At 69.9% G+C, this 50,468-nt stretch carries 33 protein-coding genes; 21 read left to right on the top strand and 12 right to left on the bottom strand.

The genetic code is table 11. The annotated features are described in order from the left end of the window. Positions 1–133 precede the first annotated feature (133 nt). Positions 134–1,042, top strand: coding sequence for a recombination-associated protein RdgC (locus ABB34_RS09550; RefSeq protein WP_057641091.1), 909 nt, complete (start codon positions 134–136; stop codon positions 1,040–1,042). A gap of 114 nt (positions 1,043–1,156) precedes the next feature. Next, positions 1,157–1,939: a M48 family metallopeptidase gene (locus ABB34_RS09545; RefSeq protein WP_057641090.1), complete on the top strand. Its 783-nt coding sequence runs from the start codon at positions 1,157–1,159 to the stop codon at positions 1,937–1,939. Positions 1,940–2,081: 142 nt separating this feature from the next. Here the strand turns inward: ABB34_RS09545 and ABB34_RS09540 are convergent, their stop codons facing one another. Together ABB34_RS09540 and hemH are read right to left on the bottom strand one after the other, a co-directional pair. Next, entirely contained in the window at positions 2,082–2,939 is an 858-nt protein-coding gene (locus ABB34_RS09540; RefSeq protein WP_057641089.1) for an alpha/beta fold hydrolase, read from the bottom strand. Beyond that, positions 2,936–3,892, bottom strand: a complete 957-nt coding sequence (hemH, locus tag ABB34_RS09535) for a ferrochelatase (protein ID WP_057641088.1) — start codon at positions 3,890–3,892, stop codon at positions 2,936–2,938. Before hemH ends, ABB34_RS09540 begins: the two co-directional genes overlap by 4 nt. Positions 3,893–4,058: 166 nt before the next feature. Here hemH and ABB34_RS09530 point away from each other — a divergent pair, with 166 nt between their 5' ends. The 4 genes from ABB34_RS09530 to tatC all read left to right on the top strand — a co-directional run bounded on the left by ABB34_RS09530 (position 4,059) and on the right by tatC (position 6,443). Further along, on the top strand, positions 4,059–4,955 hold the full coding sequence (locus tag ABB34_RS09530; protein WP_057641087.1) for a lipid-binding SYLF domain-containing protein: 897 nt from the start codon (positions 4,059–4,061) through the stop codon (positions 4,953–4,955). A 73-nt stretch (positions 4,956–5,028) separates the two neighbouring features. Beyond that, positions 5,029–5,256: a Sec-independent protein translocase subunit TatA gene (gene tatA, locus ABB34_RS09525; protein ID WP_057641086.1), complete on the top strand. Its 228-nt coding sequence runs from the start codon at positions 5,029–5,031 to the stop codon at positions 5,254–5,256. Between the two features lie 15 nt (positions 5,257–5,271). Next, positions 5,272–5,700 (top strand): Sec-independent protein translocase protein TatB, encoded by a 429-nt coding sequence (gene tatB, locus ABB34_RS09520; protein WP_083490147.1) that lies wholly within the window; start codon positions 5,272–5,274, stop codon positions 5,698–5,700. After that, positions 5,697–6,443, top strand: a complete 747-nt coding sequence (gene tatC, locus ABB34_RS09515; protein ID WP_057641085.1) for a twin-arginine translocase subunit TatC — start codon at positions 5,697–5,699, stop codon at positions 6,441–6,443. The genes tatB and tatC overlap by 4 nt, the downstream gene beginning before the upstream one ends. A 139-nt stretch (positions 6,444–6,582) precedes the next feature. On the opposite strand, the gene ABB34_RS09510 is transcribed toward tatC, so the two are convergent. From ABB34_RS09510 to ABB34_RS09500, 3 genes are all read right to left on the bottom strand, one after another. Further along, complete coding sequence (locus tag ABB34_RS09510) at positions 6,583–7,479, bottom strand: BPSS1780 family membrane protein (protein ID WP_057641084.1); 897 nt, start codon at positions 7,477–7,479, stop codon at positions 6,583–6,585. Between the two features lie 176 nt (positions 7,480–7,655). Then, positions 7,656–8,381 (bottom strand): glutamine amidotransferase, encoded by a 726-nt coding sequence (locus ABB34_RS09505; protein WP_057641083.1) that lies wholly within the window; start codon positions 8,379–8,381, stop codon positions 7,656–7,658. Next, entirely contained in the window at positions 8,378–10,195 is a 1,818-nt protein-coding gene (locus ABB34_RS09500) for a GspE/PulE family protein (protein WP_057641082.1), read from the bottom strand. The genes ABB34_RS09505 and ABB34_RS09500 overlap by 4 nt, the downstream gene beginning before the upstream one ends. Before the next feature lie 76 nt (positions 10,196–10,271). Here ABB34_RS09500 and glyQ point away from each other — a divergent pair, with 76 nt between their 5' ends. After that, positions 10,272–11,183: a glycine--tRNA ligase subunit alpha gene (gene glyQ, locus ABB34_RS09495; protein WP_057641081.1), complete on the top strand. Its 912-nt coding sequence runs from the start codon at positions 10,272–10,274 to the stop codon at positions 11,181–11,183. Then, a complete protein-coding gene (gene glyS / locus ABB34_RS09490) occupies positions 11,180–13,348 on the top strand; it encodes a glycine--tRNA ligase subunit beta (RefSeq protein ID WP_057641080.1) in 2,169 nt (722 codons plus the stop codon). The genes glyQ and glyS overlap by 4 nt, the downstream gene beginning before the upstream one ends. Before the next feature lie 76 nt (positions 13,349–13,424). Here the strand turns inward: glyS and ABB34_RS09485 are convergent, their stop codons facing one another. From ABB34_RS09485 to ABB34_RS09465, 5 genes are all read right to left on the bottom strand, one after another. Then, positions 13,425–14,138 (bottom strand): RNA polymerase sigma factor, encoded by a 714-nt coding sequence (locus ABB34_RS09485; RefSeq protein ID WP_057641079.1) that lies wholly within the window; start codon positions 14,136–14,138, stop codon positions 13,425–13,427. A gap of 11 nt (positions 14,139–14,149) precedes the next feature. After that, a complete protein-coding gene (locus tag ABB34_RS09480) occupies positions 14,150–14,713 on the bottom strand; it encodes a redoxin domain-containing protein (RefSeq protein WP_057641078.1) in 564 nt (187 codons plus the stop codon). Next, entirely contained in the window at positions 14,710–15,387 is a 678-nt protein-coding gene (gene folE / locus ABB34_RS09475) for a GTP cyclohydrolase I (protein WP_057641077.1), read from the bottom strand. Before folE ends, ABB34_RS09480 begins: the two co-directional genes overlap by 4 nt. Positions 15,388–15,535: 148 nt before the next feature. Continuing rightward, entirely contained in the window at positions 15,536–15,952 is a 417-nt protein-coding gene (locus ABB34_RS09470; protein WP_057641076.1) for a DUF2231 domain-containing protein, read from the bottom strand. 2 nt (positions 15,953–15,954) lie between these two features. After that, positions 15,955–16,368, bottom strand: a complete 414-nt coding sequence (locus ABB34_RS09465; RefSeq protein ID WP_211258191.1) for a hypothetical protein — start codon at positions 16,366–16,368, stop codon at positions 15,955–15,957. A 229-nt stretch (positions 16,369–16,597) separates the two neighbouring features. Here ABB34_RS09465 and ABB34_RS09460 point away from each other — a divergent pair, with 229 nt between their 5' ends. From ABB34_RS09460 to ABB34_RS09415, 10 genes are all read left to right on the top strand, one after another. Then, on the top strand, positions 16,598–17,185 hold the full coding sequence (locus ABB34_RS09460; protein WP_057641075.1) for a nucleotidyltransferase domain-containing protein: 588 nt from the start codon (positions 16,598–16,600) through the stop codon (positions 17,183–17,185). Then, positions 17,172–17,600 carry a HEPN domain-containing protein gene (locus tag ABB34_RS09455; protein ID WP_057641074.1) on the top strand — a complete coding sequence of 143 codons (429 nt, stop codon included), beginning with the start codon at positions 17,172–17,174 and terminating at the stop codon, positions 17,598–17,600. The genes ABB34_RS09460 and ABB34_RS09455 overlap by 14 nt, the downstream gene beginning before the upstream one ends. A 188-nt stretch (positions 17,601–17,788) precedes the next feature. Further along, positions 17,789–19,573: an autotransporter assembly complex protein TamA gene (locus tag ABB34_RS09450; RefSeq protein ID WP_057641073.1), complete on the top strand. Its 1,785-nt coding sequence runs from the start codon at positions 17,789–17,791 to the stop codon at positions 19,571–19,573. A gap of 92 nt (positions 19,574–19,665) precedes the next feature. Continuing rightward, a complete protein-coding gene (locus tag ABB34_RS09445; RefSeq protein WP_057641093.1) occupies positions 19,666–23,445 on the top strand; it encodes a translocation/assembly module TamB domain-containing protein in 3,780 nt (1,259 codons plus the stop codon). A gap of 196 nt (positions 23,446–23,641) precedes the next feature. Then, positions 23,642–25,786 (top strand): S46 family peptidase, encoded by a 2,145-nt coding sequence (locus tag ABB34_RS09440; RefSeq protein ID WP_057641072.1) that lies wholly within the window; start codon positions 23,642–23,644, stop codon positions 25,784–25,786. Between the two features lie 177 nt (positions 25,787–25,963). Beyond that, a complete protein-coding gene (locus ABB34_RS09435; RefSeq protein WP_057641071.1) occupies positions 25,964–26,692 on the top strand; it encodes a response regulator transcription factor in 729 nt (242 codons plus the stop codon). Between the two features lie 207 nt (positions 26,693–26,899). Beyond that, positions 26,900–27,652, top strand: a complete 753-nt coding sequence (locus ABB34_RS09430; protein ID WP_057641070.1) for a response regulator transcription factor — start codon at positions 26,900–26,902, stop codon at positions 27,650–27,652. 358 nt (positions 27,653–28,010) lie between these two features. Continuing rightward, complete coding sequence (locus tag ABB34_RS09425; protein ID WP_057641069.1) at positions 28,011–36,743, top strand: SdrD B-like domain-containing protein; 8,733 nt, start codon at positions 28,011–28,013, stop codon at positions 36,741–36,743. Then, complete coding sequence (locus tag ABB34_RS09420) at positions 36,740–40,117, top strand: hypothetical protein (RefSeq protein ID WP_057641068.1); 3,378 nt, start codon at positions 36,740–36,742, stop codon at positions 40,115–40,117. The genes ABB34_RS09425 and ABB34_RS09420 overlap by 4 nt, the downstream gene beginning before the upstream one ends. Before the next feature lie 10 nt (positions 40,118–40,127). After that, complete coding sequence (locus tag ABB34_RS09415) at positions 40,128–41,138, top strand: OmpA family protein (protein WP_152979572.1); 1,011 nt, start codon at positions 40,128–40,130, stop codon at positions 41,136–41,138. Positions 41,139–41,180: 42 nt separating this feature from the next. Here ABB34_RS09415 and ABB34_RS09410 read toward each other — a convergent pair whose 3' ends face one another. Continuing rightward, positions 41,181–43,130, bottom strand: a complete 1,950-nt coding sequence (locus tag ABB34_RS09410; RefSeq protein WP_152979571.1) for a GGDEF domain-containing protein — start codon at positions 43,128–43,130, stop codon at positions 41,181–41,183. Between the two features lie 122 nt (positions 43,131–43,252). Continuing rightward, positions 43,253–44,536, bottom strand: a complete 1,284-nt coding sequence (locus tag ABB34_RS09405; RefSeq protein ID WP_152979570.1) for a tetratricopeptide repeat protein — start codon at positions 44,534–44,536, stop codon at positions 43,253–43,255. Between the two features lie 242 nt (positions 44,537–44,778). Here ABB34_RS09405 and ABB34_RS09400 point away from each other — a divergent pair, with 242 nt between their 5' ends. The 3 genes from ABB34_RS09400 to rsmG all read left to right on the top strand — a co-directional run bounded on the left by ABB34_RS09400 (position 44,779) and on the right by rsmG (position 50,338). Continuing rightward, the gene (locus tag ABB34_RS09400) at positions 44,779–46,053 is read left to right on the top strand and encodes a sensor histidine kinase (RefSeq protein ID WP_057641064.1); all 1,275 of its coding nucleotides are present in this window, start codon (positions 44,779–44,781) and stop codon (positions 46,051–46,053) included. Between the two features lie 50 nt (positions 46,054–46,103). Beyond that, positions 46,104–49,544 (top strand): hybrid sensor histidine kinase/response regulator, encoded by a 3,441-nt coding sequence (locus tag ABB34_RS09395; protein ID WP_057641092.1) that lies wholly within the window; start codon positions 46,104–46,106, stop codon positions 49,542–49,544. A gap of 149 nt (positions 49,545–49,693) precedes the next feature. Further along, positions 49,694–50,338: a 16S rRNA (guanine(527)-N(7))-methyltransferase RsmG gene (gene rsmG / locus ABB34_RS09390; RefSeq protein ID WP_057641063.1), complete on the top strand. Its 645-nt coding sequence runs from the start codon at positions 49,694–49,696 to the stop codon at positions 50,336–50,338. Positions 50,339–50,468: the final 130 nt, after the last annotated feature.

Genomic DNA, 50,468 nt, shown 5'->3' with positions numbered 1-50,468 from the left:
TGGCAGATGTTGATAAGAAACAGCACGATGGTTCAGACCTCACTGACTCCGCTCGCCCCTCATCCGCCCTTCGGGCACCTTCTCCCGGAGGGAGAAGGGAAAGCCCACATCCTTTCTCCTTTCCGGTCATCGCATGTTCTTCAAAAACCTCACGCTTTTCCGCTTCCCCACCTCCGTTGATTTTTCCGAAGTCGATACCCTGCTGCCGCACGTGGTGCTCAAGCCGGTCGGCCCGCTGGAAATGACCTCGCGCGGCTTCATCTCGCCGTTCGGCCGCGAGGAGAAGGCGCAGTTCTCGCACCGCATCGGCGATGCGTTGTGGCTCACCGTCGGCGGCGAGGACAAGATCCTGCCCGGCGCGGTGGTCAACGACCTGCTGGCGCGCAAGCTCGAAGAGATCGAGGAGAAGGAAGGGCGCAAGCCCGGCGGCCGCGAGCGCAAGCGGATGAAGGACGACCTGCTGCACGAATTGCTGCCGCGCGCCTTCGTCAAGAGCTCGCGCACCGATGCCTTCCTCGACCTGCAGCACGGCTACGTCGCCGTGGACAGTTCCAGCCGCAAGACCGGCGAGAACGTGATGAGCGACATCCGCGGGCTGCTCGGCAGCTTCCCGGCGATGCCGCTGAACGCCGAGGTCGCGCCGCGCTCGATCCTGACCGCATGGATCGCCGGCGAGCCGCTGCCCGAGGGCCTGAGCCTGGGCGAAGAGTGCGAGATGAAGGACCCGGCCGAGGGCGGCGCGGTGGTCAAGTGCCAGCACCAGGAGCTGCGCTGTGACGAGATCGACAAGCACCTCGATGCCGGCAAGCAGGTCACCAAGCTGGCGCTGGTGTTCGAGGACAACCTCTCGTTCGTGCTCGGCGACGACCTGATCGTGCGCAAGCTCAAGTTCCTCGACGGCGCGCTGGACCAGCTCGAACACATCGACGAGGAAGGCCGCCGCGCCGAGCTGGACGCGCGCTTCGCGCTGCAGAGCGGAGAGATCCGCCGGCTGTTCCTGCTGCTGGAGCAGGCGTTCAAGCTGAGCAAGGCCGACAACTGAGCCAGCTGCTCGTAGGAGCGCACCTTGGCGCGCGATGAAGCTTTCCCGGCAACGCCCCATCGCGCACCAAGGTGCGCTCCTACAAGGTCTCCTGCGCCGTCGTATGCTGGTTGCATGACCTCCCTGTTCCGCCGCCTGCTACCCGCCCCCGCCGCGCCGTCGATCCAGCGCGACACGGTGCGATTACGGCTGGACGACGCCGAGATCGAGGTGCTGCGCGTGCGCGACCCGCGCGCGCGCCGGCTCAAGCTCAGCGTGGACGAGCGCGGCGCGCGGCTGACGATGCCGCCGCGGGCGAGCCTGGTAGCGGGCGAACGCTTCCTGCTGGAACACCGGCAATGGCTGCAGCAGCAACTGACACGGTTGCAGGGCGACCACCTGGCGCCGTCGCTGACGCTGCGTGAACCGGGCCTGCTGCCGCTGCGTGGCGAACTGCTGCCGCTGCGCTGGCAGGAAGGGCGCTTCGCCCGGGTCGAGGCCGATGCCGACGGCATCGTCGTCCAGTTGCCGGCAAGGGCCGGCGAGGCGGCGTTCCGGCGCGCCCTGCGCGAATTCCTCGAAGCGCGGATGCGCGCCGACGTCGGCCGCTGGCTGCCCGGCTACCTGCCGGGGCTGCCGCGCGCGCCGGCGCGGTTGCGGCTGAAGGTGATGTCCTCGCAATGGGGCTCGCTGGCGCCGGACGGCTCGCTGGCGCTGGACCTGGCACTGGCGCTGGCCCGTCCTTCGGCGTTCGAGTACGTGCTGGTCCACGAGCTGTGCCACCTGCTGCAGGCCAACCACTCGCCGGCGTTCTGGGCCGAGGTGGAAGCGCGTTTCCCGCAGTGGCGCGCCGAGCGCGACTACCTGCGCGCGGAAGGGCGCCGGCTCAAGGCGACCCTGCGGCAACTGCTGCCGTAGCTGCGGGGCTTGCCCCGCAGGGGGCCTTCCCGATGAAGCCGTGCCGGGCAAGCCCGGCACCTACGTGGAGGTGCCGGCCGTAGCTGCGGGGCTTGCCCCGCAGGGGCCTTCCCGATGAAGCCGTGCCGGGCGAGCCCGGCACCTACGCGACGTCTCCCGATGACAGGAACTTGCGGACAAGCGCCGCCACCGCCTCGGGCTGGTCCATGTGCAGGTGGTGGTGGCCTGGCAGGGTGTGCAGGCGGCCGCGGCGCAGCAGGGCGGCGCGCTGGCTGCGCTCCGGTTCGGGGAAATACGCCTGTGCCGGCGTGGCATAGATCACCTGCGCCGGGCACTCGATGGCGGCGACCACGTCGCGCACCTGCGGCTCGGTCATGCGCACCGCGGTCGGCAGCATCAGCCGCGGATCGCTGCACCAGCTCCAGCCGCCCGCGACCGGGCGCACGCCGCGTTCCACCAACAACCGCGCCGAGCTTTCGGACAGCTGGTTGGCCTGCATCCGCGCGCGCACCGGCGCGGCGAGGTCGGCGAACACGCGCAGCTGCTTGTCGCCCAGCGCCGCCAGCGCGGCCAGATGCGCGCGCAGCCGGGTGACGGTTTCGTCGGCCGGGGCGGCCAGCCCGCCGAGCGCCTCGATGCAGACCAGCGCCCGCACCCGCTGCGGCGCCACCGCGGCGGTCAGGCTGGCGATGGCCGCGCCCATCGAATGGCCGAGCAGCACGCAACGCGCCCAGCCCAGTGCGTCCATGATCGCCAGCGTCTGCGCGATCGCCTGCGGCATGGTGTAGGCGGCATCGGCGGGCAGGTGCCCGCTCAGGCCGTGGCCCGGCAGGTCGAGCAGCGCCCAGTCCAGCTCCGGCAACTGGCCGGCCAGCGGCAGGAAGCTGGCCGCGTTGTCCAGCCAGCCATGCAGGGCCAGTACCGGCAGCCCGCCGGGCGTGCCGGCGCGCAGCCCGGCCACGTGCAGTCCGCCGAGGTCCAGCGCGAACGCGGTGGTCATGCGTCCCGTGCCAGCGCGGCCAGTGCGAGGGCGTGCTCGGGGGCGTCGTTCAGGCAGGGGATGTAGCGCATCGTCGCGCCGTGCCGGGCCACGCTGGCGGTGAAGCCCAACGCCACTTCCTCCAGCGTTTCCAGGCAGTCGGTGGCGAAGCCGGGGCAGGCCACGTCGAGGGTCTTCGCGCCGCCCTCGGCCAGCGCCCACAGCGTCGGCTCGGCGTAGGGCTGCAGCCAGCGCTCGCGGCCGAAGCGCGACTGATAAGCCAACTGCCAGTCGCCCTCGCCCAGTTCCAGCGCGGCGGCGATCGCGCGCGCGCTGGCCTCGCAGCGCTGCGGGTAGGGGTCGCCGGCATCGGCCAGCCGCTGCGGGATGCCGTGGAAGGAGAACAGCAGCCGGTCGCCGCGGCCGTTGCGCTGCCAGTAACCGCGGATCGAATCGGCCACCGCCGCCACCCAGCGCGGGTCGTCGGCATAGTCATGGACCGTGCGCACTTCCACCTGCGGGTGGCGGGCCTGCCAGTCCCGCACCACGTCCTCGACCGAGGCGGTGGTGGTGGTCGAATACTGCGGGTACAGCGGCAGCACCACGATGCGCTCGACGCCTTCGCCGGCCAGCGCGTCCAAGGCCGGCCGCAGCGCCGGCTGGCCGTAGCGCATCGCATCGCGCACCCGCCAATGCGGCAGCTCGCGCTGCATCGCCTCGGCCAGGCGCCGGGTGTATACCGCCAGCGGCGAGCCTTCCGGCAGCCACACCTGCGCGTACTTGTGCGCCGAGCGGCCGCCGCGCAGCGGCAGGATCAGCCCGTGCAGCAGCGGCTTCCACAGCAGCGGCGGGATCGAAACCACGCGCGGGTCGCCGAGGAATTCGGCGAGGTAACGACGCACCGCCGGCGCGGTGGGTGTCTCGGGCGTGCCTAGGTTGACCGCGAGCAGCGCGGTGGTGGGTGCGTCGGACATGCGCGCATTCTCGCAGGTGCGGGCGACGGCGGCGACGCCGCGGTGGCGATCGCGACGATTCGTCGCGGCAATCGCCGGCCGGACCCGCTCACTGGCGATTCATCGCCGCGCTACTAATTTCGGGCACTTGCTTTATCTTTCCGTGCACCGACTTCTGGAGCCTGCCATGCGCCGCCTGCCGTGCCTCGTGTTGCTGTTGTCCGCCAGCCTGTTGTCCGCCAGCGCCGTGGCCGGGCCGCAGGAAGACCAGCGCGCCCGCAACGCCGTGCGCGTGCTCGGCGAGATCCAGGAGATCCCCGAGCAGGCCATCCCCGACAAGCTGCTCGACGAGGGCCGCGCGATCCTGGTCATCCCCGACACCATCAAGGCCGGGCTGGTGGTGGGCGGCCGCCGCGGCCACGGCCTGATGTCGGTCAAGGGCAGCGACGGCAGCTGGTCCAACCCGGTGTTCGTCAAGCTCACCGGCGGCAGCATCGGCTTCCAGGCCGGCGTGCAGTCCTCCGACGTGATCCTGGTGTTCCGCAATGACCGCAGCCTGGACAACATCGTCAACGGCAAGTTCACCCTCGGCGCCGACGCCGGCGTGGCCGCCGGCCCGGTCGGGCGCAGCGCCGCGGCAGCCACCGACGGCCAGCTCAAGGCCGAGATCTGGTCGTGGTCGCGCGCCCGCGGCCTGTTCGCCGGGGTGGCGCTGGACGGCGCGGTGCTGTCGATCGACGATGCCGCCAACCTCGACGCCTACGGCCAGGGCATCACCCCGCGGATGATCCTGGAGGGCCGGCTGACCACGGCGCCGTCGGCCGACGTGGTCGCCTTCCGCGACCGCCTGGAGGAATCCACCTACGCCGCGCGCGAGAAGCGCGGCACCCAGGGCGGCACGGTCGCCGCGTCGGCGCCGCGCGCGCAGCCGGTCACCGTGTCCGGCGAGCCGCAGCCGCAGGCCGGCAACGACGCGGTCACCCAGCCGCTGCAGGCGACCCCGGCCGAAAACGCGCCGCAGCAGGGCTTCCAGCCGGTGTCCGAGGGCGAGATCCGCACCGAGTCGCTGGACGACGGCAACTGACCTCCGGCAGGGCATTCATCGAGGCGGGGTGGGTTATGCTCACCGGCCTCCTACTGGATAACGCGAGCGGATCATGGGCAGTTTCAGCATCTGGCACTGGTTGATCGTGCTGGTCATCGTCGTGCTGGTGTTCGGCACCAAGCGGCTGACGAGCGGTGCCAAGGATCTGGGCAATGCGGTCAAGGAGTTCAAGAAGGGCATGCGCGAGGACGACAAGCCCGCCGCGCAGCTGGGCGACGAGTCGCGCGGCGCCGACAAGAGCCGCGACACGCAGGCCGAGCACGACCGCGAAGCGCGCTGACCCCGGGGTTCGGGCGTGTTTGACATCGGTTTCGGCGAGCTGCTGCTGATCGCGGTGGTGGCATTGGTGGTACTGGGCCCGGAGCGCCTGCCCAAGGCGGCGCGCTTCGCCGGGCTGTGGGTACGCCGCGCCCGCAACCAGTGGGATTCGGTGAAACAGGAGCTGGAGCGCGAGCTGCATGCCGAAGAGCTCAAGCGCAACCTGGATGCCGTGCGCCAGTCGATGCGGCAGGCCGAGCAGGAAATGCGCGACGGTACCCGGCAGGTGCAGCAGCAGGCCGAGGCGCTGCGCCACGATGTCGAAGCAATCGAAGGGCCCGGCGGCGAAGCGGCGCCGGCAGGCGAGGCGGCGGCCGGCGTTCCCGATGAAGCCGCGGCCGCGGCACCGCAGGCGGAAGCGCAGGCACCGGCCGCCCCGTCCACCGCAGGGGAGCGGACGCCGTGAGCGATGCCGGCCCGGGTGAGAGCCCGCTGATCGAACACCTGATCGAACTGCGCGCGCGGCTGATGCGCGGCCTGCTGGGGTTGGGCATGGTGCTGCTGGCGCTGCTGCCGTTCTCGCGCGCGCTCTACAGCCACCTGGCCACACCGTTGATCTCGCAGTTGCCCGACGGGCAGTCGATGATCGCCACCAACCCGGCCGGCGCGTTCTTCGCCCCGCTCAAGCTGACCTTCTTCACCGCGCTGTTCATCGCGGTGCCGTGGCTGCTGTACCAGGCGTGGGCGTTCGTCGCGCCCGGCCTGTACGCGCGCGAGAAGCGGCTGGCGCTGCCGCTGCTGGCCTCGGCGGTGACGCTGTTCTACGTCGGCTGCGCGTTCGCCTACTTCCTGGTGCTGCCGGCGGTGTTCCACTTCCTGACCACGTTCCGCCCGGACGTCATCGCCATCACCCCGGACGCCGGCGCCTACCTGGATTTCGTGCTGGCGATCTTCTTCGCCTTCGGCGCCAGCTTCGAGCTGCCGGTGGCGATGGTGATCCTGGTGCTGCTGGGCTGGGTGTCGCCGCAGCAACTGCGCGAAGGCCGCGGCTACGCCATCGTCGGCATCTTCGTGGTGGCCGCGGTGCTGACCCCGCCGGACGTGGTGTCGCAGCTGATGCTGGCGATCCCGATGTGCTTCCTCTATGAACTGGGCATCCAGGCCGCGCGCTGGCTGGTGCCGCGCAAGCAACCCGCGTCGGAACCGTAGATGCGGGGCTCGCCCCGCATGGGGCTTTCCCGGTGAAGCCCCGTGCCGGGCAAGCCCGGCACCTACGGCTGGTGAGCCGGCGGTTCCGGAGTCGTGATTGGTGGGCGCCGACCGTTGGCCGGCACCCACTGCGGGTCGATCAGGCCTCGAACACGTGCCCGGCAGCCGGCGGCGGCACCGGCCGCCCGCGGTGCGCGAACATCTGCTTCCACGCCGCGTACACCGAGCCGACGTACAGCGGCATGATCACCGTGGTCATCGCCAGCTGCATCACCAGCGCCGCCGCGCCGGGGCCGGCCAGCAGCAGCGCCACCTGCATCAGCACCATCACCACGAAGTAGATGCACAGCGTGGCGATCATGCCCAGCACCATGAACACCGCCATCGCGCGGAAGTTCTCGACGCAGCCCTGCAGGCTCATGCGCAGCGCGTGCAGGCCGCTGTGGCGGTCGAACATCACCAGCGCCGGCTGGGTGAACATGGCCATGCTCAGCGCGATGAAGGTGACCAGGCCGATCAGCACCCACAGCGCGATGCGCTTGACCGGGATGCCGGCCACCAGCGCCAGCGCTTCCTCCTGGCTGACCTGCTGGCCCGACTGCTGCAGTTGCTGCATCTTCACCATGACCTCGCTGAAGGCGCCGAAGCCCTCGCGGCCGATCAGCGAGAACAGCAGCGTGCCCAGCAGCAGCACGGCGATGAACTGCACCGCCAGCGGCACCAGCAGGTGCGAGACGCGGCGGTCGCGGATGGGCTGCAGCAGGTGCGCGGGCAGCGCCGGGCGGCCCTGGTCGATTTCGCTCACCGCCCACAGCATGCCGCCGAACATCAGCGGCCCGACCGCGAACGACAGCAACTGCACGGCCAGCCCCAGCCAGCCCGGCAGCGCCTGCGCCAGCAGCAGGATCAGGGTGGTGACCAGCATCCACGCCACGCCGAGCATGGCCAGTTGCAGCGGCGCGCGACGGAACAGGGAAAACGCGTCCAGCAGCCACTGCGCGCCGGCAGCGGCCGGCACCTTGCGAATATCGCTCATTGCAATTCCGAAACGGGGAGGTTGCCGGCACGGCCGCCGGCGCGCGCGGATTATCGCCCGAAAGGCGAGGGGCGTAGTGAAGAGGCGCCAGCGGCCGGTGTAGGTGCGGGGCTTGCCCCGCATGGGGCATTACCGGCAACGCCCCGGTGCGGGGCAGGCCCCGCGCCTACGTGGAATCATCCGGCGTGGCCGCGGGCGTGGCGCACGAAGCGGCGCAGCAGTTGCCGGGCCTGCGGCGCGGCGGTGACCTGCCGGGCCACGCTGCGCGCGCAGCCGCCGTGACGGGCAATGCAGTCGGCGCGGGCGCGCACGTAGCCGCGCATGTGGTGGGTGGCGAACTCGGGGTGGAACTGCATGCCCCAGGCGTTCTCGCCCCAGCGGAAGGCATGGCACTGGTCCTGCGCCGAGCGCGCCAGCACGGTGGCGCCTTCCGGCGCGCGCAGCACGGTCTGCAGGTGGGTGGCCTGCGCCGGGAAGCTGGCCGGCAGGCCGGCGAACAGCGGGTCGGCGTGGGCGGCCGGGTCGAGGTCGAGGCGGATGGTGCCGGATTCGCGCCCGGCCGGGTTGTAGTCCACCTGCCCACCCAGCGCATGCGCCAGCAGCTGATGGCCATAGCAGATGCCCAGCAGCGGCATGCCGGCGTGGGCGGCCTCGCGCAGCCAGCCGGCGCTGCGCTCGCTCCACTCTGCGCGGTCGGTGACGAATGCGGCCGAGCCAGTAATGATCGTGGCGGCGTAGCCCTCGCGCGACGGCAGGGTTTCACCGTGCTCGACGTTGACCGTGACCGTCTCGGCTTCTTCCAGCCCGGCGGCCACGCGGATCCAGTGCGGGAAGCGGCCGTAGCGGCGCAGGGTCGGGAACGGTTGCCCGGTTTCGACGATCAGGAACGGCAGGGGCTTCATTCCGTGGGAGGCAGGACTGACAGGACTTCCTCGATTGTAGTCAGCCCGGCCGCCACCTTTTCAAGCCCGGCGCGGCGCAGCGTGCGCAGCCCTTCGCCACGCGCGGCACGGTGGAAACCGGCCAGGTCCATGTCGGCGGTGATCCGCGCACGCAGCGTCGGCCCAAGCGGCAGTAGCTCGTACAGGCCGACGCGGCCCATGTAGCCGGTGCGCCGGCATTCCAGGCAACCCACCGGCGCACAGGCGTGGATGGCATCAGGTAATGCCTCATCGGCATCACGCAGCGGCGCCCAATCGACGTCGTCGGGCACGTCGGCGCGCTTGCAGTGCGGGCACAGGGTACGCACCAGCCGCTGCGCCAGCACGCCGTTGACGGTGGAGGCGATCAGGTAGTGCGGCACGCCGAGGTCGAGCAGGCGGGTGATCGCCGAGGGCGCGTCGTTGGTGTGCAGGGTGGACAGCACCAGGTGGCCGGTGAGCGCGGCCTGCACCGCCATCTGCGCGGTTTCCAGGTCGCGGATCTCGCCGATCATGATGATGTCCGGGTCCTGCCGCAGCAGGGTGCGCACGCCGGCGGCGAAGTCCAGGTCGATGTTGGCCTGCACCTGCATCTGGTTGAACTCGGGCGCGATCATCTCGATCGGGTCCTCCACCGTGCACACGTTCACGTCCGGCGTGGCCAACCGCTTGAGCGTGGAATACAGGGTGGTGGTCTTGCCCGAGCCGGTCGGGCCGGTGACCAGCACGATGCCGTGCGGGCGCGTGGTCAGCTCGTTCCATCCGGCCGCTTCCTCGGGGCTGAAGCCGAGCTGCTCGATGCTCTTGAACGCCGCGTCCGGGTCGAAGATGCGCATCACGCACTTCTCGCCGAACGCGGTGGGCATCGTCGAAAGCCGCATTTCCACCTCGCGCCCGCCCGGCGAGCGGGTCTTGATGCGCCCGTCCTGCGGCCGCCGGCGCTCGGCCAGGTCCATGCGCCCCAGCACCTTGATGCGGCTGACCACGGCGGTCATCACCGCCGGCGGCAGCTCGAACACCTTGTGCAGCACGCCGTCGATGCGGAAGCGTACCCGGCCCATGTCGCGGCGCGGCTCCAGGTGGATGTCGCTGGCGCGCTGCTCGTAGGCGTACTGCAGCAGCCAGTCGACGATGCTGACCACGTGGTGGTCGTCGGCGTTGACGTCGCCGGCGCGGCCCAGTTCCACCAGCTGCTCGAAGCTGGGCAGGGTGCCGTTGCCTTCGCCGCGCACGTCGCCGCGCGCGCCGCGCACCGAGCGGGTGACGCCGAAGAACTCCATCGAGTAGCGGTGCAGGTCCAGCGGGTTGACCAGCACGACGTCGATCCGGCGCCGCGCCAGGTGCTGCAGGTCCGGCACCCAGTCGCGCGCCAGCGGCTCGCTGGTGGCGACCAGCACGCGCTCGGCGTCCACCGCCAGCGGCAGGATACGGTGGCGGCGCGCGTAGGCGTGCGATACCACCGCAGTGGCGCCGGCCACGTCGACCCGGGTGGGGTCGATGCGCAGGTAGCGGGTGTCGGTGCGCGCGGCCAGCCATTCGGTCAGCCGCTCCAGCCCCAGCTCGCCGGAAGCCGGCGGCGCGGCGGCCAGCTTGAGGTTGGCCAGCAGCACCAGCGGGTGCACCTCGCTGGCGTTGCGCGCGCCCTGCGCGGAGAAGCGGATGCGTTCCTGGTCGTGCGCGGCCACCAGCCCGTCGCCCAGCAGCGCCGCGGCGACGTTGGAAAACTGCAGCCGGCCCGGGGCGATGGCTACCGGGACGGGCGGGCTGGGGGCGCTGTGCGCGGCCTGCTGTTCCACCTGAAACTCCTTGCTGGCGCGGCCGCCATGTGGTCGCTCGCTATACTAGCGCACCCCTCCGTACGGCCCAGGCAGCATGTCCGCGACTCCCACCGTTCCGATCACTTTCCAGGGCCTGATCCAGACCCTCAACGACTACTGGGCGAAGCAGGGCTGCGTGCTGATCCAGCCGCTGGACCTGGAAGTGGGCGCCGGCACCTTCCACCCGGCCACCTTCCTGCGTTCGATCGGCCCGGAAAGCTGGAACGCCGCCTACGTGCAGCCTTCGCGCCGCCCCACCGACGGCCGCTACGGCGAGAACCCCAACCGCCTGCAGCGCTACTACCAGTACCAGGTGGCGATGAAGCCGAGCCCGGACAACATCCAGCAGCTGTATCTGGATTCGCTCAAGGCGCTGGGCATCGACCCGCTGGTGCACGACCTGCGCTTCGTCGAGGACAACTGGGAATCGCCGACCCTCGGTGCATGGGGGCTGGGCTGGGAAGTCTGGCTCAACGGCATGGAAGTGACCCAGTTCACCTACTTCCAGCAGGCCGGCGGCCTGGAGTGCAAGCCGGTGCTGGGCGAAATCACCTACGGCCTGGAACGCCTGTGCATGTACCTGCAGAACTGCGACAACGTCTATGACCTGGTCTGGACCTACGGCCCGGACGGCACCCCGGTTACCTACGGCGACGTCTACCACCAGAACGAGGTGGAGCAGAGCACCTACAACTTCGAGCATGCCGACATGGCCGAGATGTTTCACCGCTTCGACGCCTGCGAGGCCGAGGCGCAGAAGCTGGTCGAGGCCGGCCTGCCGCTGCCGGCCTACGAGCAGGTGTGCAAGGCCAGCCATTCGTTCAACCTGCTCGACGCCCGCCGCGCCATCTCGGTGACCGAGCGCCAGCGCTACATCCTGCGCGTGCGCGCGCTGGCGCAGGCGGTCGCCAAGCTGTACGAGGCCAAGCGCCTCGAAGCGGTGGCCGCCAAGGAGGTGCAGGCATGAGCATGCAGCCGCTGCTGATCGAACTGGGCGTTGAGGAGTTGCCGGTCAAGGCGCTGCCGGGCCTGGCACAGGCGTTTTTCGATGGCGTGATTGATGGATTGGCCAAGCGCGGTATCGCTTTCGAGCGTGGCGACGCCAAGCCGCTTTCGACGCCGCGCCGCCTCGCCGTGCTGCTGCCGGGCGTGGAAACCGAGCAGCCCGAACAGCATTCGGAAGTGTTCGGCCCCTATCTGAACATCGCGCTGGATGCCAACGGCGAGCCGACCAAGGCGCTGGCCGGCTTCGCCGCCAAGGCCGGCATCGACTGGACGCAGCTGGAGCGCACCACCGACGCCAAGGGCGAGCGCTTCGTGCTGCGCTCGGTCACCCCGGGCGCGCGCACCGCCGAACTGCTGCAGGAGATCTTGCGCGAGGCCATCGCCGCGATGCCGATCCCCAAGCCGATGCGCTGGGGCGCGCACGAATACGGCTTCGCCCGCCCGGTGCATTGGCTGGTGCTGCTGCACGGCAAGGACGTGGTGCCGGCCGAACTGCTGGGTTTGAACTCCGACCGCATGAGCCGCGGCCACCGCTTCATGCACGACAAGCAGGTGTGGCTGAGCCAGCCGGGCGACTACGTCGAATCGCTGCAGGCGGCCTGCGTGATCGTCGATGCCGACGCCCGCCGCGAGCGCATCGTGCACGAGGTCAACGCCGCCGCGGCCAAGGCCGGCGGCGTGGCGCGCATCACCGACGACAACCTCGAACAGGTGGTCAACCTGGTCGAATGGCCGGCGGCGGTGCTGTGCAGCTTCGAGCGCGAATTCCTCGCCGTGCCGCAGGAAGCGCTGGTCGAGACGATGGAGGTCAACCAGAAGTTCTTCCCGGTGCTCGATGGCGCCGGCAAGCTGACCGAGAAGTTCATCGGCATCGCCAACATCGAATCGAAGGACGTGGCCGAGGTCGCCAAGGGCTACGAGCGGGTGATCCGCCCGCGCTTCTCCGATGCCAAGTTCTTCTTCGACGAGGACCTCAAGCAGGGTCTGGTGGCGATGGGCGACGGCCTGAAAACCGTTACCTACCAGGCCAAGCTCGGCAGCGTCGCCGACAAGGTGCAGCGCGTGGGCGCGCTGGCGCAGGCCATCGCCCCGCAGGTCGGCGCCGACCCGGTGCAGGCCCGGCGCGCTGCCGAACTGGCGAAGAACGACCTGCAGTCGCGCATGGTGGGCGAATTCCCCGAATTGCAGGGCATCGCCGGCCGCCATTACGCCGTGGCCGGCGGCGAATCGCCCGCCGTCGCGCTGGCCATCGACGAGGCCTACCAGCCGCGCTTCGCCGCCGATGACATCGCCGCGTCGAACCTCGGCAAGGTGCTGGCGATTGCCGAGCGGCTGGACACGCTGGCCGGCGGTTTCGCCGCCGGGTTGAAGCCGACCGGCAACAAGGACCCGTTCGCGCTGCGACGCAATGCGTTGGGCTTGGCGCGGACGATCATCGAATCGGGCTTCGATCTCGACTTGCCAGTGTTGCTACATATGGCAGCCGAACGCGTGATGTTTTCAATGTCCGAGGTCGTGCTTAGGGACAAGGCGCGCATTGGCGAGGAAGCAAAGGCGCGGGGCGTTGAGGTTCCGGCAGGACACTCCAATGCTCGTTCGCTCACTGATACACGCTATACGGAAATCTACGACTTCATCTTGGATCGCTTGCGCGGCTATTACGCCGACAAGGGCGTCCCCGCCACCCACTTCAACGCCGTCGCCGAACTGAAGCCGGCCTCGCTGTACGACTTCGACCGCCGCATCGACGCCATCGGTACCTTCGCCCAGTTGCCGGAGGCCGAGGCACTGGCCGCGGCCAACAAGCGCATCCGCAACATCCTGCGCAAGGCCGAGGGCGTGATTCCGGGGCAGATCGACCCGTCGCTGCTGCGCGAACCGGCCGAGAGCGAACTGGCCGAAGCCGTCGCCGCCGCCATCGACGACACCAACGTCGCTTTGTCGCAAAAGGACTACGTGGCCGTGCTAGCGCGCTTGGCCCGCCTGCGCCCGCAGGTGGACGCCTTCTTCGACAAGGTGATGGTCAACGCCGACGACGCGGCCCTGCGCGGCAACCGCCTGGCCCTGCTGCGCACCCTCGGCGACCGCCTCGGCAGCGTTGCCGCCATCGAGCACCTGTCCAACTGACGGGGTTCCCGCCGCACTTCCACCCATAGCTGCCGGGCTTGCCCGGCAGCGCGGCTGGCTCGACGTACCGCGCGGCCTACTCCCCGCCGTGAAGCCCTTCGGTGCGGGCCACGGCCAGCACGTTGGCGACGATCCGGTCGCAACGTGCACCGTCGAACGAGAAGGCATCGTCGAGCGCCTGGTCCATTTCCCGGGCCAGGCCTTCGCGCAACAGGCTCCGTGCGCGGAACAGGCGGGTACGCACGGTGGCTTCGGGAATCTGCAAGGCTCTGGCCACTTCCTCGGCGCTCATTTCCTCGACCGCGCGCAATATGAAAACGGTGCGAAATGCGTCCGGAAGCAGGTCGATACGCTCCTCCATCAGTTTGCGCATCTGCATGCGCATGGTCAGTTGCTCCGGTTCGCGGCCGGATTCATCGGCCAGGAATGCCAGGGTGTCGGGGTCCGCATGGGCCATGACCGCCTCCAACGGGATGATTTGTGCGCTCTTGCGCCGCCGTCGCGCCAATGCTTCATTGGCCGCGATGCGCACCAGCCAGGTCGAGAGTTTGCTCTCCGCGCGATAGCGGCCCAGTGCGCGCCAGGCGAAGAGGTAGGCTTCCTGCACGACATCCTCGGCTTCGGCATCGTCCTTGACGATGCTGCGCGCGGTCCGGAACAGCATGCGATTGTGGCGCCGCATGATGCTTGCGAACGCGGCGCCATCGCCGCTGGCGGCACGGGAGACGAGTTCGGCATCCGATGCGTCGGTCGGAGTGGCAGTGGCAAGGTTTCCGAGTGAAAGGGACATGGCCTGTGGCCTCATTGTCGGCGGGGCGCCGGGCGGGCGAGAAAGCGTTCGATACGCTCGAATGGGATGTGGTCCCCCGCATCTTCGCCATAGTAGACGTCGCGGATGCAGCCGGATTCGTCGATCAGGAAATCGGCGGGAAGGACGTTGCCGGTATTGAGCCCGCCCAAGCCGCGCAGTGTCCGCCGCCAGCCGGCGATGCGCATTCCCGCAAGCCACTGGCGCGTTCTGAAGAACACCGCATGCAGCTTCCCGGTGAAGGAGTGCTGGATGCCGTAGGCGCGGAAGGCAAGATCGTCAGGATCCGCGACTACATGGAACGGGCGCGGGCGTTGCCTGACGAAATGCGCCACCTCGTCGGGGGTGGAGGCGAATATGGCCGTGATCTCCAGCCCCGCGGCAGACAACTCGCGGTGGCGCTGGGTCAGTTCGAATATCCGCAGGTTGCAGAACGGACAACGTGTATCGCGGAAGAACGCCAGCAGCATGCGCTTGCCTGGCTGCAAGGCAACCGGTTGGCCGCCAGCATCGGTGAGCATGAGTGCCGGCGCGGTGGTAGGGGCCGACAGTTTCATCGTGTATTCCGTCCAATCAGGGCAAGGAATTCGCGGCGCGGCGCGGCATCGTGCACGAACACGCCGCGTGCGACCGAGTTGACCATCAGCGCCTGCCCATCTTTGACCCCGCGCCATTGCATGCAGGAATGGTCGGCTTCCATCACCACCATCAGCCCGTCCGGTTCGATTCGCCGTTCCAGTTCGTCGGCGAGCATCACCACCGCCTCTTCCTGGATCTGCGGGCGGCTCATGATCCAGTCGCACAGGCGCGCGTACTTGGACAGGCCGATCACATCGGAGGCGGCATTGGGGATGACGCCGATCCAGACCTTGCCGGTGATCGGGCACAGATGGTGCGAACAGGCACTGCGCACGGCAATCGGGCCGACGATCATCAATTCGTCCAGCCGCGACACGTTGGGGAAGGTGGTGACCGCGGGCGCAGGGCGGTAGCGGCCGGCAAACACCTCGTTGACGAACATGGCGGCCACGCGCCGCGCAGTGTCGGCGGTGTTGTGGTCGTGCTCGGTGTCGATGACGAGCGCGTGCAGCACTTCCTTCATCCGTACCTCGACCTCCTGCCGCAACTCGTCGAGCTCGCCGTCTTCGATGAAATCGGCAATGTTGTCGTTGGCGCGATGCGGGCTGCCGGCGGTGTCCAGCCTCAGCCGGATGCGATCGGAAGCCTTCATCGCGGTGATCGTGCCGTCGCGGACGACGGGTGCAAGGGCGGTTTTCGTCACGAGGGGTCTCCGAATGCGGGTGCCTGCCGCCGCGGACGGGGAAGCGCATGGGGTGGAAGCGAATGCACGCCTTGTGGGGGGGCGAGGGTGCCGTCGCTCATGTCCGGCTGCCGCCGACGCCGTGGACGTAGACCAACCGTCCGCCGAACCAGCCACCGGCGCTGAGGGCAAGGAAACCGACGCCATCGAGCAGCAGCGACAGCGTGTCCGGCGCCAGCAGGTGCAGGTGATCGAGCCGGAGCAGCAACCGGGCCGCAAACAGGGCGAAGGCGAGCAGCATCGCGCCCATGTGCCGCCATGCATCGCCCATCGCGGCACCCTCCGGCACCCGCGAAAGCTCCAGCATGCCGGCGAGCATCGCCACCAATGCCATCGAGCACCCCGCCACCAGCAGCCCGCCGGACCAACGCCACGCGGTTTCTCCGAACCACAGCCCGGCAACATCGGCCACGACCGCCAACGACCAGCAGGCGACCGGAAAGTGCACGAGCGCGGGGTGCAGGGGATGGCGCATGGTCACAGCACCTGCGCGAGCACGACCAGGAAGCCCGCCACGGCCACGCCGGCGTGGACCACCACCACGGCCTTGGGCGGCAGGCGCCTGCGCAGGTGGAACGAGGCGAGAAAGAACCCGCCGAGAGCGGCCAGTAGCAGCAATGCGAAGCCGATCAATACCGGTTGCGATGCCGCTCCACGCACGATCGAAACAATCAGCAACAACAACCCGGTCGCGCCAAGGGCGGCATGCAGCAGGGAAAGCGCCCAGGGCGCGAACTTGTTGCGGAGCACGTAGGCGGCAAGGACGAGCCCGCCGGTGGCGGCGACGGCAAGGGCGATCAGGACATGGGCAAGCGTGGGTACTTGTACCGTCGCGGTGGCAAGTGTGTGGGGGAGGGGGTTGGCGAATTGGAGGCTTGCAAGGAGTGACATGGCTATCTCTCTGGGTGGTGGATGGCGTTGTCGGGGGCGTTGGTTCCCCTCTTGCCCATTGGATGCGGCCAGTGCGCGCCGCGTTCCCGATACAGATCAGGAGTGTCTGATGTCGAAGCGGCGAGGTCCGGGAAGCGCCATTTGAGCGGGCATGTGAACCTGCAGCCCGAGCGTTGTAGGTGCTGCTGAAAAGGCTACAATCGCTGCCAATAAAGCAGCAGTCGAGTTCATGGACACCGCACTGGCCAATGTTCTTTTCCCCGGATACCGGCGCGGTGTGCTGGGCCTGTTGTTGCTGCACCCGGAAAACAGCTACCACCAGCGTGAAATCGCCCGTCTGACCGGCACCACTTCCGGCACCTTGGCGCGCGAACTGGCCAAGCTGGTGGAAGCCGGTCTGCTCACCCGCAGCCCACGGGGAAATCAGGTGCTGTACGCCGCCAATACGCGCAGCCCCGTGTTCGAGGAGCTGGCCTCGATCCTGCGCAAGACCAGTGGGCTGGCCGACGTACTGGCGCAGGCATTGCTGCCACTGGCGGAGCGGATCCGCGTGGCCTTCGTGTTCGGTTCCAACGCCAGCGGCAAGGCTCGCACGGGCAGTGACGTGGACGTGCTGCTGATCGGTGAGGGCCTGGGCTACGGCGAGGTGGTCACGGCACTGTATCCGGCACAGGAAACCCTGGGCCGGGAAATCAACCCGAAGCTGTATTCGCCTGCGGAATGGCAGAAGCTGGCCGCAGGTGATGGCACGTTCTACCGCGAGGTGATGGCCAAGCCCAAGCTGTTCCTGATCGGGGGTGAAGATGAGCTTGGATAATCTGGTCAGGATCGGCCAGCTGGAGCGCGTCGCGGCCCAGCCGGCCGACGTGCAACGCCTGCTGGAAGCGGCGCAACGCGCGCTGCAGGATGCCAAAACGCCCGGCCTGAGCAACGAAAGCCGCTTCGACATCGCCTACCGCGCCATCATGCAGGCAGCCAATGCCGCCTTGCAGTCCAGCGGCTACCGCACCCTGACCAGCAAGCCCGGCCACCACCAGACGATGATCCAGACCCTGCCGCTGACATTGGGTCTGGACAAGAACGTCGCCATCCAGCTTGACGCCTTGCGCAAGCAGCGCAACGTGGTCGATTACAGCGGCGACCTGGTTGGCGAGGCGATGGTGGACGAGGCGTTGCGGCATGCTGCTGCGCTGATCGAAGCAGTGAGGAAGTGGGTCAAGGCTGATTTGTAGGAGCGCACATTGGTGCGCGATGGAGCTTTCCCGATAACGCCCCACCGCACACCAAGGTGCGCTCCCACGGCGTTCAGGCATCCGTGACCACTCGCGGGAACAGGCGCTTTCTTTACGCCGATTTCACGCGGTTTTTGCCTCTCGCACCGTGATTTTGCCGGTAACGTTCGGCCCGGTATGCTGCTGCGATGTTGCCTGCCCGAATCACGTTTTTCCTGCTCGCCGCCGCCCTGCTGGCCGCCGCTCCCGCCCATGCCCGCGGCACCATCGAGAAGGTGCGGATCACCGGGCTGGACAAGGACGACGACGCGGCCCTCATCGAGAACATCGAAGTCTCGCTGACGCTGTACGAGGCCATCGGCAAGGTGCAGGGCGAGTCGCGGCTGGAATACCTGCTGTCGCAGGCGGAGCGGCAGACGCGGCAGGCGCTGGAGCCGTTCGGCTACTACAACCCGGTCGTCAAGGTGGAAGCGCCGCGCCAGGGCGACACCCTGCAGGTGGTGATCCACGTGGACAAGGGCGAGCCGGTGCGGGTACGGCAGGCCGAGGTGGTCATCACCGGCCCGGCGGTGCGCGACCGTTACCTGCGCGAGGACCTGGGCGACTTCCGCCCACGCGAGGGTGAGCCGTTCGACCACGTCACCTACGAGGCCAGCAAGGTCGTCATCACCCGGCGCCTGGCCGAGCGCGGCTATTTCGACGCCGATTTCACCCAGCGCAAGGTGGATGTCACCCGCGCGCAGAACGCGGCCGACATCTTCCTGAGCTGGGACAGCGGCGGCCGCTACAACATGGGCCCGATCCGCTTCAACCAGGACTACTTCCGCGACGGCCTGTTCGAGCCGCTGGTGTACTGGGAGGAAGGCAGCTACTGGCACGAGGGCAAGCTCGACCGCCTGCGCGAATCGCTGACCAAGCTGGACTACTTCGGCGTCATCGACATTCAGCCACACCCGGAGCTGGCCGACGACGACTGGCGGGTGCCGGTGGACGTCAACCTCACCCTGGCCAAGCGCAACATCTACAGCGCCGGCGTCAGCTACGGCAGCGAGAGCGGGCCCGGCGTGCGCGGCGGCGTGGAACGGCGCTACGTCAACAACCGCGGGCACAAGCTCAACACCCAGCTGGACTACGCGCAGAAGCGCAAGAGCCTGGTCACCAGCTACCGCATCCCGGCGTTCCGCTGGCTGGACGGCTGGTACACCTTCGCCATCAGCGCGTACGACGAGCAGACCCGCTACATCGACATGCGCAACTTCAAGCTGATCGGCAGCCGCAGCGGCGAGCTCAACGAGCACTGGACCGTCATCGCCTCGCTCAACGCGCTGCGCGAGCGCTGGCGCTACAGCTCCGGCGACCCGTTCAACGACGCGGTATACCAGAGCTCGACGCTGGTCTACCCGCAGCTGACCGCCGACTACGTGGACGTGGACGACAAGGCCTTCCCGCGCCGCGGCTTCAGCGGCAACGCCACGCTGCGCGGCGGCATCGAGGGCGCCGGTTCGGACACCAGTTTCATCCAGGCCGACGCCACCCTGCGCTGGTACGTGCCGGTGGGCGAGGCCGACCGCCTGATCCTGCGCGGACAGGCCGGCACCACCCGCACCGGCGACCTGGTGGCGATGCCGCCCAGCCTGCGCTATTTCGCCGGCGGCGACCGCTCGGTGCGCGGCTATGCCTGGCGCGAGATCGGCCCGCGCACGCCGGCGCCGGACAAGTACGCGCTGGGCGCCAAGCACCTGGTGGTCGGCTCGGCCGAGTACGAGCACTACTTTGGTGGCGGTCCGTGGGGCGCGGCGGTGTTCGTCGACAGCGGCAGCGCGTTCGACGACGGCATCGACCTGCATACCGGCGTCGGCTTCGGCGTGCGCTGGAAATCGCCGGTGGGCCCGGTGCGGGTGGACATCGCCCACGGCCTGAACCACCCCGATTCGCAGTTCCAGCTGTACCTCAACATCGGAGCGGACCTGTGAGCCGCCGCGCCGACGACATCGCATCCGGCGACATCAGCCCGGAGCAGCGCGAAGCGCGCATCGCCGACCTGCGCGCGCGGCGCCGCGCGCGCATGCGCACGCTGGCCATCCGCAGCGGCATCGGCATGGGCGCGCTGCTGCTGCTGGCCCTGCTGGCGGTGTACTGGCTGCTGCAGACCATCGCCGGGCGCGACGTGCTGCTGGCGCAGGTGGTGGCGCGGCTGCCGGCCAACTCGTCGCTGAGCTGGAGCAAGGCCGAGGGGCCGCTGGCCGGGCCGCTGGTGCTGCACGACCTGGATTTCCGCTACGAAGACCTGCATTTCACCGCCCGCCGCGCGCTGCTCGACCCGGACATCCGCCCGCTGCTCGGCCGCAAGCTGCGGCTGGACGCGCTGGAGATCAACGACGCACGGCTGGAGCTGGGGCCATCGGAAGACACCCCCTTCGAACTGCCGCGCTGGCCGGACGTGCTGCCGGCCATCGAGCTGCCGCTGGCGCTGCAGGCCGACCGCATCGTCATCGACCGCCTGCGCATCGCCCCGCACGACGCGCCGGTCGTCGACCTGCGCCGGATCCGCGGCGGCATCGAAGCGGCCGATGGCGAGTTCCGCGCCACCGCGCTCGAGGTGGAAGGCAACCTCGGCGACTTCCGGATCGACGGCCACTACCTGCCGCGCCAGGACTACCGCACCGACCTGACCGTGCGCGCGCTGCTGCCGGCGCGGCCGGGGCAGGCACCGGCGCGGCTCGGGCTGGTCGCGCGCGGCGACCTGGCGCACATGCAGGTGGCGTTGACCAGCCATTCGCCGCAGCCCCTGCGCGCCAACCTGGTGTTCGACGGCCGCCAGGACCCGACATGGCAGCTGTCCGCCCGCAGCGAGCAGCTCGACCTCGGCCAGCTGGTGCCGGCGCAGTACATGGCGCAGGCTCCGGCGCCGCTGCTGCTGGACTTCACCGCCCACGGCCGCGGCGGCAACGCGCAGCTGCGCGGCCGCGTGCGCCAGGGCGACCGCGAACTGGTGCTGGCCCCGTCCAACCTCGCCCTCGACAACCAGGTGTTGACCGCCTCGCCACTGGTGGTCGAGGCTTTCGGCGGCCGCGTGCGCCTGCAGGGCAAGGCCGATTTCAGCGATGCGCAGAACCCGGGCTTCCGCGCCGCGGTGATCGCCGAACAGCTGACCTGGACGCCGCAGCCGGACCCCGCCGCCCCCGGCGTCGCGCCGGTACCGATGCACCTGAAGCAGGCGCGGCTGGGCGTGGCCGGCAACCTGAAGAACTGGGCGGCGATCGGCAACGCCGAAGTCGCGCGCGCCGCGCAGGATGCCAGCCTGGACTTCGACGTGCGCGGCAACGACCAGCAGGCCAGCATCGAACGTTTCAAGGCGACCACGCCGGGCGGCACGCTCGACCTCGCCGGCTCGGCGGCATGGGCGCCGGAACTGGCATGGGACGTCAGCGCCACGCTGGCCGGCTTCGACCCCGGCTACTTCCTGCCGGGTTGGGACGGCAACCTGTCCGGCACCTTGGCTTCCACCGGCAAGCAACTGCCGGCCACCGCCGCAGGCGACGAACTGCGCGTCGAAGCCAAGGTCGATTTGCCGCAGCTGCGTGGCCACCTGCGCGGGCGTGCGGTGGATGCGCGCGCGCGCTTCGCCGTGCAGGGCACGCAGGGCGAAGGCGAGCTGCGCCTGCAGCTGGGCGACAGCCGCGTCGAGGCCAAGGGCAAGGTCGGCGACCGCCTCGACGTGGACGCCAGGCTGGAGCCGCTGCACCTGTCCGACCTGCTGCCCGGCGCCAGCGGCAGCCTCGCCGGCACCGCGCGGCTGCGTGGCACCCCGTCGCAACCGGACATCAGTGCCGACCTGCACGGCGACAGCCTGCAATGGGACGACTGGAAGGTCGGCCAGCTCAGCCTCGGCGGCCACCTGCCGTGGCGGGGCGACGACGGCAGCCTGCAGCTGCGCGCCAGCGCGGTGGAAGCCGGCCTGCTGCTCGACCAGCTGCGCATCGACGCCCGTGGCAGCCTGCAGAACCTGAAGCTGGATGCCGCCGTCCGCAATGAACTGGGCGAGCTGGTGCTGGCCGGCAGCGTCCATCAGGCCGGGTCGGCATGGCGCGGCGAACTGGCCTCGCTGCGCGTGGCGCCGGTGAAGGGCGCGCCGTGGCAACTGCGGCAGCCGGCGGCGTTCGGCGTGCAGGGCAGCCGCTTCACCCTCGCCGACGCCTGCCTCGGCTCGGAAACCGGTGGTGGCCTGTGCATCGGCGCCGACTGGCCACGCGAGGGCCTGCGCCTGAGCGGCGACGCCCTGCCGCTGGCGCTGGTGCAACCGTGGCTGCCGCCCAATGCCGGCCGCCGCATGTACCTGCGCGGCGACGTCACCCTCGATGGCCACCTGCGCCCGCGCGGCAAGGCATGGGAGGGCAGTTTCAAGGTCGCCTCGCTGGAAGGCGGCATCCGCCTGGGCGACAACGCCCGCGGTGAACTGGTGCGCTATGACCATTTCTCGCTCGACGTGGACATGCAGCCCGGCGCCATCAACGGCTACCTCGGCATCGGCTTCCAGGGCGACGGCTTCGTCGATGCCCGGGTGCAGACCGGCTGGGAGGCGGACGCCGCGCTTACCGGCGAGCTGTACCTGAACATGTCGCGGCTGTACTGGATGGAGCTGTTCTCGCCCGACCTGGTGCGGCCAAAAGGGCTGGTCGAAGGCCACGTCAGCCTGCGTGGCACGCGCGCGCAACCCTCGCTCGGCGGCGAGGCGAAGCTGAGCGATTTCAGCGGCGAGTTCCCGGCATTGGGGCTGACCCTGAGCGACGGCAGCGGCCGCTTCAGCGCCCAGCCCGACGGCTCGGCGCGCATCGCCGCCGAGGTCAACACCGGTGGCGAAGGCAAGCTGCGCGTGGACGGCGGCCTGTCGTGGTTCGGCGACGCGCAGCCGTTGCAGCTGCACATCGCCGGCGACAACGTGCTGGTGTCCAACACCAGCGAACTGCGCGTGGTCGCCAACCCCGACCTCGACTTCACCCTGGCCGGCACCGCGATGGAACTGCGCGGCAGCGTGCACGTGCCCGAGGCCGCGATCGACCTGGAGCGGCTGGATCGCGGCACCTCGGCCTCGGAGGACGTGGTGGTGCTCGACCCGGTGGACCCGGAGGAAACGCGCACCTCGCCGCTGGACATGGACTTGGCGGTCAGCCTCGGCGACAAGGTGAAGATGAGCGGCTTCGGCCTGAAGGGCGCGCTGACCGGCAGGATGCAGGTGCGCGCGCGCCCCGGCCACGAGATGACCGCCAACGGCGGGCTGGAGGTCAGCGGCCGCTACAAGGCCTACGGCCAGGACCTGACCATCACCGACGGCCAGCTGCTGTGGAACCACGGCATCGTCTCCGACCCGCGCATCAACATCCGCGCCCAGCGCGCCATCGGCGAGGTCACCGCCGGCATCCACGTCACCGGCCGTGCCCAGCAACCGCGCGTGGACGTGTGGTCGGACCCGGCGATGTCGCAATCCGAGGCGCTGGCCTACCTCGTGCTCGGCCGCAGCCTGAGCATGGCCAGCAGCGACCAGGCGCAGCAGGTCAACGCCGCCTCGGCGGCGCTGTCGGCCGGCAGCGGCCTGATCGCCGCGCAGGTCGGCGCCCGGCTCGGCCTGGACGACGCCGGCGTCAGCCAGTCGCGCGCGCTGGGCGGCGCGGTGATCGGCGTGGGCAAGTACATCACCCCCAAGCTCTACGTCGGCTACGGCGTCTCGCTGATCGGCAGCGGCTCGGTGCTGACCCTCAAGTACCTGCTGCGCCGCGGCTTCGACGTCGAGGTCGAGTCCAGCACGGTGGAGAACCGCGGCTCGATCAACTGGCGCAAGGAGAAGTGATCCAGCGGCGCGCGTGGCAAGCCCGTCCGTAGATGCGGGGCTTGCCCCGCATGGGCTTTCCCGATGCAACCCGTGCCGGACAAGCCCGGCACCCACGTGATTCCGTGATTGCCCCGCATGCCGTGACTGCTGGCGGTTGCCACTGTCTGCCCGCGCCGCTACCGTCGGCCGTTGTTCTGCCTGACGGGATTTTTCGATGACGCGCAAACCGCTGACCGCCGCACTGGTGCTGAGCATGGGTCTTTCCGCCACCGCCGCCGCCAACGAGGGCATGTGGATGCCCACGCAACTGCCGGAACTGGCGAAAACGCTGAAGGCCGCCGGCTTCGAGGGCGACCCGTCGGCGCTGGCCGACGTCACCACGCCGCCGCTGAACGCGGTGGTGCGGATCGGTGGCGGCACCGGCTCGTTCGTCTCCGGCGACGGCCTGCTGCTGACCAACCACCACGTCGCCTACGGCGTCATCCAGTACAACTCCGGCAAGGGGCACGACTACATCAACGAGGGCTTCATCGCCGGCGGCCGCGACGACGAGCGCCCGGCCAACCCGGACTACCGGGTGCTGGTGACGGTGGGCTTCGACAAGGTCACCGACGAAGTGCTCCGCGAGGCACGCGGAAAGAGCGGCCGCGCCTATTACGACGCGGTGGAGAACGCGCGCAAGCGCATCGTCGCCGACTGCGAGGCCGAGGGCGGCGTGCGCTGCTCGGTGGCCAACATGTACTACGGCAGCGACTTCTACCGCGTCCGCCAGCTGGAGCTGACCGACATCCGCCTCGTCTACGCGCCGCCGCGCGCCATCGGCAACTACGGCGACGAGATCGACAACTTCATGTGGCCGCGCCACACCGGCGACTTCACCCTGCTGCGCGCCTACGTCGGCAAGGACGGCAAGCCGGCGCCGTACAGCAAGGACAACGTGCCGTACCACCCGCCGGCACACCTGACGATGTCGCTGGACGGCCCGAAGGAGGGCGACTACGCCATGCTCGCCGGCTACCCCGGCATCACCTACCGGCTGCGCACCGCCGCCGAGTTCGCCAACCAGATCGACGCGGTGCTGCCGCGCCGGGTGGAGGTGTTCCAGCAGCTGATCGACGTCGTCGAGGCCGCCGGCAAGGACGATGCCGACGCCCGCACCCGCTACGCCTCGCAACTGCAGTCGCTGAAGAACAACCGCAAGCGTGCCGCCGGCGAACTGGAAGGGCTGCTGCGCAGCGACGCCAAGGCCCGGCGCGCCGCCGACGAGCGGGCGATGCTGGCCGCCACCGATGCGAAGTACAAGGCCGACATCGACGCCCTGTTCGCCTCGCTGGACGCCGAACGCGCGGCCGGCGAGCGCGAGCTGCTGGTGGGGCTGATGTCCAGCCAGACCCAGCTGCTGCGCTCGGCGCTGCTGCTGGAACGGCTGCGCGTGGAATCGGCCAAGCCCGACGCCGAGCGCGAGAGCGGCTACCAGCAGCGCGACCAGGCGCTGATCGAGGGCGTGCTCAGGCAGGTGCAGCGCCGCTACGACCCGGCGGTGGAAAAAGCCATCCTCACCGCGCTGCTCACCCGCTACCAGCAACTGCCCGACGACCAGCGCGATTCGCATTACGACAACCTGTTCGGCCGCACCCCGGAGCAGCTGCACAAGGCGCTGGACGAGCTGTACGCGACCACGAAGCTGGGCGACGAGGCGCAGCGCCTGTCGCGCTTCGAGGCCGCGCGCAAGGGCGCCTTCATCGACAACGACCCGCTGGTGTCGGTGGCCGCCGCGCTGGTGATGGCGCAGCTGAGCGCCGAACGCGAGAGCAAGGAGCGCGCCGGCGAGCAACTGCGGCTGCGCCCGTCCTACATGCAGGCGCTGTTCGCATGGCGGGCGCAACAGGGGCGCGCGGTCTACCCCGACGCCAACGGCACCCTGCGCATCAGCTACGGCAAGGTGGAGGCACTGCACCCGCGCGATGCGGTGAACTATTCGCCGGTGACCACCGTGGCCGGCATCGTCGAGAAGAACACCGGCACCGTGCCGTTCGACGCGCCCAAGCCGCTGCTCGACGCCATCGCCAAGGGCGATTTCGGCAGCACCGCCGACCCGGCGCTGAAGACGCAGACGGTCAACTTCCTGACCAACCTGGATACCACCGGCGGCAACTCCGGCTCGCCGGTGCTCAACGCCAGAGGCGAACTGATCGGCCTGAACTTCGACTCCAACTGGGAGTCGGTGAGCGCCAGCTGGTGGTTCGACCCGCGCTACAAGCGCGCCGTGCACGTGGACATGCGCTACCTGCGCTGGCTGCTGGCCAAGGTCTACCCGGCCCCGGCGCTGCTGGCGGAAATGGGCCTGCCGCGGGAGTGAGGCTGCGGATGCGGGCGCGCAGGTGATGCGCTCCCGCGCATCGTCCCCGGGCGGCGCCGTGCACGCGCTTCCCGGGCCGGGCCAGTAGAATGGCGTCCCGGGGGGAGCAGCGGGATCGGCTTGGGAGAACACGGGGTGGCGAAGCAGGAAATACCGACGGCGGAATCAGGCTGCCGGTTGGATGGCGTACGCATCTGGGTGGTGGAAGACGATCCCGAGTGGCGCGGCATGGTGGTGGAGGAACTCGAATACCACGGCGCCAGCGTGCGCGGCATCGAAAGTGCCGAAGCGCTGTATCGCGACCTGGCGGTGGACCGCTGCGACATCCTCGTCCTCGACGTCGGCCTGCCGGGCGAGGACGGCCTGAGCGCCACCGGCCACCTGCGGCGGATGGACGGCATGGGCATCGTGCTGGTGACCGGCCGCAGCGGCACCGCCGACATGGCGCAAGGGCTGTCACTCGGCGCCGATGTCTACCTGCCCAAGCCGTTGGAGTTGCCGGTGCTGGTGGCCGCACTGCACAGCCTGCACCGGCGCATGACCCGCCCGGCACCAGCGGTTACCCCGGCCGGCAACGATCCCGTCCGCGATGGCGCCGCGGCATGGAGCCTGCGTGCCGATGGCTGGGACCTGTATGCCCCCAACGGGGGCATGCTGACCTTGACCGCGGCCGAGCGCGGTTTCCTGCGCGAACTGTTTTCCGTTCCCGGCAAGGCCGTGGATCGCGAGCAGTTGATCGCCGCCATCACCGACCAGCCCTGGGATTTCGACCCGCACCGCCTGGAAGTGCTGGTGCACCGTCTGCGCACCCGCGTGCGCAATGCGGCTGGCGTGGCGCTGCCGGTGCGCGCGCTGCGCGGCATCGGCTACATGCTGCTTTCCGAACGGGCCGAAGCGGCGGACTGAGTCCGCGGAAACGATGCGGACCGCGCTGCCGCCCGCCGGCAGGAATCGTTGAGGCGGGCCTTCCCGCGGCCCGGGATCGCGGGCAAGCATTCGTAATGTTGCGAGAGTTTTTGATACTGCCCGCCTGACACCACCTGCCGAGAATCGTCCGGCAAGCGTTGCAGCTGCCACCGGCGGCGCGCTTGCCTCGGGGACGCGGTGTTGGAGATGAAGCGGGAGGCGCCGCCGGCGGGTGGGCAGCCGTGGCTGGAAGGGGTGCGGATATGGGTGGTCGAGGACGACCAGGCATGGCGCACCCTGGTACTCGAGGAGCTCGAACGCCACGGCGCGTCGGTGCGCGGCATCGGCAGCGTCGAGGCGCTGTACCGCGAGCTGGCCGTTGACCGCTGCGACATCCTGATACTCGACATCATCCTGCCCGGCGAGGACGGCCTGAGCGCCGCCAGCCACCTGCGCCGCATCGGCGACATGGGCATCGTGCTGGTGAGCGGCCGCTGCGGCGCGGCCGACATCGCCCGTGGCCTTGCCGCCGGTGCCGACCTCTACCTGGGAAAACCGCTGGAACTGCCGGTGCTGGTGGCGTCGCTGCACAGCCTGTACCGGCGCCTGTCGACACGCATCGGTGGCGGCGATGCCATTGCCGAGCCCGCAACCGAAGCGACCCAGGACTGGCGCCTGAGCGCCAACGGCTGGGACCTGCATGCGCCCAATGGCTGCACCCTCACCCTGACCGCACCGGAGCGCACGCTGCTGCGCGAACTGTTTGCCGCCCACGGCACGCCGGTGAGCCGCACCCGGCTGATCGCCGCACTTACCCCCACGCCGCAGGATTTCGACCCGCACCGCCTGGAGGTGCTGATGCACCGCCTGCGTTCGCGCGTCCGTGCCGCCACCGGCCTCCCGCTGCCGGCAAGGGCGCTGCGCAACATGGGCTACCTGCTCGTCCCCGGCCGGAGCTGAGCGGCGCGGCGTCGGCCCGTCGCAGCGGATTGTGCCCGTGGACTGCACGTCCATGGCCAATGAGAGCAAATGAGAGGAACGGACAGCATCTGCTACTGCCTTCGTCTGTCCGCCTGCCGAGAATGCCGCCGAAAACCCGCCAAGGGCGGTTTGTGCATGTGCCAATCCGAAATGGCGTGCATCGATAAGCATCGCAGGCCCGCGCTTCCTGAGAAGCCGGGTGGGGCGCAACAGAAGCGAAGTTAGGGGAAAACCCGTGTACCAGAGACACGATCAGGTCGATCGCGCGGCCAGCCCGCGCGTGCGTGAGAACGGATTCGTTGGCGCAGCGCGTGCATTGACGCGCCGGCCCTGGCGCATGGCCCTTGCCGCGCTGTTGGCCCTGCCCTTGCCGGCGCTGGCGGAAAACCTGCAGTTCAGCGTGCTGGCCAATGCCGGCGATTCGCAGGTTCCGGTAGGTGCCGCGTTCAAGTACCAGGTGGAAGTGCAGAACAGCGATTCCAGCACCGTCAGCGATGGCGTCGCCATCTTCGACCTGCCGGTCAACGCGGTCGCGACCGGCCTGCCCGGGTACTGCTTCAGCGAGGGCGTCAATCAGGATACGGACAGGGAGCGGATCCGCTGCAATCTTCCCGAACTGGTGGGGTTGAACTCGAAGGTCAACTTCGAGATCGAGATGAGCAGCGCGGGCATGGCGGTGGGGGCCGCCTCCATCGAGGGTGCGATCGGCTTCGACAGGGGCAACGTGCCCGACGTCACCACGACCGTTGCGAGCCTGATCACCAACACCGATCTCTTCTTCGGCGACGACACCAACAAGGCGGACAACAAGCAGAGCACCAGCACCGCCATCGTCCAGTCCGGCGACCTGCGGCTGGAGAAGGTCGCGTCCGCGCCGTCGGTGATCGGCGGCGAGGAGCTGACCTACACCCTGACGGTCACCAACGACGGCCCCAATGCGTCCGCCGGTTTCAGCGTGGTCGACACGCTGCCTTCCGGGGTCGACTACGTTGCCGACAGCTTTGCCGGAAGCAACTGGAGCGTCCAGCTGAACGTCCCGGAGGCGGGCAAGCTGACGGCCACCTACACCGGCCCCGCGCTGGCGGCATCGGGCAACGCCGCGTTCACCTTCAAGGGCAAGGCCAACGTCGGCGGCGGCACGGTGACCAATTCCGCGGTGGTCGTGGCCGGGGCCATGCCGGACCCGGATCCGACCAACAACAACGCCAGCGTCAGCACCATCGTCACCCCCGGCGCCGACCTGCAGATCAGCAAGACCGCGACCCCCGCACCGGCGATCGCGGGGGAAACCGTCAGGTTCAACATCACGCTCACCAACCTTGGCCCCAGCGCTGCCGAAAACCCGCGCTGGAGCGACGTCATGCCGGCGGGCTTCGTCATCACCGACGGTGACCAGCCGGCAGGCTGGGTGTGCGCGACGACTGCCGGCGATACCACCCGCGGGTGCACCTATGCCGGCACCCTGCCGGCAAACTCGCCGGTCAGCTTCTGGGTCGATGCGACGGTGCCCGCCGATGGCAACGGCGACGTCATCAACACGGTCACGGCCGCGTCCGATACGCCCGACCCGGTGGCTGCCAACGACAGCTACCCCCTCACCTTCAGCGTGATGCCCGATGGCGCCGACCTCGGGCTGACCAAGAGCAAGACCCCGAAGCTGGTGGCGATCTGGCCGGGGAGCGGCCCGGATGACGACAGCCGCATGACCTCCGTTATCCAGGTGCGCAACTATGGGCCGAAGGCCGCCACCGGCAACGTGCAGGTGGTGGACACGCTGCCGCTGGGCGAGGAGTTCCTGGCCAACCTGACGCCCGCGAACTGGAGTTGCGCGGCCGTTCCGGCGAGTTGGGACGGCATGACCGCGCAGGTGGTGACGTGTGACCTGGTCGCGGGCAGCTATCCCCTGGCCCGCAACACCAATGCGCCGGAACTGCGCCTCCAGACCCGCGCCCGCAGCGCGGACCTGAACCTGCGCAACGAGGCCTGCACCGGCGGCAGCGGCGGCTCGTCCGAGCCGGCCACGTCCAGCATCAACGAGGACCGCAATACCGACAACGACTGCGCCGGCGATGGTACCCGTACCACCGACGACCGCGTCGACCTGGAACTGGCCAAGACGACCAATGCGTTTGGCGGGAACGGCAAGACCCTGCGGGTGGACGACGACAGCTTCACCTACACGCTGCGCGTGACCAACAAGGACCTGGGGGGCGGCTCGGTGCGGGCCACCGGCATCGTGGTCAACGATGCCATCCCCGGCTACGTCCCCGCCTCGGCCGGCCTGCCGGCGACCGCGATCACCGCCACCACCAGCAGTGGCTGGCCGTGCACGGTCAGCGCGGGCTCGGTGGTCTGCCGGTCCGGCAGCGCGGGGCTGGACCCGGGCGCCTCCGAGGACATCACCATCAGCGTCACCCGCCCGCTGATGGACAGCGCGCTGGCGTCGGGGGACTCGCGCTGCGCCGGGCAGCCGGCCGGCTCGTTCTGCAATACCGCCGGCGTGGAAGTGGATGCGAACGTCGCCGGCTCGGTGGGCGAAATCGAAGGCGGCAACAACCAGGCCAGCGACTGGCTGGTGGTCGAGAAGCGCGCCAACGTCAGGACGGTGGACAAGCAGATTCCCACCGGCACGACGGGCCAGGTGGGCGTGAACACCAACTACGTGATGAGCTGGATCAACGAAGGCCCGTCGCTGGTGCCGGGCGTGGTGTTCCGCGACACCTTCACCCTTCCCGCCAACGACGCCGGCTTCGTGCTGGTGTCGGCCACGCGTACCCGCCAGGGCCAGTCGGACGCGGCCTGCACCGTCACGTCCTCCACGGGGCTCGTGGAAACGACCACGGTGGACGGCAAATCCTATGCCGCCGGTGCGAGCGGCGGGACGCTGGTCATCGAATGCCCGGCGTATGACTTGCCCAGCCGCTACAGCGAGGAGATGAAGGTCACCATCCGCCCGAATGTCGATTCCGGCAACAATCCGACGGGTCGCCAGTTCGCCAATACCGCCGATTTCACCATCCAGGGCGGCGCAACCGGCGCGGGCTACAACTACAACTACGATCCCAGCGCCGCCGACGACGAGAAGTCGGCCGTGCTGACGTTCAATGCGGGCGCGGCGCAGCTCTTCGTCGAGAAGGTGGACCGCGACAGCAGCTTCACCTCCGGCGTGGATCCGCTGGGCTACGAGCCGGGCGGCGACAACTTCGTCACCTACCGCGTCTCGGTGCGCAATGCGGGGCCGTCCATCGCCACCGGCGTGGCGATCTCGGACCAGTACCGCGCCCCGGCGGGCAAGCAGGTGCAGTTCATCGGCTGGGCGCCGGGCACCCTGACCGGCCCGACCGCGGCCTTCGGCATGGTCGGCTGCAGCGTCAACAGCGCCAATCCGTTTACCGGTGCGGGCATCCAGCCGGGCGATCCGTCCCTGGACATCAGCTGCGAGGTGCCGGGGGCGGGCTTTGGCGGCAGCAACCAGGCCGGCATCATCGGCGTGAACGCGAGCAGCTACATCTACCTGCGCTACAAGTACCTGGACGCACCGGCGCCCACCGGCGAGACCGCGCGCAACTACGTCGCGGTCAGCATGAACGAAGCCCAGGTTCCGGGGGGCATCTACAGCGACGAGGAACAGACCACCATCCTTGCCCGTGCCGACATGGGCGTGGAGAAGAAGGTGTTCTCGACGGCGCCGGACGCCGACCCGGAGGCGGCATTGCCGGCGACCGAGGCGACCGAGGTGGCGTTGCGGCAGCCGTTCTGGTGGGTCATCGAGGCCGAGAACCACGGCCCGGCGCCGAGCATGTCGCTCAACCGCAGCAACCCCGGCCCGCTCAACGGCACCGGTACCGTGATCACCGACACCTTGCCGGTGGGCATGGTCATCGCCGGTACCATCACCTGGGAGAAGAAGGGCACCCCCACCCAGGGCGAGACCGCCACCGGCACCGGCACCTGCCCGGCACCGGCGTCGCCGACCACCGGTGGGTCGAGGACCATCACCTGCAACGTGGGCGATGTCGCCATCGACGGCAAGGTGCGCATCCTCGTCCCGGCACGCTGGGAAACCTGGCCGGGCGCGGGCGACCAGACCAACACGGCCACGGTCAGGACCGAGATGGTCGATCCCAATCCGGCCAACGACAGCGATGACGCCGCGATCAAGGTCACCCGTTCCTCGCTGGCCGGCACGGTGTTCTGGGACCAGAACCGCAGCAATGGCAATGGCACCAAAGAAGCGGCCGATACCGGCGTCCAGAGCGTGGTCATCCGCCTGAGTGGTACGGATGCCTATGGCAATGTCCTGGGCGGCGCCACCGGCTACCTGCAGACCACGACCGCCTCCGACGGCAGCTACACCTTCAACAACCTGTCGCCGGCCGACGCGGCGGGCTACACGCTGACCCAGATCCAGCCGGCCGCCTACGTCAACGGCCCGGACGACCCGCCGACCGATACCACCAGCGGCAGGTCGCTGGACGGCGACTATGCCGCCGGCGCCAGCGGCGATGCGGATTCGACCTATACCGCCATCCATGTCGGCGCCAACGACGCGGGCGTGCGCTACAACTTCCCCGAGGTGAAGCGCCCGTCGCTGTCCGGCTACGTGTACGTGGACAGCAACCACAACGACGTCCGCGACCCGGGCGAAGACCCCATCGTCGGTGCCGAAATCCAGCTGCTGGACGCCGACACCGGCACGGTCGTCGACACGGCCACGACCAATGGCTCGGGCCTCTACACGTTCAACAACCTCGATCCGCTGCGGACCTACATCCTGCGCGAGGTGCTGCCGGGCAGCGGCGAATACATCAACCGCCCGAGCGCGGTCACCGTGGGCAGCAACGGCGGCGGCACGGCCGAGGCGGAAGACGCGACCACCGACCGCATCAGCGGCATCGACCTGTCCGCGGGCCTGGACGGCACCGGCTACAACTTCGGCGAGGACGCGCTTGCCGCCATTTCCGGCACGGTCTACCTGGACCGCGACGACAACGGCGACATGAATGCCGGCGACGTCGGCATCCCCGATGTGGAGGTCGTCATCACCAGCGCCGGCCTGGACGGCATCGCCGGCACCGCCGACGACATCGAGGTGAGGCTCACCACCGGCAGCGATGGTCGTTACAGCTACCCCGGCGCGGTGGCCGGCCTGGACTACACCATCACCCAGACCCAGCCGACCGGCCTGCTCAGCGGGCAGGAGCACAATTCCAACGTCATCCAGCTCACCAACCTGCCGACGGCCGGTTCGACCGGCAACGACTTCGGCGAACTGGCCGGTTCCATCGCCGGCCGCGTGTGGCTGGACACCAACAACAACGGCCTGATCGATGCCGGCGAGAACGGCATCGCCAACGTCAGCGTCAACCTGCCCGCCGGTACCCTGGATGCACTGGGCAACCCGGTGGCCGCGGTGACCACCGACGCCAATGGCAACTACCGCTTCGACGATCTGTTGGCCGGCACCTACGTCGTCACCGAGCAGGCGGCGCAACCGGTGGTCACCGTGGGCGGCAGCCCCGTCACCACGATCAACGGCACCACCGTGGCCGGCAACATCGGTGGCACCCCCACCGGCACCGCCACCCTGGTCGCCACCACGCCTTCGGCGGTGTCAGGCATCGCGCTGGGCGCGGGCCAGCACTCGGTGCAGAACGATTTCGGCGAGACCCTGCCGGTGTCGGTGTCCGGCACCGTGTTCCTGGACATCAACAACGACGGCGACCAGGCCGGTGCCGGCGAAACCGGGCTGTCCGGGGTGACCATCGAGCTGACCGGCACCGACGACACCGGCGCCACGGTGAGCCTGAGCACCACCACCGACGGCAACGGGCAGTTCAGCTTCGAGGGCCTGCGCCCGGGCACCTATACCGTGACCGAGCCGGACCAGCCGACCGGCACCGCCAACGGCATCACCACCGCCGGCACGGTCGGCGGCACCTCCTCGGGCACCGCCACGCCGGTGACCACGGTGCCGAGTGAAATTGCCGGCATCGACCTGACCACCCCCGGCAGCGCCTCGGTGGACAACCTGTTCGGCGAGATCCCGCGCAGCAGCGGCATCACCGGCAAGGTATGGCTGGACCGCGACAACGACGGCGTGGTCGATCCGGACGAAACCGGCATCGGCGGCGTGCGCGTGGAGCTGGAAGGCACCGCCATCGACGGCACCACGATCTCGCTGTGGACGACCACCGAGCCGGATGGCAGCTACAGCTTCATCGAACTGCCGCCGGGCACCTACACCGTGACCGAGCCGAACCAGCCGCCGGGCACGCTGGACGGCAAGACCGTGGAAGGCAGCACCGGCGGCATGCCCAGCCAGACCGGCGACACGCCGTCGAAGATCGAGACGATCACGGTCGGGGTGAACGAGATCTCCACCGAAAACAATTTCGGCGAGATCCCGGCGGGCAGCATTTCCGGCTACGTCTACAACGACAGCAACGACGACGGCATCAAGCAGGGCGACGAAGGCGGCTATGCCGGCGTCACCGTGGTCCTGAGCGGCACCGACGACCTGGGCAACCCGGTCAATGCCACCGTGACCACCAACCCGGATGGCAGCTACGAGTTCCCGAACCTGCGCCCGGGCACCTACGTCGTGACCGAGCCGGACCAGCCGACGGAAACCCTCAACGGCAAGACCACCGCCGGCAGCACCGGTGGTACCGGCAGCAACCCGACGCCGACCAGTTCGGAGATCACCGGCATCGTGCTGGCGCCGGGCGATGAATCCACCGACAACAACTTCGGCGAGATCGGCGATTCGCCGGACATGCTGGTCAGCAAGTCCTCGACCACGGTCAAATTCACCGTCAACAACATCGGCAGCTACCTGATCCGCGTGCGCAACGGCGGGCAGAAGCCGTCGGTGGGCGAATACGTGGTGCGCGACCGCCTGCCCGCCGGCCTGACCCTGGCCGGTACCCCAGCCGGCAACGGCTGGACCTGCACCGGCGCGGCGGGCGAAACCCGTTTCGAGTGCCGCAGCTCGGAAGTGGTGAATGCCGGCGCGACCTCGCCGTCGGAAATCACCGTGAGCGTGAACGTTTCCGAGGTGGCCGCGAAGGCCGGCACCGTCAACAACGCGGTGCTGGTCGAAGGCGGCGGCGAGAACGAGTTCCGCACCCCGACCCCGGCCGAGCGCACCGCGTTCGACGGCGACGTGACCGATCTGCCGGTATGCGATGCCGGCATCACCCAGAACGCCTGCCGCGTGCCGAACGAAGTGCAGTTGGCCGCCTCGGTGGGCGGCACCGTGTGGTTCGACGTCGGCAGCGAAGACACCCTGCTGGACGGCGGCGACGAGCGCCTGCAGGACTGGATCGTCGAGCTGGTGGACCCGGACACCGGCGTGGTGGTAAAGACCACCACCACCGCGGCTGACGGCAGCTACCGCTTCGGCGACATGATCCCCGGCGTGAAGTTGAACATCCAGTTCCGCGACCCGAATTCGGGTGTGCTGTGGGCATGGCCGGTGAACAAGGAGATCACCGGCGGCACCGGTGCTTCCTGCGATGCCGACAACGCCATCGCCAATGGCGGCGTCAGCGCCTGCCGTACCAGCGAGAACGGCAACAGCCAGCTGCAGGTGGTGCTCAAGCCGGGCGACCACCTGCCGCAGCAGAGCCTGCCGGTGGACCCGTCGGGCGTGGTTTACGACGCCGTTACCCGCGATCCGGTGCCGGGCTCCATCGTGACCCTGCAGCCGGTGGGCGTGTGCAACGGCTACGACCCGCTGACCGCGATCCTCAATGCCGGCGCCGGTGGCTACACCGTTGAAGGCAACGCGATCTCGATGACGGTCGGCAACAACGGCTACTACCAGTTCGTGTTCGGCCCGGCCGCGCCGGCGCGCTGCGAGTTCCGGCTGACGGTGACGCCGCCGGGCGGCTACCGCTTCGCCTCGTCGCTGATCCCGCCGCAGGAGGGCTCGCTGTCCCCGGCCGGTGCCGCCGGCACGACCCACCTGGTGCAGCCGCAGGCGACCGCGCCGACCGGTGCGGTGGGCGCCGACACGCAGTACTGGCTGACCCTGTTCTCCGGTTCGGCCACCGCCGGCATCGTCCACAACCACATCCCGCTGGACACCGCCGAGGCCACCGGCCTGGTCATCAGCAAGACCGGCGACCGCCGCATCGCCGAGATCGGCGACACCGTGCAGTACACCATCACCGTGCGCCAGACCGCCGGCAGCGCGCTGGCCACGGTGAACATCGTCGACACCCTGCCGCGCGGCTTCACCTACATCGACGGCACCGCCCGCATCGGCGGCCGCGCGCTGGCCGACCCGTCGGGCAGGCCGGGCCCGCGCCTGGGCTTCGACCTCGGTCCGATCGACGTGGGCGGCCAGCTGGTGCTGACCTACCGCGTGCGGGTCGGCGTTGGCGCGCAGCAGGGCGACGGCGTCAACCGCGCCCAGGCCCACGGCTGCTCGATCGACGGCGGCTGCATCGACCCGGTGAGCCTGGCCCCGGTGCCGGGTTCGATCCCCTCCAACCGCGCCGAGTACCGCGTGCGCGTCACCGGCGGTGTGTTCACCGACGAGGTCTGCGTGCTGGGCAAGGTGTTCGTGGACTGCAACAACAACCACGTGCAGGACGCCGAGGAGCTGGGTATCCCGGGCGTGCGCCTGTACTTCTCCAACGGCACCTGGGTGATCTCCGACTCGGAGGGCAAGTACAGCTACTGCGGCCTGCCCCCGCAGAGCCACACCCTGAAGGTCGATCCGTCCACCCTGCCGGTCGGCGCGCGCCTGACCACCAGCAGCAACCGCAACCTGGGCGATGCCGACAGCCTGTTCCTGGACCTGAAGAACGGCGAGCTGCACCGCGCCGACTTCGTCGAGGGCAGCTGTTCCAACCCGCTGCTGGAGCAGGTCAAGGCCCGCCGCACGCAGGGCGAGGTGCGCGCGCCGGAGAACGAGGCCGGGCAGTCGCAGCTGCGTTTCGAAAGCAAGCCGCTCCGTGCGCCGCAGCAGGCCACGGACTCGGCCAACCAGAGACCGATCGTGGAACCCAGACCCAACCCGCCCTCCACATCGGCAGCGCAGGAGGTGCAGCCATGAACCGCCGCGACTCCCTGCGCGCACCGCGCCTGAGCCTGCTGGCCTGCGCGCTGGTGGCGACGCTGCCGGCGCTGGCCCAGAACGTCGGCACCGGCACCCGCTTCACCCCGGTGCTGGGTGATGCCGCCACGCTGTACCCGCGCTCGCCGGCGAGCGCGGATGCCGCGCCGGAAGCCACCTCCACCCGCTCCGGCAACGTCGATTACGCCCTCAACCACGGCGTGGACCTGGTCCGCGTGGACGTGGACCGCGACGGCGTACCGGCCGACGGCCAGACCCCGGTGCACGTGCGCGTGCAGCTGCTCGACGGCGACGGCAAGCCGCTGGCCGGCCGCGCGTACGCGACCATCGAGCACAGCGGCGGCCGCATCCGCCTGCCGGGTTCGCGCACCGACGAATTCGGCCCCGGCGCCGCCGATGCCGACAAGGTGACCCCCGGCGTGCAGTTGGCGGTGGACGACGGCGTGGCCGAGTTCGACCTGCTGGCCCCGCACGAGCCGCAGGACGTGGTACTGCGCATCACCGCCGGCGGCCAAAGCGCCGAGGGCGTGATCGGCTTCCTGCCGGAGATGCGCGAGCTGCTGGCCACCGGCCTGGTCGAGGGCGTGGTCAATTTCCGCAACAAATCCAACGCCGGGCTGATCTCGCCGGTCGAGCACCACGATGCGTTCGACCGCGACATCCGCCGCTGGGAGAAGCAGTTCAACAACGGCAAGGCGAATGCGTCGGCGCGCACCGCGTTCTTCGTCAAGGGCCGGATCAAGGGCGAGTACCTGCTCACCGCCGCCTACGACTCGGACAAGGACGTGCGCGGTCGCCTGCTGCGCGACATCCAGCCGGAAGAGTTCTACCCGGTATACGGCGATTCGTCGCTGCGCGGCTTCGACGCGCGCTCGGCCGAGCGCCTGTACGTGCGCATCGACAACAAGCGCAGCTACCTGCTGTACGGCGACTTCCAGACCGGCGACACGCTGGCCACGAGCACCGGCATCGGTGGCAGCGGGCCGATCCCGCAGCGCAGTCTGAGCACCTACAACCGCACCGCCACCGGCCTGGGCTGGCATTTCGAGAGCGAGCGCGTGCGCAGCAACGTCTTCGCCATCGAGGATTCGCTGCGGCAGATCATCGAGGAGTTCCGCAGCCAGGGCAGCGGCCCGTACGCGCTGCGCAACAACGCGGTGCTGGAAGGCAGCGAGCGGGTGGAAGTGATCGTGCGCGACCGCAACCAGCCCAGCCGCATCGTCTCGGTGCGGCCGCTGGCGCGGTTGGTGGACTACAGCTTCGAGCCGTTCTCCGGGCGCATCCTGCTCAACCAGTTCATGCCGTCCTTCGACAGCGATCTCAACCCGGTGTCGCTGCGCATCACCTACGAGCTGGACCAGCAGACCGAGAAGTTCTGGGTGGTCGGTGCCGACGGCCAGTTCAAGCTGACCGACAGGCTGGAAGTGGGTGCCTCGGCGGTGGAGGACCGCAACCCCTACGCCGAGTTCAAGATGGGCGGCGTCAACGCCGGCTACCGTTTCGGCCCGAACACTGCGTTCGTGGCCGAGTTCGCGCGTACCCGCAGCGAGGTCAACACCAACTCGCTGAACCAGGTCACCTCGCAGGGATTGAAGGACGTCAGCGGCGAAGTGGAAGGCGATGCATGGCGCGTCGAGTTCGCCCATGAAGGCGACAAATTCGATGCCCGTCTGTTCGCCGCGCGCACCGATCCCGCGTTCAACAACCCGGCCTCGCCGCTGTACGGTGGCCGCGGTGAATACAACGCGCGGCTGAGCTATGCGTTCACCCCGCGCGTGGAGTTGTACGTGGAAGCCCTGCGCAGCGAGGACCGCAACCCCGACGGCGGCAAGCGCGATGCCGGCGGCGCCGGCGTGCGCGTGGGCGCCACCGAGCGGCTGACCGTGGACGTCGGCCTGCGCAGCATCCGCGAGACCATCGGCGTGACCTCGCCGTGGTCGATGGGGTCGCCGTTCGGGCAGGTGGGCGGCCTGACCGGCGGCTTCGCCACCGGCGGTGGCGGCGGCGCGCTGGGCTACGGCCAGCAGGCGCTGGACCCGGCCACCGGGCTGATGGTCGTCAACGGCTCGTCCTCGGGCAGCGTCATCACCAGCGACCTGCCGGTGGGCACCGAGCTGGAATCGGACAGCGCCCGCATCGGCCTGGGCTACCGCTTCAGCGACAAGTTCAGCGGCGGCGCTGAGGTCGAGCAGAGTGTCAACGGCGAGGACCGCCACCGCGTCGCCGCCGGCGTGGACTACCAGGCCTTCGAGCGCAGCCGCCTGTACGGCCGCTACGAGAGGCAGACCGGCCTGACCAGCGCCTATGGCATCACCACCACCGACCGCGAAGCGGATGCCTTGGTGTTCGGCATCGACAGCAGCTACATCCGCGACACCCAGGCGTTCAGCGAATACCGCCTGCGCGACGCGGTCAGCGGCCGCGACGTGCAGGCCGCCTCGGGCATCCGCAACAACTGGGACGTCCGCGAGGGCCTGCGCCTGAGCAGCTCGGCCGAGCGGGTCAACGTGATCGCCGGCGACACCGGCGACAGCACCGCGCTGGCGCTGGCGCTGGACTACAGCGCCAACCCGCTGTGGCGCGGCGCGGTGCGCGTGGAGCACCGCATCTCCGAGGACGTGCCGCACACCGAGGCCAACGAGGCGTTCGACACCACGCTGCTGCAGTTCATGGTGGCGCGCAAGTTGAGCCGCGACTGGACCCTGCTGGGCCGCAACTACCTGCTGGCGACCAACTACGAAGAGCGCGGCGACGTGCTGCAGGACCGCTTCCAGCTGGGCCTGGCCTACCGCGACACCGACCGCAACCGGGTCAACGCGCTGATGCGCTACGAGTACAAGCTCGAACGCGACGAAAGCGGCCTGACCCTGCTCGACGGCGAGGTGGTCAACGGCACCAGCCAGGACGTGCGCACCCGCGCCCACATCGTCTCCACCCATGCCGACTGGCACCCGTCGCGGCCGTGGTGGCTGACCGGGCGCATCGCCGGCAAGTGGCAGCGCGACCAGTTCGCCTATGGCGACGGCGTCCGCGTCAACAGCAGCTTCCGCGCCATGCTGTTCTCCGGCCGCATCGTCTACGACATCACCGAGAACTGGGACATCGGCGTGCTCGGCTCCACCTTCCGCGGGCAGCTGGGCGCCAACCAGTACGCCTACGGCCTGGAAGTGGGCCGCCTGCTGCGGCAGAACCTGTGGTTGTCGGCCGGCTACAACTGGACCGGCTTCGCCGGCGACCGCGACCTCAATGGCTACGAGTACACCCAGCAGGGCGCGTTCCTGCGCCTGCGCTTCAAGTTCGATGAAGACCTTTTCCGCCGTGACCCGGCGCGCTACCGCGACCCGGCCCGCTGAGGACGACCCGATGAAACTCCCGCACAACCGTTCCACCCTGTCCCGCACGCTGCTGGCCGCGGCCGTCCTGGCCGCCGTCGGCACCGCCGGCGCCCAGCAGACCCGGCTCACCCCGCAGGAAAAGCGCATCACCGACGAGGCGATCCACGCCGACCTGCAGGGCTACGAAACCACCCAGGGCCGGATCCAGGCGCTCAACGACGGCGGCCGCTCGATCCGCGACTACGGCATGGCCAAGGCGCAGTGCTGGCTGGACGTGTCCTTCCACGAGTACACCCGCAACGACCGCAGCGCCTTCCCGCAGGAAGCGCTGACCGAGTCGGAGAAGCTGATCGTGGACATGGAGAACGGCGTGGCGCCGATCCCCACCGACACGCCGCTGGTCAACGGCGCCAAATACCTGCGCGACGACCTGTGGCAGCGCCTGCGCGCGATCCACGGCACCCCCGGCTTCGAATGCGCGCAGCAGAAGGTGGCCTGCGGCGAGGTCGAGCTGGTGCACGCTGGAAACGAATTCAACCAGCAGCAATGGCGGCATTCCAAGCCCTACATCCAGATAGCCGAGGACCTGGTCAACGACGCCGAGGCGCTGGCGCGCCAGTGCGGCGCCGGCCCGGCCATGCCGGTCGCGCCGGTCGGCCCGCTGGTCGCCAACGTGCTGTTCGAGTTCGACCGCGACCAGTACCGCGACATCCGCACCTACTCGCTGGAAAGCGTGGACCGTGCGCTGGCGACCCTGAAGGACGAGGACCTGACGCTGGAAGGCGTCGCGTTGGTCGGCCACGCCGACCGCATGCAGGGCCGTGGCTACGACTACAACCAGGGCCTGTCGCAACGCCGTGCGCAGACCGTGCGCGAACTGCTGGTCGGCCGCGGCATCGACCCGGACAAGATCCGCTACGAGTACCGCGGCGACACCCAGCAGGTGCAGCAGTGCGAAGGCGTCAAGCCGCGCGCGGCGTTGCTGGAATGCCTGTTGCCGAACCGCCGCGTCGAGGTGCGGTTCGAACTGGCCAGGTGATCCAGGGGCGGGTGGAGGCGTGGGGAGACGCCTCCACCCGGTTCAGGAGCGCTCGCCCACGGCATTGCCCGCCGGGCGGTGTGCCGGTGCCGGCGACCCCGTCGCAGTCCCGCGCGGCGGCGTCCACGACATGGGGCGGCCGCCGCCGATGGCGATCCAGCCCTGCGCCAGCGCCTGTTCGGGAGCGTGCAGCAGGTCGTGCAGGTCGATGCCGCGGCCTTCGGCCAGGCCCCACAGCCCGGCCCAGGTGCCGGGGCCGCTGCGCTGCGCCACCTGCAGGGCGCGGCCGGCCGCGCGCAGGGTGTCGGCCAGTCGCGGGGCGCGACCGGGGAACAGCGGGTGGGACGCCACGCCGGTGGAGACGGTGGGCGCCAGATACTGGCCCGGCGCGATTTCGACCTGCAATCGCCCGATGCGGCGGCACAGGTGCGCGGCCAACGCGAACGCGGCCGCCTGCGAGGTATTGCCGCGGATCACCATGAACGCCGCGCCGCTCCAGCGCGCCACGTGGTCGTGCTGGTCGCTGCCCTGCGCGAGCGCCTCGGCCACCGCGCACAGCAACTGGTCGCCGGCGGCATGGCCGTGCTGGTCGTTGAGTGCCTTGAAGCCGTCGATTTCCAGCAGCAGCACCGCGCTGCGCGCCTTGTTGGCGCCTGCCGGCGCGGTTGCGGCGAGCAGGCGCTCGGCCTCGTGCCGGTTTGCCAGCCCGGTGAGCGCGTCGGTGGTGTCGATCTGGCGCAGCCGCCGTTGCTGGCGACGCATGCGCAGGTACAGGCCGCCCGCGCCCAGCAATAGCACCACCGCCGCGGCGAGCGCGGCATTGCGCAGCAGGCGGTCGCGGTTGGCTTTCTGGGTGGCATTGGTACGGATCGGGTCCAGCGCCTGTTCGGCCTTGGCCTGCAGCCTGGCGAGGCGGTCGAGGTTGTCGCCCTTCATCCGTGACTGGTCGATCTCCCGCGCCTGCCGCAGGTAGTCGCGGGCCTGCGCGGCATCGCCCAGGAGCATGCTGGTTTCGGCCAGCAGGTCCAGGCTGTCGCGGATGGCCTCGGGGAATCTGCCGCGCTCGGCCACCGCCAATGCCTGCCCGGCCAACTGCCGCGCTTCCTCCGCGGCATCCTGTTCCAAGGCGATCCGCGCCAGGCGTTGCAGGGTGACGACCTCGCCCAGCGGATCGTTCTCCCGCTGCCAGGGCAGGATCGCGAGCAGCCCGGACCTGGCCGCCTCCAGCTCGCCGCGGGCATGCAGCATCTCGGCGCGGTGGCCGCGGATGCGTTGCAGCATCACGTCCTGGTTGGAGAGCCGGTTGGCGATGGTTTCGGCGCGGTTGAATGCCTTGCCCGCCTCGTCGTAGCGCTTGAGCTGCAGCAGCGTGTAGCCGTGGTTGTAGTGGAGCAGCACGTCCTGCGGCAGCGGCGGCCGCTGCAGGTGGTCGGACAGGGCGATGGCCTGCTGCTGGTAACGCAGGGCGCCTTCCGGGTCGTCCATCTGCTCGCCGCGGACCAGCGCGATGCCGCTCAGCGCGCTGATCTGCCCGGTGACGTCGTCTTCGGCGATGGCGCGCTCCAGCATCGATTCGAGCAGTTGCAGGCCCTCGCGGGTCTGGCCGTTGCGTTGCAGCAGCGTGGCGGCGATCTGCAGTGCGCGGTTGCGTTCCATCACCGGCAGCCCGGGCGTTTCCATCAGCACCTTCAAGCGCGCCGCCGCGTCCAGGCTGCCCGCACCCTGCCCGAGCAACTGCAGGGAGAAGCCGCGGCAGCTGACCGCACCGATCTCCACCACCGGCGACAGGGCCGGCGCGGCCAGCAGCTGGTCGGCGATGGCCAGCGCGTCGCGGGGGGAGCCGTGCATCACCGAATGGCAGCGCTGCACTTGTTCCATCTGCCGCGCATCGGTGGTGGCCGCCACCTCCTGGCCGTGGACCGGGCCGATCGCCACCAGCAGCAGGCATGGCAACAGGCAGCGGAGGCGGGCATTGCGGAGGGGACGGCGCATGGCGGCAACGGCTTCCTGGCGAGGAGAAGGCTGTCCGGGGAGCGGCGGCGCGGGGCGCCGCTCCGGTAACGGATGCGGCTCAATATAGCCGCTGGTCCCGCCGGTGGGCGCCGGGGTTCGCCTCAAGGGCGGTTGCCCGTTCCATCGACGGCATCGAACCGGCGCAACCGTTGCCGCAGGCGGCGAACGCGCAGGTACAGGCCGCCGCTGCCCAGCAGCAGCATCGCCACGACGGCCAACGCGATGTCGCGCAGCAGGCGGTCGCGGCTGGCTTCCTGGGTGGCGTTGATGCGGGCCGGGTCCAGCGCCTGCGCGGCCCTGGCCTGCAACCTGGCCAGCCGCGCCAGGCTGGCGTCCGTCATCCGCGGCCGGTCGAGCTGCCGGGCCCGGTGCAGGTAGTCGCGTGCCCGCGCCATGTCGCCCAGCGCCACGCTGATCTCGGCCAGCAGGTCCAGCCGGTCGCGGGCGCCCGACGGGAACCTGATGGCCTCGGCCATCGCCTGCGCCTGTTCGGCCAGGCACCGGGCCTCCTCCGGTGCGCCCTGTTCCAGCGCGATCCGCGCCAGGTATTGCAGGGTGCTGACCTGCCCCGACGGATTGTTGCGCTGCTGCCAGCGCAGGACGGCCAGCAGCTCGGCCCTGGCCGCTTCCGGGTGGCCGCGGGCGCGCAGTATCTCGGCGCGGTCGCTGCGGATGCGGTGCAGCACCACGTCCTGGCTGGACAGGCGTTTGGCGATGTCCTCCGCGCGGTCGAACGCCTTGTCGGCCTCGTCGTAGCGCCTGAGCAGCAGCAAGACGTAGCCGTGGTTGTAATTGAGGGTCACGTCCTGTGGCAGCGGCGGCCGCTGCAGGTGGCCGGACAGGGCGAGCGCCTGTTGCTGGTAACGCAGCGCACCTTCCAGGTCGTCCAGCTGTTCGGCGTGGATCAGCGCGATATGGCCCAGCGCCAGCACCTGGTCGCCGACGTCCGCGGCGGCGATGCTGCGTTCCTGCATGGCCTCGAGTATCTGCAATCCCTCCTCGGTCCGGCCGTCACGCAGCAGCAGGAAAGCGGCCCGTCGCTGCACTTGGTCGTATTCGCCGAGCGGCAGCCCCGAGGTCCGCAGCAACGCCCGCAGCCGTGCCATCGCCTGCCTGCTTTCCTCGCCCCGGCCGAGCAGGGTCAGGGCGAGGCCACGGCAACCGACCATGCCGACCTCCACCGCCGGCGGCAGCGCCGGCGCCGCCAGCAGGCGGTCGGCCAGCGCCAGCGCGTCGTGGGGCGAGCTGCGGACCAGCGTCTGGCAGCGTGCCACCTGCGCGTCGGTGCCGGTCGCCTGGCCGCGGGCAGTACCAGCCACGGCCAGCGCCAGCAGCAGGCATGGCAGCAACGGTGGCAGGCGGGAAGGGGTGCGGAGCGGGTGCATGGAGCCGGGCGCGTTGCGGCGAAAAGGCGATGCCGCCGGGGAAACGGCTCGGGCGCTTCGACGGCGGATGGTCCGTAATATAGCCGCAGACCCTTCACGTATCGTGCGGCCCGCGCCGCGATGGGAACCCCCGACCGATGCATTCCCGATCCTTCCGGCGTGGCGATCCGGCCGGGCCCCCGCAACAGGCTCCGGCCCGTCGCCGCCGCTGGCTGCCCGCAGTCGATGCCACCGAAAGGCGCATGGCGGCGATGATGCTGCGCCTGTTGCTGCTGGTGGCCGGCTACCGGCTGCTGGCCCTGCTGTGGAGTGGCCCGTCGCCGGGTCCGCTGGTGCGGGTGCTGGCCGTGGGCGGCATGCTGGCGTGCCTGGCCTCGCTGGAACTGCTGCGCCGGCAGCGGCTGCAGGCGGCTGCCCTGCTGTTCGTGCTGCTCAACCTGCTGCTGACCTCGGTGGCCTATGGCTACTGGGGCCTGCGTTCGCAGATGCAGGGGCAACTGCTGCAGTTGTTGCCGGTGCTGTTGGCCGGTGCGCTGCTGGGCCGGCGCGCGTTGTGGCTGGCGGCCGGTTGGCTGTGCGCGCTGATGGCGCTGGGGGCCTGGCTCGACGCGGCCGCCGGCTTCTATTTCCCGGCGCGGGTGGAACTGGCCGTGCGCGACCTGGCGTTGGCCGGTTTCGGCGTGCTGCTGGCCGCCTTCGTGCTGGACCAGTCGATGGCCTCGCTGCGCGAGAACCTGCGCATCGCCCGGCGCCGCGGCATCGACCTGGCGCGCAAGCGCGACGAGCTGCAGCTGGAAATGCAGGAGAAGGAACGTTCGCGCGAGCAACTGGTGCATGCGCTGAAGATCGAGAACGTGGGCCGCCTGGCCAGCGGCGTGGCGCACGACTTCAACCACCTGCTGGCGCTGATCATGGGCTATGCCGGCAAGGGCCGGCGCAGTGATGATCCGGCCGAGTTGAAGGCCGCGCTGTCGGGGGTGGAATCGGCCGCGCGGCGTGCCGGCGCGGTGACCCGGCGGCTGCTGGATTTCAGCCGCCAGGAAGTGGCGCGGCCGCAGCTGCTGGATGCGGCGGCCACCATTGCGGCGATGGAGCCGATGCTGCGGCAGCTGTTCGATGCGCGGGTGGCATTCGCGCTGGACACCGCGCAGGTGCGCTGCCGGATCCACTTCGACCCGGCGCAGCTGGAACTGGTCCTGCTGAGCCTGGCCGCCAACGCGCAGCAGGCCATGCCCGAGGGCGGCAGCTTTCGCCTCGTGCTGTCCTGCCCGGCGCCGGGGGACGAACTGCACGTGGAAGTGCGCGACAGCGGCCACGGCATGAGCGAGGACGTGCGCCGGCGCTGCCTGGAGCCGTTCTTCACCACCAAGCCCAGTGGCCAGGGCACCGGGCTGGGGCTGGCGGTGGCGGCCAACCTGGTCGAGGCCGGCGGTGGCCGCATCACCGTGGAGAGCGCGCCGGGGCAGGGCGCCTGCTTCCACCTGTGGCTGCCGGCGCGGCCGTTGCCGGCGGCCTGATCCCACTGCCGCTCCACTACACTGCGGCAATTCGGTTCGGAGGCGGATGCTTGATTTCCAGCTGGACGTTGCTGCTCGTTTCGCTCGCCTATGCCGCGCTGCTGTTCGGCGTGGCGTGGTGGGGCGACCGCCGGCCGATGTACCCGGACCGGCCGTGGCTGCGGCCGCTGGTCTACAGCCTGGCGCTGGCGGTGTACTGCTCGTCGTGGACCTTCTACGGCGCGGTCGGCACCGCGGTGCGCTACGGCATCGGCTACCTGCCGATCTACCTGGGGCCGTTGCTGATGCTGCTGTTCGGCTGGCGCATCATCGAACGGCTGGCGCTGGTGGCGCGCAACGAGAACGTCGTTTCCATCGCCGACTTCATCTCCTCGCGCTTCGGCCGCTCGCGGCGGCTGGCCGCGCTGGTGGCGCTGATCGCGCTGGTCGGGGTGGTGCCGTACCTGGCGCTGCAGTACAAGGCGGTGGCGATGAGCCTGCAGGTGCTCACCGGCAACGCCGCCGGCAGCAGCGCCTTCGCCGACCCGGCGCTGTACGTGGCGCTGTTGATGGCGTTGTTCGCGATCCTGTTCGGCGCGCGCCAGGTGGATGCCACCGAGCACCACCACGGCATGATGCTGGCCATCGCGCTGGAGTCGATGATCAAGCTGCTGGCGCTGGTGGCGGTGGGCGTGTTCGCCTGGGTATGGCTGAACGACCGCGGCGAATCGGTGGTGGCCTCGGCGCGCATCCTGTTCGAGGGCATGCCGCCGGAAGGCTTCGCCGCGCAGACCCTGCTCAGTTTCCTCGCCCTGGTCTGCCTGCCGCGCCAGTTCCACGTGGCGGTGGTGGAATGCGGGCAGGTCGGCGACGTGCGCCGCGCGCGCTGGCTGTTCGGCGGCTACCTGGTGCTGATCTCGCTGATGATCGTGCCGGTCGCGGTGGCCGGCAGCGCGCTGCTCGGCGACGGACAGGTCGTCAACGACGCGCTGCTGCTGGCGCTGCCGATGCGCGGGGACAACACCGCGCTGGCGCTGGTGGCCTACGTCGGCGGTTTCTCCGCCGCCACCGGCATGGTCATCGTCTCCTCGATCGCGCTGGCGACGATGATCAGCAACGACCTGGTGATGCCGCTGCTGCTGCGCCGCAGCGGCGACCACCGCGCGGCGGCCAACGTCGCTTCGCGGGTGCTGTGGATACGGCGCCTGGCGATCCTGCTGCTGGCGATGGTCGCCTACGGTTATTACCGCGGCAGCAACAACGACACCATGCTGGCCGCCTACGGGCTGATGGCGTTTGCGGCGGTGGCGCAGTTCGCACCGGGGCTGATCGGCGGGCTGTACTGGCGCGGCGCCAGCCGCCGCGGCGTGGAAAGCGGCATGCTGGTCGGCTTCTGCGTATGGGGCTACACCCTGCTGCTGCCGGCGCTGGCGCAGGGCGGCTGGCTGGACGTGGCGCTGGTCGAGCACGGTCCGTTCGGCATCGGCTGGCTGCGCCCGCAGCAGCTGTTCGGCCTGAGCGGCTGGGATTCGCTGACCCACGGCACGTTCTGGTCGCTGTTGCTCAACAGCGCGACGATGCTGCTGGTGTCGATGCGGCGCCGGCCCGGCGTGGCCGAGCGCCTGCGCGCGGCGCCGTTCCTCGACCCCTACGCGCAGCGCCCGGCGGTGGCCAGCGACTGGCCGGCCCACGTCAAGGTGCGCGATTTGCTGACCCTGGCCAAGCGCGTGGTCGGCGACCACCGCGCGCGGCGCGCGTTCACCGAACAGGCGCGGGTGCTGCAGCGCGAGCTGCAACCGGCCGCCGCCGCCGACCGCGCCTGGGTGCAATTCACCGAGCGCCTGCTGGCCGCCTCGATCGGCGCCGCCTCGGCGCGGCTGCTGCTGACCAGCCTGCTGCGCGGCTCGGGCATGGACCTGGGCGAAGTGGTGGCGGTGCTCGACGAAGCCGGGCAGGAACTGCGCTTCAACCGCGAGATCCTGTCCACCACGCTGGAGAACATCAGCGCCGGGGTCAGCGTGGTCGACCCGGACATGCGCCTGACCGCATGGAATCGCCGCTACCAGCAGATGTTCGGCTACCCCGACGGCATGCTCTACGTCGGCCGCCCGGTCGCCGACCTGATTCGCTACAACGCCGAACGCGGCGAGCTGGGCGAGGGCGACACCGAGGTGCAGATCGCCCGCCGCATCGGCCACATGCGCGCCGGCACGCCGCACGTGTTCGAGCGCACCGGCGCCGACGGCAAGGTCATCGAGCTGCGCGGGCAGGCGCTGCCCGGCGGTGGCTACGTCACCAGCTACAACGACATCACCGATTTCAAGCGCGCCGAGCAGGCGCTGCTGGAAGCCAACGAAACCCTGGAGCAGCGGGTGGCCGAGCGCTCGCAGGTGGCCGAGGCGGCGCAGCAGTCCAAGACCCGCTTCCTCGCCGCCATCAGCCACGACGTGCTGCAACCGCTGAACGCGGCGCGGCTGTTCGCCTCGGCGCTGCGCGACAGCCTGCGCGACGATGACGAGCAGCGCCACCTCGCCGAACGCGTGGACGCCTCGCTGCGCGCGGCCGAGGAACTGCTCGACGGCCTGCTCGACGTGTCGCGGCTGGACGCCGGCCGCCTGCACCCGACCATCGCCGATTTCGACGCCGCGGTGCTGGTGCGCGAGCTGGCCGCGCAATACACGCCGATAGCGGCCGGGCGTGGCCTGCGCCTGCACGTGCACGCGCAGGCCGCGTGGGTGCGCAGCGACCGCCGGCTGCTGCGCCGGGTGCTGCAGAACTTCATGGCCAACGCGCTGCGCTACACCCGCAGCGGCCGCATCGTGCTGGCGCTGCGGGTGCGCGGCGAGCGGGTGGAACTGCAGGTGTGGGACACCGGCCCAGGCATCCCCGAGCACCACATGCAGCAGATATTCGACGAGTTCCACCGCTACCAGCAGCCGTTCGACTGGGGCGAGCAGGGCCTGGGGCTGGGCCTGTCGATCTGCCAGCGCATCTCGCGCCTGCTCGGCCACGCGCTGGACGCGCGCAGCCAGGCCGGCCGCGGCAGCATGTTCTCCATCACCCTGCCGCGGGTGGCGGCGCCGGCCCTGGCCGCCGCCGCGCCGCGCACCTCGCCCGGCTTCGGCAGCGACGAGGCCCTGGCCGGCCTGCGCGTGCTGTGCGTGGACAACGACCAGGAGATCCTCGACGGCATGCGCGCGCTGCTCGGCCGCTGGAAGGTGCAGGTGATCGCCGCCAGCACCGTGGACATGGCGCTGGAAAAGCTGGCCGAGCAACCGGACGTGGTGCTGGTGGACTACCACCTGCACGACCGCATGGACGGGCTGGCCACGCTGCTCGCGCTGAACAAGGCCGCCGGCCGGCCGCTGCCCGGCGCGCTGCTCACCGCCGACGGCCGCGACGAACTGAAGCGGCTGGCCCGCCAGCGCGGCTACCGGGTGCTGACCAAGCCGGTGAAGCCGGCCTCGCTGCGGGCGTTCCTGACCGCGTGCAGTACCGGCAGGAGCGTGTGAGGCAGGGCTTGGAAGGCGTAGGTGTGGGGCTTGCCCCACACGGGGCTTTCACCGGTAGGGCCCCATGCGGGGCAAGCCCCGCATCTACGAGGAGCCTGCATTGCCTCGTCCCCTCCACGGGTTTCCCGCCCTGCTGCGATAATCCGGCAATGAACGCGAACGACACCCCACTCCCGCCCGGCGTGGCCGACGACCTGCAACGCGGCCTGCACGCGATGGGCCTGGGCGCCGCGCTGGCGCCGCCGCTGCTGGCCTACCTGTCGCTGCTGGTGCGCTGGAACCGCACCTACAACCTCACCGCTATCCGCGACCCGCGCGAGATGGTCACCCGCCACCTGCTCGACTCACTGGCGATGGCGGCGCACGTCGAATCCGGCACCCTGGCCGACCTCGGCACCGGCCCCGGCCTGCCCGGCATCCCGCTGGCCATCGCCCACCCGCAGTTGCAGGTGACGCTGGTGGAGAGCAACGGCAAGAAAGCGCGTTTCCTGCGCGAGGCGGTGCGCCAGATCGGCCTCGGCAATGCCCGCGTGGCCGAATCGCGCGCCGAGGCACTGGACGAGCCCGGCGCCTTCGACGCCCTCACCGCACGGGCGATGGACACGCTGGCCGGCATCATTGAAGTCGGCGGCCACCTGCTGCGCCCCGGCGGCCAGCTGCTGGCGATGAAGGGCGTGTACCCGTACGAGGAAATCGCCGCGCTGCCGGCCGGCTGGCAGGTGGCCGAGGTGCGGCCGTTGCAGGTGCCCGGCTTGGCCGGCGAGCGCCATCTGGTGGTGTGCAGCCGGAGGTAGGCGTGCGGCTGCTTGAAGCCCCTCTCTCTCCGGGGCGAGAGGAGCCGTTTGCGAACCATGGTTCGCGGCTCCTCGAACGCCCTTGCGCCAGCGCAAGGGCCGGGGCGCGGAGCGGGGGTTGGGGAGAGGG

It is taken from the genome of Stenotrophomonas daejeonensis, from assembly GCF_001431505.1.
In the GTDB taxonomy this organism is placed as follows: Bacteria; Pseudomonadota; Gammaproteobacteria; order Xanthomonadales; family Xanthomonadaceae; genus Stenotrophomonas; species Stenotrophomonas daejeonensis.
The sequence above is the reverse complement of the archived record's forward strand: the minus strand, read 5'-3'. Positions and strand labels throughout refer to the sequence as shown.

What these genes read in the sequence shown, in the direction of transcription:
- ABB34_RS09480 (WP_057641078.1), bottom strand. Translation starts at nt 14,713, where the DNA reads ATGAAACTGTCGGCCCCTACCACCGCGCCGGCACTCATGCTCACCGAT.
- ABB34_RS09505 (WP_057641083.1), bottom strand. Translation starts at nt 8,381, where the DNA reads ATGAAGCCCCTGCCGTTCCTGATCGTCGAAACCGGGCAACCGTTCCCG.
- rsmG (WP_057641063.1), top strand. Translation starts at nt 49,694, where the DNA reads ATGAACGCGAACGACACCCCACTCCCGCCCGGCGTGGCCGACGACCTG.
- ABB34_RS09510 (WP_057641084.1), bottom strand. Translation starts at nt 7,479, where the DNA reads ATGAGCGATATTCGCAAGGTGCCGGCCGCTGCCGGCGCGCAGTGGCTG.
- ABB34_RS09430 (WP_057641070.1), top strand. Translation starts at nt 26,900, where the DNA reads ATGAAGCGGGAGGCGCCGCCGGCGGGTGGGCAGCCGTGGCTGGAAGGG.
- ABB34_RS09540 (WP_057641089.1), bottom strand. Translation starts at nt 2,939, where the DNA reads ATGACCACCGCGTTCGCGCTGGACCTCGGCGGACTGCACGTGGCCGGG.
- ABB34_RS09530 (WP_057641087.1), top strand. Translation starts at nt 4,059, where the DNA reads ATGCGCCGCCTGCCGTGCCTCGTGTTGCTGTTGTCCGCCAGCCTGTTG.
- ABB34_RS09420 (WP_057641068.1), top strand. Translation starts at nt 36,740, where the DNA reads ATGAACCGCCGCGACTCCCTGCGCGCACCGCGCCTGAGCCTGCTGGCC.
- ABB34_RS09415 (WP_152979572.1), top strand. Translation starts at nt 40,128, where the DNA reads ATGAAACTCCCGCACAACCGTTCCACCCTGTCCCGCACGCTGCTGGCC.
- ABB34_RS09550 (WP_057641091.1), top strand. Translation starts at nt 134, where the DNA reads ATGTTCTTCAAAAACCTCACGCTTTTCCGCTTCCCCACCTCCGTTGAT.
- folE (WP_057641077.1), bottom strand. Translation starts at nt 15,387, where the DNA reads ATGAAGGCTTCCGATCGCATCCGGCTGAGGCTGGACACCGCCGGCAGC.
- ABB34_RS09470 (WP_057641076.1), bottom strand. Translation starts at nt 15,952, where the DNA reads ATGCGCCATCCCCTGCACCCCGCGCTCGTGCACTTTCCGGTCGCCTGC.
- ABB34_RS09460 (WP_057641075.1), top strand. Translation starts at nt 16,598, where the DNA reads ATGGACACCGCACTGGCCAATGTTCTTTTCCCCGGATACCGGCGCGGT.
- glyQ (WP_057641081.1), top strand. Translation starts at nt 10,272, where the DNA reads ATGTCCGCGACTCCCACCGTTCCGATCACTTTCCAGGGCCTGATCCAG.
- ABB34_RS09485 (WP_057641079.1), bottom strand. Translation starts at nt 14,138, where the DNA reads ATGTCCCTTTCACTCGGAAACCTTGCCACTGCCACTCCGACCGACGCA.
- ABB34_RS09440 (WP_057641072.1), top strand. Translation starts at nt 23,642, where the DNA reads ATGACGCGCAAACCGCTGACCGCCGCACTGGTGCTGAGCATGGGTCTT.
- ABB34_RS09410 (WP_152979571.1), bottom strand. Translation starts at nt 43,130, where the DNA reads ATGCGCCGTCCCCTCCGCAATGCCCGCCTCCGCTGCCTGTTGCCATGC.
- ABB34_RS09405 (WP_152979570.1), bottom strand. Translation starts at nt 44,536, where the DNA reads ATGCACCCGCTCCGCACCCCTTCCCGCCTGCCACCGTTGCTGCCATGC.
- glyS (WP_057641080.1), top strand. Translation starts at nt 11,180, where the DNA reads ATGAGCATGCAGCCGCTGCTGATCGAACTGGGCGTTGAGGAGTTGCCG.
- ABB34_RS09455 (WP_057641074.1), top strand. Translation starts at nt 17,172, where the DNA reads ATGAGCTTGGATAATCTGGTCAGGATCGGCCAGCTGGAGCGCGTCGCG.
- tatA (WP_057641086.1), top strand. Translation starts at nt 5,029, where the DNA reads ATGGGCAGTTTCAGCATCTGGCACTGGTTGATCGTGCTGGTCATCGTC.
- ABB34_RS09400 (WP_057641064.1), top strand. Translation starts at nt 44,779, where the DNA reads ATGGCGGCGATGATGCTGCGCCTGTTGCTGCTGGTGGCCGGCTACCGG.
- ABB34_RS09465 (WP_211258191.1), bottom strand. Translation starts at nt 16,368, where the DNA reads ATGTCACTCCTTGCAAGCCTCCAATTCGCCAACCCCCTCCCCCACACA.
- ABB34_RS09450 (WP_057641073.1), top strand. Translation starts at nt 17,789, where the DNA reads ATGTTGCCTGCCCGAATCACGTTTTTCCTGCTCGCCGCCGCCCTGCTG.
- hemH (WP_057641088.1), bottom strand. Translation starts at nt 3,892, where the DNA reads ATGTCCGACGCACCCACCACCGCGCTGCTCGCGGTCAACCTAGGCACG.
- ABB34_RS09445 (WP_057641093.1), top strand. Translation starts at nt 19,666, where the DNA reads ATGCGCACGCTGGCCATCCGCAGCGGCATCGGCATGGGCGCGCTGCTG.
- ABB34_RS09425 (WP_057641069.1), top strand. Translation starts at nt 28,011, where the DNA reads ATGGCCCTTGCCGCGCTGTTGGCCCTGCCCTTGCCGGCGCTGGCGGAA.
- ABB34_RS09545 (WP_057641090.1), top strand. Translation starts at nt 1,157, where the DNA reads ATGACCTCCCTGTTCCGCCGCCTGCTACCCGCCCCCGCCGCGCCGTCG.